Below are 55217 nucleotides of genomic sequence, written 5' to 3' on the forward strand. Positions count from 1 at the left end.
GCCGGTCAGCGAGCACACAACGAACATGCCGATCGACACCGGCGACAGGCCACCCAAGCGCATCCTTCGACCCGACGACACCAAAAACGCCGACAAGGTGCTACAGGACCTAAACAAAGACAAGCATGCACCACCAGACAAAACACTCAGCCACTACAGCACCCCCGCAGATCCAGAACACCACACAAGACAAACAGACCAGGCAAAAACGAAAACCCGGCCCGACAGGCAGCCCGCCCAGGACGCAGCCAGGGCGCAAGAAGAAGCGACAACCGAATCAAGAGCGAAGCGTCCAGCAGAACAGGACCATCAGGCATGCAGCCAATGCGACCGTCAAGACCCAATCGGAGACGCCAGGGGCGCCAGTCGAGAAGCCACCAGGACCGCGCAGCCAGACCTCCAAGAGGCACGAAGCCCGGCACGACAGCACAGTCCCAATAACCACACCAGGATCCCCCAACGCAGACAGCAAGAAAGCCGAAGGTAACCACCGTGCAACACAGAAGCGAGACGCCCTCCCGAATGGAGAAGCCCGCATCAACGCCGAGAGCACAACAGTTCCCAGCACAGGCAGGGATGGGCGGCCGCCAGTGGTAATGCGCGAAGCCAACCAGGGGCACAGCGGGAGCGAACGTGGTCACGGGAACCCAACCAGCAACCCCGCCAGCGAATCAGCCGAGACCGCCGCGATCACAGACCGACCCGAAAGGCCCGAAAGACAACGGATCAAGGCCCCCGAAGAACCCACAGCAGGTGAAGCGGCGCCCGCACGTCCCCCGCACGAAAGAAACACCAACGGCCCTCCGCGACCAAGCGTCGAGAATGGCGACCCGGCAGCAACCGAGAGCAACCACGCGACCACCGACCACATGGCGGGAAACGACACCCAAGGGACAAGCACCAACAGAGAGGCCGACCACCCGCAAGCCAGGACAACACCGAACGGGAAGCACCCCGGCACACCCACCACACCAGAAAATCCCACACTCAACAACAACAAACACCCCAGGACACCAAACAACACCCCTAAGCCCAACACACACCCGGACAACCAGAAGACCGCGGCACCTGCAGCAACCCAGCAGAACAGAGGAGAGAAAGGCCGGACCGAGAGAACCACCCCCAGCAGAACCCGACGGACCCGCAGGGGCAGCCCCAGCAGGAAAACGCCTGACGCCGGCCAAGCAGCCAGCAGCGACCATAGAGGGACGACCCAGACACCCAGCCGCCACGGGCCCTCCAACAAAACGCAGACCCACGAGACACCACCCGGCACGCAGCGGAAGACCGGACTCACCGGCGACAAAAACAAGGCCGCAACAAGCAACAACGACAGCCCATCCCAGAAAGCAGAAAACGACAGCGCCCCAAGAGCCAGGAACGAAGGCGCGCCCAAAAGCACCAGCAACACGGCCACAGACGCCCACACAAGCACAACGACCGGCGCTCTGGACAGAGCAACCACCAACGACCGACCAGCAGCCACCAACCATGCCACCACCACGGACCAAGACACACCCGGCACCGTCAATGGAAAGCCCAACGACACAAGAGGGAACGAGGCGACCACGAACACTGACACCACACCGAGAAACTCCAGCCACAGAAGACTCGTTCGCAACAACGAGGGAACGGACACACGCACCACCACGCCGGCCCTGGAAAGACAGCCGCCCAGCGAGTACACCCACACCCATGGACAGCCAGAAACCAGCAAGACCACATAGACCATCAAGCTCGACGCTGACACCACCCCCGACACCCTGATGCCACAGGGGCAGCCTGCCGAGACAGGCACACCACCAAAGCCGGCCCAGACGGACAAGACACAAAACACGAGCCACCCCGGCGACCCAACCGACAAAATCAACCAGGCCACCGGCAATTCGCCGCCAGGCCCAGACAACGCAAGAAAATCGGAGCGCAATAAGCCCCACGAAGAAACGGAAACGCACACCCAAACCATCCCCAGCGACACGAAGGGCGACAGCCCGAAAACCAGGAGAACAAAAGACACAGACAGAACAGAGCCAAGCAAAGCAACCACTACAGTCAAAGACGAGCACCGAAAACCCACACTGACACAGACAAATGCAACCTACAGCTGAAGCAAAACACAAAACCCAAGCACCACAGAGCAAAACACCGACCACAACACCCCAAGCCAAAAAGGGCAAGACAGCTGAAAACACACCGGCACAGAAAGAGACCACGACACCCACCAAGAACGTCGAAGCAGCAACCTCAAGGACAAACCACCCACCCCAGCAGAAGAAAACCAAGAGACAGCAGCAGCAGCGTTTCGACCAGCAGGCCCGAGAGTCCATCCAACTGGACCTGCTTGCGCAGCAGACCATAGGTACCGAAGGACACGGCCAGGGTACAACTGATCCACGGCAGACTACCGAGCTGTACCAGCTGTACGCCGATGGCCAGCAGAGCCAGAACGATGGCGGTACCCTGCATGGGTGTGATGCGTTCCTTGAGCACCAGCATGCCGAGGGCCACGTTGACCAGCGGAGTCATGAAATAGCCCAGACTGGCCTGCAGCACATGCTGGGTTTCCACCGCGTAGATGTACAGGCCCCAGTTCAGGGCGATCAGAATGGCGCAACACAGCACTCTGCCAAGTCGCCGCGGATGAGCAAGGGCATCGCGAATCGGCGCCCAACGCCGCAGTACACAAATGACCAGAGCGAGGAACAGGCAGGACCAGAGTACACGATGGGCCAGGATCTCGAGCGCAGGTACGCCGTCGAACAGGGCGAAAAACAATGGAAACAGGCCCCACATGCTGTAGGCCACCAGTCCCAGCGCTACGCCCCTTGTCGACTCTGACACCGTCGATTCCGAAACGGTCGATCCCGAAGTTCTGGCCAACGGTCATCCTCCCTGAAAAGGCGTCAGGTTAGCATACTAACGACGAGCTACGAGCTGGCGCATGTTCGTTCCCGACGAATATGCGCACTGCCCACGTCCATGTGGGTCGGCTATTCGTGTTCCCGACACGAACACGCACTTCCCACATCCATGTGGGTCGGCTATTCGTGTTCCCGACACGAACACGCACTTCCCACATCCATGTGGGTCGCGAGCCAGGAGCCAGGGATAACTGGCGGTCGGTAATGGCTGCGGTCGGCGTCAGGGTCAGTTAGCCTATATAGAGCCCCTGCTGACAATGAACCCATGGTGAGAGATCTGTGATGACACAGTTGCGTACTACTCTGGTGCAGTGCGACCTGCACTGGGAAGATCCCGAGACCAATTGCCGCCGCCTCGAGGAGCAACTTGGCGATCTGGACAGTGCAGATACTGACTTGATCGTATTGCCGGAAATGTTTGCCACTGGTTTTACCATGAACTCGCGGGAGATGGCCCAGCCGATGCCATCCAGCAGCGTTGTGGCCTGGCTTCGTGATCAGGCTCGTCAACGTCGCTGCGTGGTGACCGGCAGCGTAGCCATCGAGGAAGGTGGACGATACTTCAATCGCTTGATCTGGGCGACGCCGGATGGCGAACTCGTGCACTATGACAAACGCCATCTCTTCCGCATGGCCGGCGAACACGAGCGCTACGCCATGGGCGATCGTCGAGTGATTGTCGAGCTCAATGGCTTCCGTATTCTACTGTCGGTCTGCTACGACCTGCGTTTCCCGGTATGGTTGCGACAACAGCCATCGGCGTCTGCACCTTTCGAGTACGATGCGCTGCTTTGCGTTGCCAATTGGCCCGCGCCTCGTCGTCACCCTTGGCGAGTTCTGCTGCAGGCGAGAGCCATCGAGAATCTGTGCGCAGTGATTGGTGTCAATCGTGTTGGTGAGGATGCCCGCGGGCTTGGCTATGCTGGCGACTCCATGTTGCTTGATGCTCGGGGCGAGGCGCTGATTGACGGTGGTAACGGTGAAACCATGCTGGCGACCGCGACGCTGGATCGTGATGAGCTCGAAACATTCCGCCAACGCTTTCCTGCCTGGCAGGATGCCGATGGCTTCTCCTTGATGGATACCCCGGATGTCACGGGAGATCTGTCCTGATGCGTCTGGATCGCTTTCTATCGGAAACCACGGATCTTACCCGCGGGCTGGCACGCCGCGTCCTGACTGCTGGAGAAGTCACGGTCAACGGCGAAGTGGAGCGCAAGGGGGCGCGTCATGTAAATGAAAAAGACGTTGTCTGCTGGCGTGACGAAACGCTCGCCCTGGTCGGGCTGCGCTACGTCATGCTCCACAAGCCAACAGGAGTGGAATGTACCGCACGACGAGGCCTGTACCCGCGGGTGGTCGATCTGCTCGACCTTCCTCATGCCGAGCGACTGCAGCCGGTAGGGAGACTGGATGTCGATACTTCCGGTCTGCTGCTGCTCACTGATGATGGACAGTGGTCACACCGTGTTACCTCTCCGCGTCATCGCTGCGCCAAGGTCTATCACGCCAGGCTGGCACGTACGCTAGAAGGTATTGAGGCGGAGAATGCCATTGAACGGTTCGCCGAGGGCATCCTGTTGGACGGCGATGACATACCGACTCGGCCTGCGGAACTGGAGTGTCTGGGGGAGAAGGAAGTGCGACTGACGATCCATGAGGGTCGCTACCACCAGGTGCGGCGAATGCTGGCAGCGGTCGGTAATCATGTCGAGGCTCTGCACCGTGAGTCCATCGGCCAACTGGCGCTTGACCCAGATCTCGCGCCTGGCCAGTGGCGTGAATTGTCTGCCAGGGAAGTGGCGCTGTTCTATTAACATGGCAATCAAATAGCTCATCCTGATCGATTTGATTGTCGTCCGCACTACACTGGCACAGATGCGCGGATCTGCTGGTGTGGTGCGGTCTCGCGTCGGCCTGATGGCCGACGGCAGCACTTCCCTGTGCCGCCATTAACCCAACATGAAAGCATGCCGGGTTAATAACGTGGCGATGTTCCTGCCGGAGGTGACGTTGCTCTGGTGGCATCTGATGAACAGCAGTCAACCTGAGGGTCAGGAGGGGGCGTCGTCGTGGCTGGCAATGGTGATTCGGGCTCTGCCCTCGGCCTTGGCGCGATAGAGGGCCTTGTCCGCCAGCAGCAGCAAGGCGTGAGGGTCATTGGTGTTGGCCGGGTAGCTGGCGATGCCGCAGGAAACGGATACTGTGCCCAGTGATGCTTCTCCGTAACGAAAAGCGGACTCCGAGAGTGCCCTGGTCATGCGCGAGATACGCTGCAGAGCGTCATCGGCCTGAGCGCCTGGCAGCAACACCACGAACTCTTCACCTCCCAGGCGGCATACCACATCGATGTCGCGGAAACTATTGGACAGCATCCGTGACACGCTGCACAGCACTGAATCTCCCGCGGCGTGGCCATGACGGTCATTGAATTGCTTGAAATGGTCGATATCGATGATGGCCAGAGATAGTGGTGAGCGTTTACGTATGGCGATAGCAGCCTCGTGAGCCATCAGCTCATCGAAGTAACGTCGGTTATGCAGTCCGGTCAAACCATCCTGGTAGGACATGGTGGCCAGCTCTTCCTGCAGGCAAATGCTCGACAGCACCAGCGAAAGGCGCCCAATCCCCATCTCGATGAACTGCAGCGTGCGATCACTGTGGGCCGTTCTCCAGTGCTGATTCTCGTGCGGCACCAGGTAGAGGACACCAAGACGCTGAAATTGTTGATTGGCCCGGGGAATGTCCAGCGGCAGCAACCAGTACTGCGATGCTCCACCATCCTCGTTGGTCAGGCGTGAATAGTTCCGTGAAGGAGACTGGTGGCGGGTCATGGATCCGGGGCGCAGGTGGTCAGCCAGTGACTCGTACGAGGGGAGTGGTGTCTTGAGGGTGTGAGGTGCTTGATGATGCTCTGGCCACACCGCGTCGAGTTTCAGGCATCCGGTTTGAGGGTCGAGGCGGTAAAAGGCGCCATGCAGTGGATGAAGGAGGTCGGGCATGGCATCCACGGTACGTTGCAGTGCGCTTTCGAGAGCGCCGATGCTCTGCAGGCAGTCGATCAGGTGGGCAAGCTCCTGACTCTTGTTGTGCTCAATGGCGAGTAACGTGGCTCGCTCGCGCTCCCTCTCGGCATGAGTCTCCAGTGCCTGAGTACGTATTTCGACTTCCCGCTCGAGAAAGCTGTTGAGGTGATGCAGTTCACGTTGTGAACGTGCGTAGAATCGAAGTGAAATCAACACAATGACCAATGCGAAGACCAGTGCACCGAGATTCACCGGCACGCTGTACCAGTGGACTAGACCATGGGCGACCAGCATGTCGGTGATCAATACGATGGCGAAGGCGACATAGCTGAGTATCACCAGCCACTGATCGGTGTCGAAAGTACGGTGACGTCGAAACAGGATCAGGCCAATCAAGGTCAGGCTGATCAACAATAGTACATCAAATACCGGGAAAGCCATGGTCAGCGAGGCCAGTCCCAGCATGGCCAGGCCAACTGCAGCGAACATGTAGGCCAGATGGGCGACCCAGATACTGTGCAACAACCAGTGACGACATTGGGGGAACCAGTGTTCCAGCATCAACGCCATGGCCACCGGCAGGGAAAAGTAGCTGGCGGCGGCGAGATAGTCCCACAGTAGTGGTCTTGCCAGCAGTAGTTGGCTGGCATCGCTTTCGGCGATCACCATGATGCCGGTTGCCAGCGCGAAGAGGCCGATACTGGCAAGTCGCCACTGTTGTGGGCTAGCCAGTATCAGTAGGCCAGCGAGGCCAGCGATGACCATGCATAGCGCCGAGACCAGCAGATCAGCGCGGGTGTCGGCAATGATCATGGGTAACACCTCGGCCTTTTCCATGACCATGACCTTGCCCCACAGCCCGATGTCCTTGTAGGTCGAATACAGGCGCAGATAGAGATATTCGTCAGCAGAGCCTGTTGGAAGGGGGATGGCATGCCAGGTCCAGCCGGCGAAGCTGCCGGTGCCGTTGTCGTTCAACTGGCCATGCTGGTAGATGCGATCGCCGTGGACGTAGGCTTCCCCGATCAGGTTCAGGCTGGACACAAAGAGTACTGGTTGGTGCCAATTCCCCTCGGGGATCCGATGACGCATCCAGAGATTGTTCTGGTCATTGCGGCCGGGAGGGTTACCTATGCCGCTCATGGTCTGCCAGAGCTCAGGAGCGTCGGCATCGGTAATCCATAGCACTGTGCCATCGGGCAAGCGCGGGGAATCCCCCCAGCGATACTCCCAACCATCTTCGAGCACGACCTTCTGTGCCAGAGCTTCTTGAGCAAGGGCGAAGGTAGGCACACAGATCAACAGTATGCCGAGCACGTGAAGCACTAGGCGAGCCATGACGTATCCAGAAGCCTTAGGTCCGGGGAGTATAGGATGGCTGTTCGTGGAAGGCGCATTCCGGGTTCGTCAACGCAGGCAGCCACCCTGGTCTTTCGATTGTTCGTTGCACACTTATTTATACCGTTACCTTTCGTGGCGAAAACCCAACTCCCGACTCAGCTTCTATCGTCATCAGTGGTTCAGGGAGTCGAATCTGACGCTAGACTCGATGCGGCAATCAGAGTGCGAGTGTAATCACTCCCGGGACGGGTGAGCACCTGCTCACTGTCACCGTGCTCGACCACCTGGCCTTCCCTGAGAACCAGGATGCGGTGGGCCATGGCCCTCACCACGGCCAGGTCGTGACTGATGAACAGATAGCTGATGCCATGGCGACGCTGTAGATCCCGCAGCAACTCCACCAGTTGTTTCTGGATGGTGCGATCAAGAGCGGAAGTCGGTTCATCGAGAATGATCAGGCGTGGCTCCAGGATGATCGCGCGTGCCACGGCGATACGTTGACGCTGCCCTCCGGAAAACTCGTGGGGATAGCGCTGTGCCACGTCCTCCGGTAAGCCCACTTCGTTCAGGGTACGGCGTACCCGTTGTTTCACCTCGTCATCGCTCAACTCAGGGTGGTGGAAGCGTAGCCCTTCGCTGACGATGTCGGCGACCGGCATTCGCGGTGACAGTGAGCCGTAGGGGTCCTGGAACACCACCTGGATCTCCTTGCGCTGCCGACGCAGTGCTTCACCATGCAACTGATCGAGACGCACACCATCGAAGTCGATCTCGCCATGGCTGGACACCAGGCGTAACAAGGCCAGGGCCAGCGTTGTCTTGCCTGAGCCCGATTCGCCAACGACACCGAGCGTTTCCCCGGGGGCGACTTGCAGATCGAGTGGTGCCACGGCTTCAAAGGCGGGAGGGCGGCGACTCAACAGGCGTTTTGGACGTTTGAAGCTGACTGCCAACTGGCGAGCGGCGAGCAAAGGGTTGGCGGATAGTACCGGGCCGGGCCTGCCCTCAGGGTCGGCGGCCAGTAGTTCGCGAGTATGGGAGCTGCGGGGACGGGTGAAGACTTCCTCGATCGAACCGGTTTCCTGGTGCTCGCCGTGGTGAAGAACGCAGACCCGGTCGGCGTGGCGCCGTACCAGGTTGAGATCGTGGGTAATGAACAACATACCCATGCCATGTTGGTCGCGCAGCTCTGCCAACAGAGCGAGAATATCCTGTTGTACGGTGACGTCCAGCGCTGTAGTCGGCTCATCAGCCACCAGCAACTGAGGATTGTTGGCGATGGCCATGGCGATCATCACGCGCTGGCGTTGCCCGCCGGAGAGCTGGTGTGGCCAGACCTTGAGCAACTCGGCAGCACGGGGAAGCTTGACCTGCTCAAGCAATTGCAGACAACGTTGTCGGGCCGGTTCACCGCGAATTCCCTGGTGTAGACGCAGGGTTTCGCCCAGTTGGCGGCCTATGGTGTGCAGGGGGTTCAGCGAGGTCATCGGCTCCTGAAAGATGAAACCGATACGATTGCCCAGCACCGTTTGCCATTGGCGCCGGCTCAATGCTGCCAGGTCGGTCGCGGCCAGACGACGACGGCCGCTTACCACTGCGTTGTCCGGCAGCAGATTGAGCGCGGCCAAGGCCGCGACCGTCTTGCCGGACCCGGATTCACCGACCAGGGCCAGGGTTTCTCCTGTATCGACGGATAGTGACAGTCGATCGACCACCGTCCTGCCGTTGAAGGCGACACTGATGTCATCAAGCTCGAACAATGGATCAGTGGGCATTGCCGACTCCTTCAGCAGTACTGACGTGTTCCACATGGCGGGGATCGAAGGCATCACGGATACCTTCACCGATGAACACCAGCAGCGAGAGCATGGTGGCCAGGGTGACAAAGGCGGTGATACCCAGCCAGGGAGCCTGAAGGTTGTTCTTTCCCTGGGCGACCAGTTCGCCCAGCGATGGAGAGCCGGGCGGCAGACCAAAACCGAGAAAGTCCAGTGCGGTAAGGGTGGTAATGGCGCCGGTGAACAGGAAGGGCACGAAGGTCAGAGTAGCGACCATGGCATTCGGTAATACATGACGCCACATGATCATGCGTGAGGGCAGTCCCATGGCCTTTGCCGCACGCACATATTCGAGGTTGCGGGCGCGCAGAAATTCAGCACGCACGATGTCCACAAGCCCCAGCCATGAGAACAGCAGCATGATCCCCAGCAGCCACCAGATATTGGGTTCCACCAGGCTGGCGAGGATGATCAGCAGGAACAGCACCGGCAGGCCGGACCATATCTCGGTAATGCGTTGTCCGATCAGGTCGACCTTGCCACCGAAATACCCCTGGATACCGCCCGCCAGGACGCCGAGGATGAGCGAGCCTGCAGTGAGGACCAGCGCGAACACCACTGACAGGCGAAAACCATAGATCACGCGGGCCATGACATCGCGCCCCTGATCATCCGTGCCCAGCCAATGGCGAGCATCGGGCGGTGATGGTGCTGGGTGAGTGAGCTGCATATCGATGGTGTCGTAGGAGAACGGAATTACCGGCCATAGCATCCAGCCATTCTCATTGATCTGTTGGTGAGTGAAGGGGTCATGGTAATCCGCGGAGGTAGGCAGTCGTCCGCCGAAATCAGTGTCCTTGTAGTCATTCCACAGCGGGAAGTACCACTGTTGCTGGTATTGCATCATCAGTGGACGATCATTGGCGACCAACTCGGCGCCGAGACTGAGGACCAGCAGGATCGAGAACAACCATAGGGACCACCAGGCGCGGCGTTGATGGCGAAACACCTGGAGACGACGACGGCTGATGGGCGAAAGTGTCGGCATGCTCAGGACTCCCGGGACGCGAAATCGATGCGCGGGTCGATCCACACATAGGTGAGATCCGAAATCAGCTTGAGGATCAGGCCGATCAGTGTGTACAGATAGAGAGTGCCAAAAATGACCGGGTAGTCACGCTGGGTAACGGCTTCGAAGCCCAGCAGGCCCAGACCGTCCAGCGAGAAGATCACCTCGATCAGCAATGAGCCGGTGAAGAAGATTCCGATCAAGGCGGAGGGGAGGCCGGCAATGATGATCAGCATGGCGTTGCGGAATACATGGCCATAGAGGATGCGGTTCTCGCTGGCGCCCTTGGCACGAGCAGTAAGCACGTACTGGCGGTGGATCTCATCCAGAAAACTGTTCTTGGTGAGCATGGTCAGGGTGGCAAAGCTGCCGATGGCCGAGGCAGTTACCGGTAGCACGATGTGCCATAGGTAATCCTTGACCTTTCCCCATGCGCTGAGATCGGCGAAATCCGGAGACGTTAGACCGCGGAGAGGGAATACATCCCAATAACTGCCGCCGGCGAAGAGTACGATCAGCAACAGCGCAAAAAGGAAGCCGGGAACGGCATAACCGACGATCACCAGGCCCGAGGTCCAGACATCGAAGGCAGAGCCGTGACGTAGTGCCTTGCGAATACCCAGTGGAATCGAGATCAGGTAGACCAGCAGCGTGGTCCAGAGCCCCAGTGATATCGATACCGGAAGTCGTTCGATCATCAAGTCGATCACCGGTTGTCCGCGAAAGAAGCTTTCGCCGAAGTCGAAGGTCGCATAGTCGACCATCATGCCGATGAAGCGCTCGTGGGCGGGCTTATCGAAGCCGAATTGCTGCTCGAGCTGATCGATGAACTGCTGTGGAATACCGCGGCTGCCGCGTGAATCCCCGCTGCTGGTTAGAGTGTCCTCGCCGCCACCGAAGTGAGTGCTGGATTCAGCAGAGAGCCCCTGGAAGCGAGCCAATACCTGGTCGATCGGCCCGCCAGGGGCCGCCTGAACGATGATGAAATTGAGCAGCATGATGCCGACCAGGGTCGGTATCATCAATAACAGGCGGCGCAGGATATAGACAGCCACGGCTTGTCCTTGTTGGTGTTCTGGTCTGTGTTCTGGTCCCTTGGGCGCAATGGGGCGGCCCAGCGCCCTGGTGAGGCAAGGGCCCGGGCGGATCAGCGATTGCGTTGACGGTTCTCGATCACCCGAGCGCGCTCCGGGTCAACCCACCACGAGGATAGATCCAGCATGTACTCCGGGAAAGGCTGGTGATAGCCGAACTTGTCCCAGGCCGCGATTCGGTAGGCGGCGAGGTGGTATTGAGGCACGACGTAGAAGCCCCAGCGCAATACCCGATCGAGAGCGTGCGCAGCGGTGTCCATGGCCTGCCGGGACGATGCGGCTATCAGGTCGTCGACCAACGCATCAATCACTGGGCTTTTCAGGCCGATCAGGTTGCGGCTCTGAGGCCGGTCGGCATATTCACTACCCCAGAATTCGCGTTGTTCATTGCCGGGGTTGGCCGATTGCGGGAAGCTGCCGACGACCATGTCGAAATCGAAGCTGCGCAGGCGGTTGAGGTACTGGTTGACATCAACAGTACGCACTCGGCCCTGGATGCCGATACGTGACAGATTGCGCAGCAGAGGCTGTGCGATGCGTTCGAATTGAGTGCTGTAGAGCAGGATCTCGATATTCAGTGGTCGCCCGGTAGCAGTGTTGATCATCACGCCGTCGCGTGCTTCGTAGCCCGCGGCCCGTAACAGGTCCATGGCCTTGTAGAGGCGCTGACGTAGATCATCGGGTTGCTCGATGGGCAGCGGTTCGTCGAATACGCGTGCCGGCAGCTCACTGCGCCATGGGGAGAGCAACGCCAGCTCTTCCTCGGTGGGTAGCCCGGAGGCCTCCATCTCGGAATTCTCGAAGTAGCTGTCGGTAGCTTCGTAGGCGCCGTAGAACAGGTTGCGATTGAGCCACTCGAAGTCGAAGGCCAGGGTGATGGCCTCCCGGACGCGTACGTCGGCAAACTTCGGCTCACGCTGATTCATGACAAAGGCCTGCATACCGGCAGGTTGGCCATCGGGCACCACCATCTGTTTGATCAGTCCGTCCTGCAATGCGGGAAAGTCGTAGGCGGTAGCCCAGTTGCTGGCCGAGCTTTCCACACGAAAGTCGATCAGACCAGCCTTGAAGGCCTCAAGGGTGATGGACTGGTCGCGATAGTAATCATATTCGAGGCGATCGATGTTGTAGCGGCCCCGATTCAGGCCGAGATCCCTACCCCAGTAATCCTCATCCCGCTGATAAACGATGCGTCGGCCTGGCGATACCTCGACAATGCGGTAGGGCCCGGAGCCGATCAGCGGATCGCGAGTCACGGCCTCGAAGTCTCGGTCGGCCCAGAAGTGGCTGGGAAGTACCGGCATCTGGCCGATGATCAGTGGTAACTCGCGGGATTCACTCTCGCCGAGCTCAAAGCGCACGGTGTCACGGTCGACGGCGACAACCTCCGTGACGTCAGCATAGTAGGCGCGATAGAAGGGGCTGCCTTTGGTGGTCAGGGTCTCGAAGCTGAAGATGACATCGTCGGCCAGTACCGGTTCACCATCCTGGAAGCGGGCCTCTGGACGTAGATCAAACTCTACCCAGCGACGATCCGGGTCGAGGCGAATACCTCCGGCCAGCAGTCCATACATGGTGAAGGGTTCGTTGGGATTGGACTCCAGCAGGGTGTCATAAACCTGCATCAGTCCGGAAGCAGGAGTGCCGCGGACGATAAACGGATTGGTGGAGTCGAAGCTGCCTAGTGCCGCCTGGCTCATGGAGCCACCACGAGGCGCATCAGGGTTGACGTGTGGCAGATGGTCAAAACCCGCCGGTAGCGCGGGGTCACCAAATAGAGCCAGAGCATGAACGGTGGGGACCTGCTCAGGTTCAGCGGCCTGCAGTGGACTGTTGAGCACTACACTCAGCAGCAGGCCAGTTACCACGTGTCGCATCAAGCTGCTTTCCTTCTGTTCAGAACCCCTGCGCAGAGCCCCGGACCGGGGCTCTGCTCACGGCATGAAAAGGATCACGAGCCGGAGATGGTCAGGCGTTGGCCAGGACGCAGTGCCTGAGGATCGTCGATGCCATTCCAGCGTGCGAGATCATTGGTCGACACAGAATGTAGCATGGCAATGCGTGAAAGGGTGTCGCCCTGCTCAACGATGTGCATGCCACTGTCGTTGCTGGCCAACTGGGTATCACCGGACAGCGGAGCTGTCAGTTGAGCACGCAAGGTATCGGCACTGGACGCGGGCACCAGCAATTGGCGGGCGTGACGTGGATCCACCGTCGATGACTTGACGCCGGGATTGAGTTCAGTGAGCTCACGAGTGGTGACACCGGCGAGATTGGCGGCCTCGGTGAGACTGATCGGCGAATCCAGGGTGATGCGAGCGAATGCTGCCGAGCCGCTGATGTCAGGCAACGCGACACCATATTGTTCGGGATCGCTGATAATCCTCGAGATGGCAATCAGCTTGGGTACATAGGCCATGGTCTCGCCGGGCAGGTTCAGATCCCAGTATTCGCCAGCGAGGCCGCGTGACTGGGCGGCACGACGTGCGTTATTGACGGTGCCCGCGCCGGCATTGTAGGCCGCCAGTGACAGCAGCAGGTCGCCGTCATACCACTCGTCGGCCTGCATCTCGATATAGTCGAGGGCGGCACGGGTCGAGGAAACGACATCAACACGGCCATCCCAGCTACCGTTGCGCTTGAGCCCCAGGGCATCGCCGGTACGTGGCATGATCTGCCACAGGCCTGCGGCACCGAAGTGACTACGTGCCTTGGGGTCGAAGGAACTTTCGACGAAGGGAATCAGGGCGATTTCGCCCGGCAGGCCCCGTGCTTCCACCTGCTGGGTAATCCAGGCCAGCCAGGGACGAGCGCGCTCGGTGATCTCGGCTACATTTTCGGGGCTGGACTGATAGTACTCAATCCACTCCTGAACCCTCGCATTGAGAGCCTGGTCCTGCCAGCGGAAATCGCTGCGCAGATTGGTCCACACATCCTGTGGCTCCAGCTCCAGCGCATCCCAGAAATGGGAGGTCAGGTGCTGATGAGGGGCGACAGATGCGAAGGAGTCTGTCGCGTAACGGCCGTCCGTCGGTAGCGGAGCGGCTTGGCTGCTGGTCCAGGCGCTGGCCATCAGGGAGCCAAGAAGGGCAAGGCTGCTGGCAGCGCCCCACAATCGTCTACGGGTTGTATGGTATGTCATGCGTACAGCACTCTCCCGACCAGACAGCGAGGCTGCTGGCCATTGGTCATCATTGAAGTCAGGTAATTCCCTTGATCTAGTACGAATCCTTCCATGCGCGCAGGGTGGCGAACGTCTGCTGATTGTTGTCGGTTGCGCCGTGTGTAGATGCTGCGCGCTTCACTCCTGCGTCGTCACAACGCAGGAAGGGGTTGATGTGGCGCTCCCTCTCGAGGGTTGTCGGCAGCGTTGGTCGCTCCAACTCGCGAATCTTCTCGCATTCACGGAGGGCGAGTGCCACATCATCGTTGTCCGGGTCGGCCGCTCGCGCGAAAGCGAGGTTGGCCAGGGTGTATTCGTGTGCTGCGAAAACCAGAGTGTCGGCGGGCAAGGCATTGATGCGTGCCAGTGACTCGCTCATCTGTTCTGCCGTGCCTTCGAACAATCTGCCGCAGCCGGCACTGAACAGGGTGTCCCCGCTGAACAGCAACGGTGGAATACCGGCTGTGAAGAAAGCAATATGGTCGAGGGTGTGGCCGGGTACTGCCATGACTTCGAAACGACGCCCCATGACTCGAAATTCGTCACCATCGCTGACACGCTCGCTGATCCCCTTGATATCCGGGTTGTGGGGACCGATTACCCGGGGAGAATAGCGCTTGATCAATGCGGCCAGGCCGCCGGTATGATCCTGATGGTGATGAGTGATCAGTACCGCGCTCAGTGACAGTCCTTCACGCTCGAGCACCTGGATGACGGCCTCGGCGTCGCCGGGATCGACAACACAGACCTGGTCGTTCGTATCCTGCCGCAGTAGCCAGATATAGTTGTCGCTAAAGGCCGGAATCGGTGTCACGCTTAGCATGGTCAATGGCATCCTCTGGTCACGCGTCGTCCTCGGCAGCAAAGTTCAGCCAGCCGGGCCAGCGTGATGAAACATCGCTGACGATGAAAAAATGACGTGCAAAATCCGATACTTTGGGGGTAGCGAACGATCATGTCAAATGCGTCCACGACGATAGACATGGCATCGCTCGTTCCGCAGGCCCGTCGATTCTGGGCCGGCGAAGCTGGGAGGGGCCTGTATCTGGCTGAGCGAGCTTGTCTGGGACCCCAGGCCGAACGCTGGATAGGGGGCCACGGGTTGGAGATGTCACTGGGTGAGTCCCTCGTGGATATGTCATCTGTTCGTCATGTTATGCGTTGGGCTCCGACTCTCGAACTGGCAGAAAGTTCCTCGACTATCGTGTGCCACCCCGGTCGATTACCGCTGCCCAGCGGTGCCCTGGATCTAGTGGTGCTGCACCATATTCTGGAAGTTGTCGACTGCCCGCACCAACTGTTGCAGGAAGCCGCGCGGGTGACCGCAGGAGATGGTCGCCTGATCATTCTGGGGTGGTCGCCAGTGTCGGCGGGGGGGCTCGCCCGCTGTTGGCCCGGTGGGCGCAGAACCATGCCGGGTATCGGCCACTGGCGCAGTGCTCGACGAATGCGGGACTGGCTATCGTTTGTCGAGTTCGAGATCGAGCGGTTAGACTACTGCGGCTTTCACCTGCCCGGCCTGACCCCGCACAACGCGCTGCTGGAAACTCTGGGGCGCCGTCATAATCTGCCGTGGGGGGACTGCTGGATCATACAGGCACGCAGTCGCTCCCGACTGGCATGTCGTCAGCCACAGCGCCCCCTGTTTGGTACGGCGTTGGGCGCCAGTGGCCTGGGGGCCTCTCGTGTTGACACGAGTTCGCGTGCACTGGAATCACAGAACTCGCGGGTACGCAGTTCCACTGAATCGAGCTCGGGTACGGGGCGGTCGCGAAAGGCAAGACTTCGATGACAACATTCGATGACAACAGAGGGTGACAGTCAGGTCGCCGAGAATGGTTTGCCGAGAACAGTTTGCCGAAAACAGGGCTGGAGAGAATTGAGGTGGCAAAGAGTGATGGAGCGCAGGAAGCGGCCGGGGAAAAGCCCGTGGTAACCATCTATACCGACGGAGGCTGTCGAGGTAACCCGGGGCCAGGGGGCTGGGGAGCGGTGCTGCAGAGTGGTTCGCACCAGAAGACTCTGAAGGGCGGAGAGGCTGCCACCACCAACAATCGTATGGAACTGACCGCTGCGATCATGGCGCTCAAGGCGCTGAAACGTTCCTGCGATGTCACCCTGTGGACCGATTCGGAATACCTACGCAAGGGCATTACCGAGTGGATACATGGTTGGGTCAAGCGTGGTTGGAAGACGGCCTCGAAGCAGCCGGTCAAGAACGCCGACCTGTGGCAGCAGTTGTTGGAGCAGGCCGACCGTCACCAGGTCGACTGGCGTTGGGTGAAAGGGCACAGTGGCCACCCGGGAAACGAGATGGCGGACACACTTGTCAATCAGGCCATTGATGAACTGCTGGCCGAGAGCCGGCAATAACGGGATATGCAATGCGTCAGATAGTACTGGATACGGAAACCACCGGCATCGAGACCCGGGAAGGGCACCGAATGATCGAGATCGGTGCTGTTGAAGTGATCAACCGCCGCTTGACCGGCAACAGTTACCACCAATACATCAATCCCGAGCGGGAGATTGATCCCGAGGCGATGTCGGTACACGGCATCACCAATGAGCGTGTTGCCAATGAACCCCTCTTTGCCGAGGTGGCTCAGGAGTTCTGGGACTTCATTCGCGGAGCGGAACTGGTCATACACAACGCCCCCTTTGATGTGGGCTTCATCGACCACGAATTTGCTCTACTGCGCGCGGCTGATCCGAACCTCGATTTCGGACCGGTGCGTGAGCACTGCCGCGTGCTCGATACCCTGGTGATGGCTCGTGGCATGCATCCCGGACAGCGCAACAGTCTGGACGCTCTGTGCAAGCGCTACGATATCGATAACGGTCATCGAGTACTGCACGGCGCCTTGCTTGATGCCGAGATTCTCGCCGATGTCTATCTGGCGATGACCGGTGGACAAACAGCCCTGACGCTGGATGCCGACAATGAGGAAAAATCCACCAACAACGAGTCGGGAGAGTTTTCGGTTCGGCGCCTGACGCTGGAGCCAGGTCGCCTGCGTGTTGTTCGCCCCACCGATGGTGAGTTGGATGCACATCAGGCCAAGCTTGCCAGAATTCGTGACAAGGCAGGGGTCTGCCAGTGGGACAGCGTCGCGGCGCCTGTCGACCAGACTGGTGGTCAGGGGTAGTGATGATGTTGAGGCGTGAGATTCCCTATGGGGAAAGCCGAGGCCGTGTGATTCGCTACGCGGCGGGTCGTATAGCGGTCGGGCCGGAAGGAAAGCCATTCGGCTTGATCGAACCCTGGCAGGCAGAGGTTCAGCCGTTGTGCTGGTGGAATGACGAGCCTGTTGGTTTGTTGATCGGTGAGGAGGGCGGCGTCGACTGGCTTGACGGCCGTGACTGGCTGGTGCGAATGCCGGAGAGCTGGTTTCCGTTACTGTCGACAGCGCTGCAGGTGGCTGCCTGGTCAGCCAATCACCGGTTCTGCGGGCGTTGCGGGCACCAGGCCAGGCGGCTTGACCATGAGTTCGCCATGCACTGTGATCATTGTGGCCATCGTAACTATCCGCGTATCTCGCCATGCATCATCACGCTGGTCACTCATGGAGAATCGCTGTTGTTGGCCCGCAGCCCCCGCTTTCCACCTGGGCGTTATTCGACGCTGGCTGGCTTCATCGAGCCTGGTGAGTCGGCCGAGGAAGCGCTGCGCCGAGAAGTTCATGAGGAGGTGGGAGTCAGTGTTGGCCGTATGCGCTATATACGTAGCCAAGCATGGCCCTTTCCTCACTCATTGATGCTGGGGTACCTGGTCGAGGCGGCCAGCCGTCGAATCCGCATCGATGGTCATGAAATCGAGGACGCGGCCTGGTTCTCACCACGCAAGTTACCGAAACTGCCACCGCTGTATTCCATCTCAAGGGAATTGATCGAGCTGCATCTTGCAGAGGTTCGGGATGGTCGCCAGAACTGAGGGCGGAGCGGCCTGGAAGGGGGCAGCAGGGCAGATACTGCCAATCCTGCTCTGCTGCTGAAGCCTCTCAGCTTGAGGGAAACATGTCGCTGAGGCGAGTGGCGAGCATGATGTTGCCGGTTGCCTTGAGCTTGCCGGTCATGAAAGCCGTCATACCATTGACGTCGCCGTTCATGATGCCCTTGAGTGTCTCGGTGCTCATGCTCAAACTGACCGATGGATCATCGTGTTCACCCTGCTGGATATCGAGCGTACCGTCGTTGATGACCACATAATGATCGTCGGCGTCGCTGAAATGGAACTGGAAGACTTCCTGAACACCGCTGGCGGCCTGTGGGTTGAACCGTGTGCGGAGTGTGTCGAGCGTCTGTGACATGTGCATCATCCTGAACAGTGGGCGGGGCGATGGTTGTCGAGAGTATTTCAAACAAGCGTTTCAATCAAGCGCTGTCAGTCATGTCGAGTGCATGAGTGCCACAGTGATGTAGACACGCAGCGGCTGGAAATGGACAAGGAGGCGTGATGGGCCAGTGGATCTTGGAGATGGGAACTTTCCTGTTTCAACTCTTGTGTGTTGGCGTGGTGGTAACCATTGCCACCATTGTTATTCTCCGTGCACGGAGTGCAGGGCGACAGGGGGATAGCACGCGACTTCGCGTCACCGATCTGGGGCGCCAGCATGAGCAGCGGACACGCAAGCTGAGGATGGCCGGCATGCCTGCCAGGGCCCGGCGTCGCCTGACGCGCCGAGTCAGGCGTGATGAGCGTCGGCGCTCAAGGTCAGATCAATCGTCGTCACGTACCACCTGGGTGTTGGATTTCCACGGCAATATCAAGGCTTCCGGGGTAACTCGCCTTGCCCAGGAGGTATCATTGTTGCTGCCAGTGGTGAACAAGGACGATGAGGTGGTGGTGCGACTGGAGTCTCCTGGCGGCCTGGTGCATGCCTATGGACTGGCTGCGGCGGAACTCGACCGCTTGCGTGAGGCTGGGGTGACAACCACTGTCTGTGTGGACAAGGTCGCGGCAAGCGGCGGGTATCTGATGGCCTGCAATGCAGATCGTATTCGTGTCGCGCCTTTTGCCGTCATAGGTTCGATTGGTGTTGTCGCTCAAGTACCCAATGTCCATCGTCTGCTCAAGCGTCATGACATCGACGTCGAGCTGCATACGGCGGGGCGTTTCAAACGTACCTTGACGGTATTGGGAGAGAATACCGAGGAAGGTCGCGAGAAGTTCCGTGAGGATCTCGAGAGTACTCATGACAAGTTCAAGCACTATGTCGCTGCGCGCCGACCACAGTTGGATATTGATGCCATCGCGACCGGTGAGATCTGGTATGGCGAAGAGGCCGTCGACAAGGGGTTGGCCGATGATATCGGCACCAGTGAGGCCTATCTGGTCGAGGCCATGGAGAAGGGCCGGGTCATGACGGTGGGGCTCGAGCCGGAACGCACGCTTCCCTCACGGCTCGGCTTTGGCTCGTTGCGGCTGGTGGATCATCTATGGGAGCGGGTGGAGGAGCGGCTCGATGCAGCGCTGTGGGAGCGGCGTTGAGCGAGCCGACGGAATCTCCTCTGATCGGTGGAGCACCCTGGGCCTGACCAGGTCAGTCGTTGGCGGCGTTGAGTTGTACCAGGGCCGCGATCATGATGCTGGCCGTCTCGCCATTGAGAGAGTAGTAGATGGTCTGCGATGCCCGTCGCGTGGAGACCAGCTCCGCGCGGCGCAGTATGGCCAGATGTTGTGACAGCGCCGACTGACTGAGACTGAGTCGTTGATTGAGTTCAGTGACGGATAGCTCGTGACCTTCGAGGAGGCAGAGAATGCGTAGGCGATTGTCGTTGGCAATGGCTTTCAGCAAGGTGCTGGCCTTGTCGACAGTGGAATTGCCACCCTCGAGCAGACGCTCTGCCAGACGCTGTGAGTTAGTCATCTACCTTCCCCTTTCCTAAAACCCCGTGGGCATCAGATATGTTGGTTTTGTGATTTATGGATCAGTGCCTTGGCGTGCCGCCAGTTGCCCATTCCTGTTTCGCAAGGGCAGGGGACTGACGTCTGCTGTGAAGTGTCTACCTTCAATATCCACTTCCGGGCAATATCCACTTCCGGGGGCGCTCGGAGCCCTGGTATTTCAGTACTGTCCATTGCTTCAGTACTGCCCAATGTTTCAGTACTATCCATGTTCCCGCGATGCTCCGGAAAGTCGCCCGAGTTCGCCTGCGTATATTATGATTCAGTATGTACTCAAGAATAGCGCATTGCCCTTGATGACGCGCCCCAAACGCCCACAGATGGCCGTTTCAGCAGAGTTCTGGATGCTTCTTCCACAAATTGATGTGTTCATCACCTGGCGCCATGGCAATTCGCGCAGAAATGTAGTGGAAAGCACTGCTGAATCCTTACATCACAGCGGTTGAAATAATTTTCTGACCAGGGCCTTGATCCAGCATGCGCGGAACTGCAAGGGTTCTTTGGCTGGTAGTTGGATTCAGACGTCCGTATAATGTTGCGCCAATTTGCACAGATTTCCCGCTCACAGGGTTCCCTCACCCCTTGCCAAAAAGGTACATGCATGTTTGAACTGTCTCCGCGTCAGAGACGCCGTCTGCTGATGGCCATGGTGGCCTTTCATATAGCCGTTATCGCCGCCAGCAACTATCTCGTTCAGCTCCCCTTCACGCTGTTTGGGTTGCACACCACCTGGGGAGCCTTCAGTTTCCCGTTCATCTTTCTGGCCACGGACCTTACCGTGCGCCTGTTCGGCAAGGAGCCGGCAAGGGCCATTGTGCTGCGTGTGATGTTGCCGGCACTGGTGGTCTCCTACGTGATATCCGTTGTCTTCCCGAAAGGCAGCTATGCCGGCATTGAGGCGCTTGGCGAGTGGAACCTGTTCGTCGCGCGTATCGCCCTGGCCAGTTTCATGGCCTACCTGCTGGGTCAGTTGCTCGACGTTCAGGTATTTGACCGTCTGCGTCGCCTGAAGACGTGGTGGGTAGCCCCTGCTGCCTCTACTGTAATCGGTAATCTGGTGGATACCCTGGCGTTCTTCGCGATTGCCTTCCAGGGTGGGCCGGACCCTTTCATGGCGTCCCATTGGCCCGAGATTGCAGCGGTTGATTACGCCATCAAGCTGGTGATCAGCCTGCTGTTTTTCCTGCCGCTGTATGGCATCCTGTTGCGCGGGTTGAGTCATCGCCTGGTGGCCTTGAGTACTGCCCGTGAGCAGTGGAAAGCGGAAGCGGGATCAACAGGCTCCTGACTGTCGAAGTAGAGACGGTTGCATTTGACAGGTCGGAATTGCTCAGTGCCGCCCGGAGGCTCTCGGGTCAGACCTTTGCGTAGCCACTATTATTAACATGGCAATCAAATGGCTCATCCTGATCGATTTGATTTTCGTCCGCACCCCACTGGCGCAGATGCACGGATCTGCTGGTGTGGTGCGGTTTCGCGTCGGTCTGATGGCCGACGGCGGCACGTCCATGTGCCGCCCTTGACTCAACATGAAAGCCTGCCGGGTTAATATTATTCCTTTCCGGCATCAGGTTTCCGGAATAGAACAACCAGGGAGATTGCATGTCTGTTGCCTTGAACTTCTCGGATAGCGGCGGCGAAGGGACTCCGCTGGTCATCGTGCATGGCCTGCTGGGCAGCGCGGACAACTGGCGCTCGCATATCAAGCACTTTGCTTCCCATTGGCGAGTCATCGCGGTGGATTTGCGCAATCACGGCGGATCTCCCCATGTCTCAGGTATGAGCTATGACGAGATGGCCGAGGATGTGGTGGCTGTACTCGACAGCTGCGGGGTTGATCGGGCGCATCTGCTGGGGCATTCGATGGGAGGGAAGGTGGTGATGACGCTGGCACGGCAGTATCCCGACCGGGTGGCGTCATTGATGGTGGCGGATATCGCTCCGGTGACATATGAGCATCATCATGACACCGTGTTTTCCGCGATGCGTGCGGTCGAGCAGGGTCAGCCCGGTGATCGCCGCGATGCTGACGCCCTGATGGCCGAGTTTGTCGCCGACAAGCCCACTCGCATGTTCCTCGCGACCAACCTCAAACGTGATGAGGGTGGGGTGTTGCGCTTGAGGGTCAACATGGATGCCATCGAGCAGGGCTATCCCGACATCATGGCTGCGCCGACAGGTCAGGGCGCCATCGACGTTCCCTGCCTGGTGGTGCGTGGCTCACGCTCCGATTATGTCAGCGACGAGCGGCTGGGGGCTGTGCACGACGTTCTGCCGCACGCTGAACTGGTGACCCTGGATGCAGGGCATTGGCTGCACACCGAGAAGGCTGAGGAGTTCCGTGGCGCCATAGAAGCGTTCCTGGAGCAGCGCTGACTCGATGGGCATCAGCAAGTATTCAAAGGGCGCCTGACGGCGCCCTTGTGCGTTCAGAAATAGCTCATCCTGATCGATTTGATTTTCGTCCGCACCCCACTGGGAGAGGCTAGACGAGGTCAGCCCGGATCGCGTGCCAGTGTCTCGGGGGGCGTCAGTGAGTCAACGAGTCCGTGCTCCCAGAGATAATGCTCCAGGCGGCGATAACGGGCGACGTCCACCGCCCCTGGTCGCAGTGCCAGGCGGCGACGAATATCCGGCCACGCTTCGGCATTGGCTGCGCTGTCCATGGTGGGCTGCTGCTTGACCATGATCTGCCAGGCTTCGTCCGGGTGCGCAACGATCCACTGCGTGGCTTCCTGAACCGCCGCAACAAGGCGATTGATAGCGCTGCGCTGCGAGGCCAGATGATTGACATTGGCGACCATGACCAGGCCGTCATGAATGGGGAAGCCGAGCTCCTCCAGCGGTAGTACATGAGTTGCCACACCCAGATCGGCGAGCTGGCGGGGAAGGCTGAAGCGGGCGCCGGCCACGATGGCGTCGATACGACCTTCGCTCATGGCACTGATGATCGAGAAATGAACATCGCGTGCGTCGACATGGGACAGGTTCAGGTGCTCTTCATCCAGAATGGCGCGCAGAATAATATCGTGACCGGCCTGGTCAGAGTATCCCACGCGTTGATCGATCAACGACAGAGCGGAGTCGATGCCGCTTTCCTCCCGTGCCACCAGGGCTGTCAGCGGAAGTTCGACCAGGGTTGCCACTCGGACCAGAGGTTTTCCCTCATCGACTAGTTGATGCAGCGTCACCTGGTCGGTCAGCGCCAGTTCAACGCGAGATGCGGCGACGAGCTTGGCCGGAATGTCAGGATCCGCTGGTGGGCGCATGGTGACGTCGAGGCCGTGTTGAGCGAACAATCCCAGCGCGTCTGCAATCAGCAGTGCGGCATGACGAGGGCTAGGGTGCCAGTCCAGTACCAGTTCAAGTTGAGTCAGTGGCGGTGGCAGGACAGGGTCTGGTGGTGTCATGACCACCGAGGGAGCGGCAGGCAATGTGGGTGTATCCACGCCCGGGCCGCTGGGGTGGTTCTGATACGCCTCTTCTATGCTGGCGGGGTCCTCGTTGGACGAGGTTGTCTGTGAACTCTGTTTGATCGCCCGTTGTCGAGGTGTAGTGGCAATGGTTGAATCCTGTTTATCGACTTCTTCCACTGGAGTGTCGGGCGTTGCCTCGATATCGTCAGTGGCAGAGGTATCGTCACCGGAGGATGCCTGTTCTTCATTGGCCGCAGACTCATCTGCAGAGGAAGGAGACGCATCAACGGAGGACTCTTCGATTGTTGGCGCCCCCGCACCCTGCTGGGCGTACAGGGGCTGAGTGGGGTAGGCAGAGCCGACGATGAGCACGAGACTCAGTGCGCCGCACACCAGAATGCGCCGGCGTAGTGCCATCGGCATGAGCTATCTCCAGGCTGGTCATACAGAAGCATCGGGGGCTTATTCTAGCCGTGCTTGGCGGTGGGGGGAATATTCGTTACCCCGTCGCCTTGTCGAAGAAGGGCTGGAGTATGCCCGTCCATGCACAGCAGCACGGGGCATGTCTTCTTCCAGGGACTATTCCTGACCCAGACCATGGGCCTCGTTCCCCGGGATATGCGATGTATTGACGTCGCGTGTCTCCGACAGGCATGGGATAATCCTGTTCTGACTCCGCGCAAGGGATGCATATGGACACCATCAACAGTCTCTTTCTACTGACAGGCACCTTGATTGCCTTGAGTGTACTGGCGAGCCGCCTATCTGCCGTAGCAGGGGTGCCACTGCTGGTGCTGTTTCTCGTTCTTGGGATGCTGGCAGGCGAAGAAGGTGTACTGGGGATCAATTTCGATAATTACTCGTTGGCGTTCATTATCGGCCATCTTGCGTTGGCGATGATATTGCTTGATGGCGGTCTGCGCACGCGGCTGACCACTTTCCGCGTCGGGTTCCGGCCGGCCCTGGGGCTTGCCACCTTCGGTGTGTTCATTACCAGCGGTCTGGTCGGTATTCTTTCCATGTGGGTGTTCGATCTGACGTTGATGCAGGGCTTGCTGGTGGGTGCCATCGTCGGTTCCACCGATGCCGCTGCGGTATTCTCGATGCTCAGCGGAAGTGGCCTGAATCTCAACGAACGTGTGGCCGCCACCCTGGAAATCGAGTCAGGTACCAACGACCCCATGGCCATCTTCCTGACTCTGGTTCTGGTGGAAAGTCTGGTGGGAGGGGTGAGTTCTCCTCTGGCAATGCTGCTGTTGTTTGCCCAGCAGTTTGCGCTGGCCATCATCATCGGGCTTGGCGTTGGCTGGCTGATTGCCAGACTGTTGTCCTGGCTTGACCTGGCGCCAGGCTTGTACTCGTTGCTGGCTCTGGCATTGGGCATGTGTGTATTCGGCCTGACCAGTGCGCTCGGCGGAAGTGGTTTTCTGGCGATCTATCTTACTGGCTTGATGATCGGCAACCGGCCGGGTCGACATCTGAATTTCATCCTGCCAGTGCATGATGGCCTCGCCTGGCTGAGTCAGATTGGCCTGTTCCTGGTGCTGGGCCTGCTGGTCACTCCCAGTGCGCTGATTGATGTCATTCTGCCGGCATCAGTGGTGGCCCTTGCCTTGATCTTCGTTGCCCGTCCTCTGGCGGTGATACTGACGCTCAAGCCATTCTTCCGCTTCCGCTGGCGTGAGGTGATCTTCATCTCCTGGGTGGGGCTGCGTGGTGCGGTACCCATCGTATTGGCCATCTTTCCGGTGATTGGGGGAGTGGAAGATTCGCAGTTGTACTTCAATGTCGCTTTTGCCGTGGTGCTCCTTTCACTGTTGATTCAGGGCGGCACTCTTCCATGGATGGCCCGCCGTATGCGCGTCATGGTGCCCAGTACCATCGAGCCCAATCAAAGAGGCCCGCTAGGCGTGCTGCCGGAGAACGATTTCGAGATGTTCGTCTATCGGATCGAGAACCCTGACCTCGAGGATGTGCCGATTCGCTTAATGCGCTTTCCATCCGGCGCTCTGATCTCGGCACTGTTCCGCAAGCATGTCATGGTACATCCCAAGGGGAGCACTCGACTCAAGGTAGACGATGTGGTCTGTGTGATCGGCCGCAACGATGATCTGCCGGCTCTCAACCGGTTGTTTGATGGAGAGGCAAGGCTCAAGCAGCGTAAGGATTTCTTCGGCACCTTTACGCTGGATGGCGCGGCCAGCATGCGTGACGTTGCCGATGCCTACGGCCTGACACTCAGCCCGGCCGAGGCCGACCTCAGCCTGGGACACTTTCTGGCGTTGCGTGTTGGTGGTTACCCGGTGGTTGGTGATGACGTCGACTGGCACGGTATCCACTGGGTGGTCAATGCCATGGAAGGCAACCGTATCACTCATGTCGGCATCAGGCTTTATTGAGCCCCGATGCAAGGGCAGGGAGGTCAGCGGTGGAGGGTAGGCTGTGGTGAGATGGTTGGTGGTCGGTGCACTGGCATTGCTGTTGTCCGGTTGCGATGAGACACCCACCGGGCGTAATCGAATTGCCTGGATTCCCCAGGCAATGATGGCGGATATGGGCAACGAGACCTTCGAGCAGATGCGCCACACCATGCCGGTGGTGACTGACCCGGCCATCAAGCGACTGGCAGAGTGTGTCTCGGTGGAGCTGGTCGATGCGCTTGGTGAAAGCTGGCCGGAAGTCGATATACCGAATCACTGGGATGTAGTGGTCTTCGACAACCCCATGCCCAACGCCTTCGCCTTGCCCGGCGGACGAATCGGTATCAATAGCGGATTGCTGCAGGTTGCCCAGACACCCGACCAACTGGCTGCGGTGATTGGCCACGAGATTGGCCATGTGATTGCTCGCCATGGCAATGAGCGTCTCACTCAGCAGTTGGGTATCCAGGCGGTATTGATGGTGATCGGTCTGGCCAGTGACGGTGAAGTCAGCAGTGATGCGCTCATTCGGGCTCTGGGCCTGGGATCACAATTGGGGATAACCTTGCCGTTCAGTCGTGCCCACGAGGTCGAGGCGGATCGCATTGGCCTGCAATTGATGGCCCGGGCTGGTTTCAATCCCAAGCATAGTATCGAGCTGTGGCACAACATGATGGAGCTTGATGACCAGCAACCCTTCGAGCTGCTGTCGACTCATCCCCACCATGAGTCACGAATTGCTGTGCTTGAAGAGTCCATGCCAGAGGCTTCCGAGGTATTTTCCAGCGTGCCCAGAGCTGCCTGCTCGCCGCTGTGAGGCGTTCTGGTTGTCTTGTCTGCCGGGCTGAGCCTTCTGCCTTGTCAGGCGTGGCGTGATGCTGAATCATTGAGATGACACAACTTGTACGGATGACTGCCCATGTCGCTTGACCTGGTGGAACGTGCCCGACTCTTTGCCACTGCCGCTCATGCGGCTATCGATCAACGTCGCAAGTACGGTGGTGCTCCCTATATCGAGCATCCCGAGGCTGTGGCGCGACTCGTTGCTGAACATCAGGCCGATGAGGTGATGATGGCCGCCGCCTGGTTGCATGACGTTGTCGAGGATACTGCCGTCTCGCTGGAACTGGTACGCGAAGAGTTTGGTGAGAATGTGGCCGGGCTGGTCGATGCATTGAGTGACATGCAGACACCGGAAGAAGGCAATCGCGCCGCACGCAAGCAGCGGGCCGCACAACGCCTTTCTCTGGCTGACCCGCGGGCTCAGACCATCAAGTATGCCGATCTGATTCACAATACATCGAGTATTGTGCGCCACGATCGCGGCTTTGCACGTATCTACCTCGAGGAAAAGCGACATCTACTGGAGATCATGGATCAAGGTGACCCCGGGCTTCGTCAACGAGCCTTGCGTGTGTTGCAGGTGGCAGACGGAGAGTTGTCCAGTCGTGGTCGTCATGCTGGTGGCGAGCATGGCGAGAACCTGGACGATCCTCGCCAGGATTGAGTTGGCCTCGACTACCCCTTGATCAAACGAGCGCCAGGCGGGACTTGATAACGCAACTCGCCGCAGGGGCCGGGAGGCGGCTGTTGGCCAGCCGGGCGGTCGGGATACCAGATGCGGCACTCACCAGGCGGTGGCAGGTGGCCGCTGGGAACTCCCGAGTCGTAATGATAGTGGCGGTCGCGATCTCCGTATGGGTAACCTTCTCCATAGGTGACACAGCCGGTCAGCCCACCGACAAGGATCATGGTGCCGGCAAGGGTGAATAGCTTGTACATGGTTTGGCTCCTTTGATGGGGACGGAGATCCCTGGGTTCTGAGCGGTATCGTGTCACATGACGTGCCTTGTAACGTACTCGTATTGTGCCGCCCAGTGGCATTGCGACGATAGGCTCGACGAAAACAGGCTTCAGGGAGAAGATATGCTGGCGTTGCCCACCTTTGTGCTTGCTGCTGTGGCGGAAATCGGCGGTTGCTTCGCCTTCTGGGCCTGGCTGCGTCTGGGGCGTTCGCCGCTGTGGCTGATACCCGGCGTGATCAGCCTGGTACTGTTTGCCTGGCTGCTGACGCGGGTCGATGCTGACATGGCGGGACGTGCCTATGCTGCATATGGCGGCATCTATATCGGCACGTCCTTGATGTGGATGTGGCTGGTGGAGGGAAGCCGACCTGATCGCTGGGATGGCATTGGCGCCGCCATCTGCCTGGTCGGCGCCATGGTGATCCTGCTGGGGCCACGCGGAGCTTGAGGCTCAGGAGCCGGGGGAGAGCACACAGTCGAGACTGTAAAGCTCTACCTTCTCGTCGTTTTCCACGGCTTGCATGACGTCCATGATGCGGATGGTGCGGTTGTCCAACTGGCCGGAGCCATATTGTCTGGCCTGCTCACAGACGCTGCTCGCCAATGCCTCGCCCTGATCAGCCCGCTCGGCCTTGAGGCCGATGAATATCTCTCGATGATCTTCCGATACTGCGGCAGCCTGGATCTCCGGGTTGCCACGCAGTTCCTCGATCAGACCCTCGGCATCGAATACGCCGCTTTCTTCATTACTGCACCCGACCAGTGCCGTGGCGATACTGAGCGCAATCCATGGTCTCATCTGGTCATTCTCCCTTTTGATCGACTTCTGGTCGGTGGTGGGGTGGCTGGAAGGCTGATATGGGAGCATTGCTGATGCGTTTTCGCAAGATGCACTGTGTTGTGTATTCCATGCTGGCTGCTGTTCAAGGGCCGTTCCGGGGGAGCGATATGACAGCCTCTGTTGGTGGGTGCACACCTTGAAAACACTCATCGGGTATGCTCCTAACATATTGATCGAACAGAACTGTTGACCTTTGAAGAAAAACTGGTAAAGTACATCGCCGTGAGCCGGAGGGATGGCAGAGCGGTTGAATGCACCGGTCTTGAAAACCGGCAAGGGTTAATGCCCTTCCAGGGTTCGAATCCCTGTCCCTCCGCCACTTCGATTTCAGGGGATCAGTCAAATTGGCTGGTCCCCTTTTTCGTGGGCGTCAATTGGGTAGTCGATCAGTTCTGTCGGACAATTGTGCTATCTGTGCTCACTGATTCCTCGCCGGGCGAGCCCTCCTTCTCAGTGCATTGCACGGTTTCTGACATTCCTCGCGTTGTGCGGCAAGACGTCTAGTCGTCATCTGGCGACAGGTATGCTTTCAAGGCCGTCAGTGGCGGGGGCTGTGCAGGAACATCGCCAGTATTCCCCAGTCAATTCAAGCACGGAGAAAGTATCAATATCTGGCGGAAAGGAGTCATCCCATGTTGCGACATCCTACTCGTATCACTCTGTTGTTGTGCGCCATCCTGGCGTTGTACACGACCCCTGCACTGGCCTATGTCGGACCCGGGGCAGGACTTACCGCCATCGGTACCATGATTGCGGTCATTGCAGCCCTTGTACTGGCCGTTATCGGTTTTATCTGGTACCCACTGAAGCGCGTCATGCGACGCAAGCGCGCCGAGCGTGCGACCGACGATAGCCAGAAGCCCAGCGAATGATGGTGTGGTTAGCGCTCTTTGCCAGCCTTGTGGCCTTTATCGGCGTTCTCAAGGGGTTGGCAGCGCAATACCATGCAGTGAACGCCGTCAGGTTGGCGCAGGGTGCGCTGGCTGTCATTTCTGATCCGGAGCTCGATGATGAGGTCAAGGAGCGGCAGGTGCAGCGAGCCTCTGTGTCCTTGCTCAAGAGCTTCTTTATCCTGCTTGCCATTGGTGTTGCTGCCTGTGTCAGTGCCTATGTACTGGTTGCCGGCGGCAACCTGCTCGGCCTGTACGGTATGCAGGAGGTCTGGCAGGTCGCGACCAGCGCGGTATTTCTGGTGGTTTCCACGGTGGCGGCGGTGTTGCTGTGGATCCTGCTTTCCAGACGTCGTGGTGCCCGAGGCGGCGAAACGCAGGAGAACACGGAGAAGCGTGATGAAGTGCCATACTCGTCGATGGACAAGGCACTGCACCTCTATGCCTTTTCATCCTCGGCACAGTCCACTCTGGCTGGGCTGGAGAATCGCCTGTGGCGTAAACGCATCCAGACCACTCCCAATCGGCGTCCGGTATTCGTGACGTCGTTACCACGTGCAGGTACCACCATCCTGTTGGAGTTGCTGGCACGTCAGAATGAATTTGCATCGCCGACCTACCGGCATATGCCCTTTACCATGGCGCCGCTCTTGTGGGGGCGTTATTCCCGGCTGTTGCGCAAGTCCGGTGCCAAGGCCGAGCGGGCGCATGGCGACGGCATCGAGGTCGACTTCGAGAGTCCGGAAGCCTTCGAGGAAATGGTCTGGATGGCGTTCTGGAAGGACAGGTATACCGACCGGAATATCTCCCTCTGGGAGGCCGGGGATCGTCATGCGGAGTTCGAGTCCTTCCTCGATCAACATATGCGCAAGGTGATTATTGGCAAGCCCGGCGCCACCAGTTATGTCTCGAAGAACAATGCGAACATAGCACGCCTGCCATTGCTCAAGGCGCTGTATCCCGAGTCCCGCATACTGGTGCCTGTTCGTGAGCCGTTGGCCCAGGTCCAGTCACTGATGCGTCAGCATCAGCGCTTCAGCGATCTTCATCAGCGGGACCGCTTTGCACGCCAGTATATGGAAGGTATCGGACACTTCGAATTCGGGGCTGCTCTGCGGCCGATTGCCTTTGCTGGTGCGCCGACCAGCAGCGAGGGCGCCGAGCATGTCGATTACTGGCTGCGCTACTGGATCGCTGCATATGAGCATGTATTGACCCAGGCACCACGAGATACGGTATTCGTGGATCATGAAGCGCTCAGTCAGACACCGTCCCAACAACTCCCGCGGTTGGCCGAAGCTCTAGCGGTGGATGATCAGGCTGCCATCAGCGCCTGTAGCGATATGTTCCACGCTTCGCGCGAGGTTCGGACGCTGGCCGGGGCAACTCCCGAGCTGATCAGCCGAGCGAGAGAAGTCCATGCCGAGCTGCTGGAACGTACGCTCAAGGCATAGAGTTGACGACAAGGAATGCAATAGTGGCAAAGAAATCGATTGGCGAGCGTCTGGGGCCGGTGCTGTTCGTGGCATCGCTGGGTGTCATCACTCTGGTCTACGGTACAGTAGCCACCACGCGTGGCTGGTTCCCGGCCCCTCAGATCCAGCTGGCACAGCGTACTCTGATGGATATCTCGCATAACTGGAAAAACGACCTGGCCCTCGAGCCGACCCGCCATCTGGTGAAGCCGGGAGGCGGTGACGTTGCGACAGATCGTGGTCTTGAAGGCAAACCCAGCGGGACAACCAAGGAAGGGTATGTGCTGGTTGCAGGCCTCAACGAGGATCAGGACGAGGCTTTCCATTCCGTCCGCCTCTATGATGGCGAAGGCAATGAGGTACATCGTTGGCCCGTGCACTACGACTTGCTGGACGATGAGCACAAGCCGCAGAACGTCATGCTGCACGGCATGGAGGTGTTCGAGGACGGCTCTCTGGTGCTGACCTTTGATGCCGGTAACGCGATTGCGCGCATCGATGCCTGTGGCAAACCGATGTGGACCCGCAAGGGGAGTTTCCATCACTCGATCAGCCGTGATGGAGAAGGGCAACTGGTCACGCTGTTGGAGGAAGGCATCGCCTGGCTTGACGAGGATACTGGCGAGATTACCCACCAACTGGACATTGTCGAGGATCTTGCCGAATACCCGGGAGGTGATCAGCGAGCCACCTTCGATATCCGTACTCGCACTCCCGACAATACCGAGCAGGAAGTACGCTACCTGATGGACCCGTTCCATCCCAATGACGCGGAACCTCTGCGTGCCGAGATGGCTGACGCCTTCCCCATGTTCGACGCCGGAGATGTGTTGATCAGTCTGCGTGAGCTGAACCTGGTCGCGGTCATCGACCCACAGAGCGGTCGCATGAAGTGGCACCGCCATGGCCCCTGGTTCAAGCAACACGACCCAGACTTCGAACCGGATGGCACCATCAGTGTCTTTGACAATGCCACCGGTAGCGGCGCGACACGCATACTGAGTATCCGTCCCGGTGAAGACAACGTCGAAACGCTGTTCAGTGGTTCGGAGGAGCAGCCCTTCTACAGTTGGCGTCGCGGTAAGCACCAGTTGCTTGACGACGGCAATATATTGCTCACCGAGGCTGAAGGTGGTCGTGTCATGGAAGTCGACAGCAATGGCGAACTGGTCTGGCAGCGGCACATGGCGTGGGACGCCGAGAGCAATTTGATCATTACCGAGGCGCGCTTCGTCCCTGGTGATTTCTTCACCAATGGGGTGCCGAGCTGTTCTTCAAATTGACATTGATATGTAAGTGGGGAGCAACACGACTTGTAGTGAAGTCGTGTTGCCACGCAAGACGCAAAAGGAGGTGCCATTTCGCGCACAGACACTAACCTGCGAAAAAATATGCGATTATTTGGAAACGCTGTTCGATCCGCCTGGGGCGGGACTTGTGGGATATTTCCGAGATTGAAGTGTTGATGTCCTGAACGGCCAGTGTCTTGCGTCGGGAACCGAGGGGCGGCATTCTGTGTCTGATAGCTTGTCTACCAATAGGGAGCTCAGGATACATGGCCTATCAAGAGTCACATGTGAGTCATCAGGCGACGACGCAGGTTGCTGCAACGAACAAGGTTCTACGCAACACCTACGGTCTGCTGGCAATGACACTGGTGTTCTCTGCTATTGCCGCCGCTGCTGCCGTAGCAATGGGTGTTCAGCAGATGAACATTCTGGTGTTCTTCATCGGTGCATACGGTCTGATGTTCCTCGTGCACAAGACCGCCAACTCAGCCATGGGGCTGCTGGCAACTTTCGCCTTTACCGGTTTCATGGGCTTCACTCTGGGGCCGATTCTCAGCGCTTATCTTACCCTGGCCAATGGTCCGCAACTGATCATGACTGCGCTGGGTATGACGGGGCTGACCTTCTTCGGGCTTTCCGCCGTTGCGCTGATTACTCGCAAGGACTTCAGTTTCCTCGCCAACTTCATGATGGCGGGTGCCATCGTGCTGGTACTGGCTATGGTGGCTGCACTGATCTTCAACATCCCGACCCTGTCGCTGATGGTTTCGGCGGGCTTCGTGCTGTTCTCCTCTGCAGCGATTCTCTACCAGACCAGCGAAATCGTGCATCGTGCCGGTGAAACCAACTATATTCTCGCCACCATCACGCTGTACGTCTCGATCTACAATCTGTTTGTCAGCCTGTTGTCTCTGCTGGGTATTGTCAGCCAGGACTGATGCTGTTCTGATCAGCGGATTGTTGCCATTCGACAACAGAAGTTCCACTGACCCCGCCTGAAGGCGGGGTCAGTGCGTTGACAGGGTTCAGGAAGTTCCGGAAATACAGGATAATTCATGCGTTATGGCATCCTCCTGCTGGGCGCGCCCTACAGTAATCAGGCCGCACACAGCGCCTTGCGATTTGCCCGGACCATTATCGCCAGAGGGCATCAGCTCGACAGCGTGTTCTTCTATCATGAGGGCGTCCACAACGCCGCTCGCCTGGCGGCACCACCGCAGGATGAGCCACACCTGGTCGATGGCTGGGCCGAATTACAGCGAGAACATGGCGTAAAGCTCGATGTCTGCATTGCCGCGGCGCTGCGTCGAGGGCTGATGGATGAGGAGCAGGCCGGGCGTCACGGCAAGGAAGGACACAGCGTCGAGCGCCCCTTCGAGCTCACTGGGCTGGGGCAACTGGTGGATCTTGGCTTACGCTGTGATCGGCTGGTGACCTTCGCTCCGTGAACGTGAATAAAGCGAATGAAGGCATGAACGACAGCAACATCGCACACACCTCGATCACTCCCCCCTCGGCAACAGGCGAGTTGCTGGTGATTCTTGGCCATGCTCCCCATGGCTCCAGCCTGCTGCGGGAGGGGCTGGATATGGCACTGGTCGCTGCGGCATTCGGTCGGCGAGTGTCGCTGTTGTTCATGGGCCAGGGATGTTGGGCCCTTCAGCCGGGGCAGGGCGAAGGAGCCCTGGGGCAAAAGGGGACACAGAGCACACTCGAGATGCTCGAGATGTATGATATCGACAATATCATGGTCGAGGCCGAGAGCCTTGAGCGCCTGGGGCTCGAGAGTTCGGATCTCGTCTTGTCGGTCAGTGTTGTCGATGCCGCGAGCGTCCAGCAGGCGATCGCCTCTCACACGCTGGTGATGAATTTCTGAAGCAGGACAACTCATGCATTTGCATACCTTGAATCAGTCGCCGGCCCAGAGTCAGGTCTATCGCCAGGCACTGGCAGCGATGGCCGATGACGATTGTCTACTGCTGATAGAGGAGGCCGTGCAGGGAGCGCTGCCTCACCTGATCGGGCCGTTCGAGGGGCTTGCCGGGCGTCTTTATGTGCTCGAAGAGGACCTCGTGGCTCGCGGGCTGCTGGAGCGCTGCGACGACAATGCCAGAGTGGTGGATGTGGAGGGCTTTGTCTCGCTGACGGAACAGGCCGACAAGGTGCTCAGTTGGTATTGAGTGGGTATCAAGAGCCCTCGCATCCGCGTCTGTCACAGCGACATCCAGGAAGGTGATTGGCAATGATGGTCATGATGGCGGCAGTAACGAAAGAAGCGCACCCGATGGAAGAGAATCCCGATGGCTAGTACGGAAATCGCGCGATATCTTGAAGTCGGCCAGCAGCGAGTAGCGCTCGACCCTGAGGGCTACCTGGTCGACCTGACTCAATGGACGCCTGAAGTGGCCGAAGCCCTGGCCGTCGAGGACGGCCTGACACTGACATCCGACCATTGGGAGGTCATCGATGTGCTGCGCAACTTCTATCAGCGCTTCGAACAGGCTCCGGCCATGCGGCCTCTGGTCAAGGCCGTGGGTCAGCAACTGGGTGCTGACAAGGGCAGCTCGATCTTCTTGATGCGACTGTTCCCCGAAAGTCCGGCAAAGGTTGGTGCGCGTCTGGCCGGTTTGCCCAAGCCCACCAATTGTCTCTGACGCCGCTCGATGAATTTTCTGGCACATGCCGCGTTGGCTGATGGAGGCAGTGATGACTTCCTCTACGGCAACCTCGTTGCCGATGGAGTCAAGGGTCCCGATCTGAGCGACTGGCCTGTTGAGGTGGCCGCTGGTGTGCGCCATCACCGTCGTGTCGACGCTTTCGTCGATTCACACCCCGTTGTTCTGGCCGCTCGTCGCAGGGCTCCCCGGGAGCAGCGGCGCTATGCAGCCATCGCGCTGGATATTCTCTGGGATCACTTTCTACTGCAGGAACTGGAGGCACCGACGCGGGACCTCCTGATCCAGCGCTGCTATCGCGTGCTGGGTCGGGAGCAGGCGCCGGCACGTCTGGCTCGCATGATCCCGGCGCTGATCAGTGAGGACTGGCTGCATCGCTACCGTCAGCGGGACTTCACCTATCGCGCCATCGCCGGGATCGGTTCACGGCTGTCAGGTCCCAACCGTCTTGCCGAGTTGGTGCCCCATTTGCGTGCGGATCACCAGCACCTGTCGGAAGACTTCCAGGTCCTGTGGCAGGACGTCCGACAGGTGTTGGAAGTCGTTGATACACATTGAACCGTCATGCCTTGAGCCATAGACACTCGAGAAGGTCGCCCTGAGCCACCTGCGAGTGTGGAGGCACCACCGCCAGCGCATCCGCCCCCACGCAGGATGACAGTACTCCCGAGTTCTGATCGGTGAAGGCGTGGGCCTGAATCCCCTCGCGGGAGAAGTCCAGACGTACCCGCATATAGTGCTGGCGTGGCCCGGTCGAGGTGCCAAAGGTGCTGGTGGCCCATAACCGTGGCAACTCTGCCATGGCGGTACAGCCCTGCATTGCGCCAAGCAACGGACGAAGGAACAGCCAGGCACCAACGTAGCCGGATACGGGGTTGCCCGGCAGTCCCACGAAGCGAGTCAGTTGACCGTCGCCCCCCGGCAGCCGACCGAGTGCCAGAGGTTTGCCGGGGCGGATGGCCAGACGCCACAGATTCAGCTCGCCCAGGGCTTCCAGGGCCGCCTTGACATGATCTTCTTCTCCGACACTGACACCCCCGGTGGAGACGACGATATCCGCAGCCAGGGCGGCCTCACGTAAGCAGCGACGGGTATCCTCGGCGTTGTCGGGCACATGCTGGATATGGATGACATCGGCGCCGAAACCCTCCAGTAGTGCGACCAGCATGGGGCGGTTGGAATTGTATATCTGGCCCGATGCCAGTGGCTTGCCGGGCTCGATGATTTCATCACCGGTCGACAGCAATGCCACGCGCGGCTTGCATCGTACCTGTACCTTATCAATCCCTTGAGCGGCGAGGTGTCCCAGTGCAGCAGCGTCGAGACGCATCCCGGCGCCCAGCAATTGGCTACCTTGCGCCACATCGCGTCCACGGCGACGGACATTATCCCCTTCGGGAACATCCCCCGGCAGCGTCGCATGGCCGTCAGTGACACAGGCTTTCTCCTGCATGACCACACAGTCGGCGCCTTCGGGTAGAGCGCCGCCGGTAAAGATGCGAGCGCAAGTGCCGCGCTCGAGCGCCAGGGGTGAATCTCCGGCGGCAACACGGCCAATGATCGGCAGCGTATGCCCGGCATCGGAGTGATGCAGGGCGTAGCCATCCATGGCGCTGTTGTCGAAGGGAGGGACATCCATTGTCGCTTCGACGGCCTCAGCCAGTACCCGCCCTGTGGCTTCACCCAGCGCGACACTTTCACTGGCCAGGGGTACGACGTCATCGAGCAGCGCCTGCATGGCCTGCTCCACGGCGGCTAGAGGCGTAGATTCAGAAATCATGCTGGCCCCGCTCGGGAATCACCAGGTTGGCAAAATTGCAGGGCCTGTGCCGACTATCCAACTGCTCGGCGAGGATGCCGTTCCAGGCGGTGCGGCAGGATCCGGTGGAACCAGGCAGGCAGAAGACCACTGTGGCATTGGCCATTCCACCCAGGCAGCGGCTTTGTACCGTGGAGCTGCCGATCTCCGCGAAGGAGAGTTGACGAAACAGCTCGCCGAAGCCTTCGATACGCTTGTCGAGCAGTGCCGAAATCGCCTCGGGAGTGGAGTCGCGCCCGGTGAAGCCGGTACCGCCGGTGGTCAGAATGACCTGCACCTCCGGGTCGGCAATCCAGGCGCTCGTCACGGCACGAATACGGTAGATGTCATCCTCGACGATACGTTTGTCGGCGAGCTGATGGCCTGCCGTCGTCAGGCATTCGACCAGTGTCTGGCCGCTGCGGTCGGTGGCTTCGGTCCGGCTGTCGGAGACGGTCAATACCGCGATCTTCAGCGGAATCATGGCGTCAGCATTCATTGTCCATTCGACTCCTCGTGACGCTGGTCACGGGCCTTCTGACGGGCCTCCAGAGCGGCGAGTTGCTCAGGAGTTGCCTTGCCCTGATAAAGCGTCTTCCACTCGCTGTAGGGCATCCCGTAGACATATTCACGGGCAGCCTCGTAGTCGAGAGTTTCGCCACGCTCCTCAGCGGCGGCCACCAGCCACTTGGACAGACAGTTGCGACAGAAGTCGGCCAGAATCATCAGGTCGATATTCTGCACGTCCTTGTTGTCGTCCAGGTGGCGCAGTAGACGGCGAAAGGCTGCGGCTTCCAGTTCGGTGCGTGTGGTGTCATCAAGATGTTGCATGGTCGGCTCCGCTGTTCGATTACATTGGTTGCGGTCTACAAGCGCCGAAGAACTCGGCAGGGAACGGACTATTCGTTGCGTGTGCATACCGACAGGATGGTGGCATCCTCGTCGCTGACCGAGACCAGCGCATGGCCCATGTCGCTGTCGAAGTAGATACTGTCTCCAGTGGCCAGCGGCAGCGGCTCATAGAATTCTGAGTACAGTAGTACTTCACCGTCGAGGACCATCAGGAACTCTTCGCCATCATGGCGCACCCATTCGCTGAAGTCTTCGAAGCTGCGTGCCCGAACGATGGTCTTGAAGGGGATCATGCGTTTCTGCGCCAGCTCACAGCTGAGCAGCTCATGCTCGTAGGTAGGAGTGGGGTGCATTTGTCCATCACCGCGCCGAGTAAGGTCGCGACGCCCCATGGTCCGGCTCTGCTGACGAGGAGGAGACAGCAGTTGAGGGAGATCGATGCCCAGTCCATTGATCAGCTTCTGCACTGCGGTGAACGTTGGCGAGATCTGGTCGTTCTCGATCTTCGACAAGGTAGACCGGGCAAGCCCTGTCCGTTGGCTGACATCTTCCAGGGTCCACTGGTTGGCCAGGCGAATCTCCTTGACGCGGTCGCCGAGCCGGAGGGGCTCAACGAAGGCCTTGCGCCCGGAGGCAATCTTCATCGCCGCCTGTTGGTCGGTGCTTTGGGTCATTGTGATTCACGATAGGAAACAGATTTCCTCATAGGCTACCACAAGGATCTCTGAAAATGGCGACGTCGGATCAGCTTCGCGGCCATGCTGATGAAGCCGCAGTGGCTGACCATGTTTCCCCGGCCCGTGTTTCCCGGGGTCAGGAAACATCCCTGGTGTGTAATCAGGGCAGAGTCTGGCTATCCGGCCAGGGTTGGCCGAGCAGAGCTCGCAGGTGAGCTTCCACAGAGCCACCCAGCACCGCCAGGTTATAGCCTCCCTCAAGAACCGAGACCAGGCGGCCATTGGCATGACGCCCGGCAATCTCCAGTGCCTTGCAGGTGATCCAGTAGAAGTCCTGATCCTCGAGGCACAATTCACCCAGTGGATCTTCGCGATGTGCATCGAAGCCGGCCGAGACCAATACCAACTGCGGTCGAAATTCCTCCAGTGCCGGGATCCAGTGATGCTCGATGGCGTGACGGAAATCCGCGCTGCCGCTGCCGGCCGACAGTGGAGTATTGATCACATTGTCATAGTCTCCGTCCAGGTAACGCCAGGGGTAGAAGGATGACTGATAGCTGGTGCAGATCAGGATCTCCTTTTGCTGGCGGAAGATATCGATGGTGCCGTTGCACTGGTGAACATCGAAGTCGAGGATGGCAATACGTTCGATGCCATGCTCGGCACGCGCGTGGGCGGCGGCGACAGCAATGTTGTTGAACAGGCAGAATCCCATGGCCTGATTGGCTTCAGCATGATGCCCGGGAGGGCGAACCGCGCAGAAGACGTTGTCGGCCTTGCCGCCCATGACCTGATCTACGCCCTTGACCACGGCGCCTGCCGCGAGGCGAGCGGCACCAAGGCTGTCGGGATTCAGCAAGGTATCGTTATCGAGTGGCATGAAGCCGCTATCCGGTGACAGCTGTGTCAGCTTGCGGAAGTGCTCGGCCGAGTGTACGCGCAGCAGTTGCTCATCGGTGACTTCCCGTGCATCGGCCTGCATGGTCTGTTGCAACAGACCTGAACGCATCAACCTCGCGCGAATGGCATCCAGGCGCATGGGGCTCTCGGGGTGTTCGATGCCCATGTCGTGCAGACTGAAGGCCGGGTGCGTGAGATAGGCGGTGATCATTGTCGAGAGGGTTCCTGTGCGGGTAGGGGCCAGCAGACACTGCCTGTGCGCGGCAGTCGGCGGTGCCTCGAAACACGATAGGGGTAGGCCACATATCGCCATAGTGGCAAAAGGTAGCATGCGTAGCGCTTCGCTGGACCATGCGTCAGGCGATATTCGCGGCTATGATGGCGGTGGTTCCATGTCGTTATGGTATGTCTTTCTGGTCGAATGGATTCGGGAGAATCTCCTTGAGTACCCAGTTCCTGCGCCGGTTCTTCAACCCTTCATCGATTGCCGTGATCGGGGCCTCGGAAAAACCTGATTCGCTGGGCGGACAGGTGATCCGCAACCTGCAGGATGGAGGCTTTCGTGGCCGCATCTGGGCGGTCAATCCGAAGGGTTACGATGCTGTACTGGGCGTCGACTGTGTCAGCCGTCCTTCGCAGTTGCCGCAGGCACCCGATCTGGCGGTAATCTGCTCACCACTGGCGACCGTACCCAAGGTGCTGAGCCAGTTGGGTGAGCGGAAGGTTCGTGCGGCGCTGGTGCTGTCCGGTGGCAGTGATCTGGATGATCTGCGCAGCGGCTCCATCCGTCAGCGTCTGCTCAAGGTGGCTCGCAGTACCGGTATCCGGGTGCTGGGGCCTGAGTGTATGGGAATGATCGTGCCGGGAGCCCGGCTCAACGCCTCCTATTCGAGCCACAGTGTGCCCCGCGGCAAGGTCGCCTATCTGGGGCAGTCGGGTATGCTGGCCAACGCCATGATCGATTGGGCTACAGGCAAGGGCATCGGCTTCTCGCATCTGGTGACGGTGGGCGATAGTGTTGATGTCCTGCTTCCTGATCTGCTCGATTACATCAATCAGAGCACGCCGGCCCAGTCCATTCTGCTGCACCTTGAACGGGTGCAGGATGCCCAGCATCTGATGACCGCAGTGCGGGACGCTTCACGTAATCACCTGGTGCTGGCCATCAAGAGTGGTCGCACCCCAGCCTCGGACATGAGTGGGCTGCCACCGACGCCAGGTATTGCCAATCGTGATCAGGTCTTCGATGCCGCCTTTGCTCGCGCCGGCGTGGTGCGGGTCAATGACTCCGACGATCTGTTCGATGCGCTGGAAACCCTGTCGCGGATGAAGCCCCTGCGTGGCGACCGTCTGGCGATTGTTGCCAATGGGCTGGGGCCTGCGATGCTGGCCATCGACAAGCTGCTCAATGCCGGTGGGCGTCTCGCCGAGTTCACACCCGCCACACAGAAGGTGCTTCGCGATCAGGATCTGGATCTGAGCAAGCCCGGCGAAAACCCGGTAGACCTTGGTGGCAATGCGACGCCGGAACGTTTCGTCACAGCACTTGATGCTGTCGCCAATGACCCGGGTGTAGACGCGGTGCTGGTGGTGCATGCTCCTACGCGGTTGGCACCTTCTGCGCTGACGGCGGAGCGTCTGATCGAGCATCGTCGGGCCTTCAAGCGCAATCTGTTGACCAGTTGGATGGGGTTCGAGCAGGCTGCAGGGGCACGCAAGTTATGTCATGACGCTGGAATTCCGACCTATCTCTCTCCGGAAAAGGCGGTCAAGGCCTTCATGCACATGGTCGACTACCAGCGTGTGCAGGCGCTGCTCCAGGAAACACCGCCGAGCCTACCGTTCACCACTACCGCTGCCAGTCGCGAAGCGTCACATCGCCTGATTCAGCAGGCACTGGAGGAAGGGCGTGAGAGCCTGCTTCATTCGGAGACCAGCCAAGTGCTGGAGGCCTATGGACTGCCGGTGGCGGCTGGTCGTTATGTACGGACTGCCGAAGAGGCGCGCCAGGTTTCGGCCGAGCTGCAGGGACCCTTTGCACTGAAGGTGGTGCATGATGGCAACTGTCGTCCGTTCCGCTATCGTCAGCATCCTCACAAGATATCGGCAGGGCTGCTGCAGGATCTTGTCGACCCTGAACAGGTGGCCACGGGGCTCGAGCGTCTCGCTGATCGTGTGGCCGAGAAGTTTCCCGGCTTCACCATCGCTGAGTACTGTCTGCAACCCATGCAGCGTGGCAAGCACTCGATGCAGTTGTGCGCGGGCATTACTCGTGACCCGGTGTTCGGACCGGTGATTGTCTTCGGCATCGGCGGATACAAGGTCAATATTCTGGCCGACCGTCAGGTGGCGTTGCCACCACTCAACATGAGCCTTGCTGCCGATATGATCGGCCGTACCCATGCGGTGCGATTGATCCGTGCCCACTCCAGCGATCCCGAACGTGACGAACAGCACCTGTGTCGTCTACTGGTCACGCTATCGCAGGTTGCCACGGACCTGCCGCGTCTCAGGGGGCTGGAAATCAATCCTCTGCTGCTCAATCGTGATGGCATGTTGGCTGTCGATTTCGCGCTGGATCTCGGCCCTCCGGCGCGCTTTGCCATCATGCCCTATCCAGAAGAACTGCGAGAGTGGGTTCAACTGAGCAATGGTTGGGATGTCGAGGTTCGGCCGATTCGCGCCGAGGACGCGCCGTTGATCACGGCCTTTCACCGCAGGCTATCCGAGCAGAGCATTCGCTTTCGCTATTTTCACAACAAGGCGGATCTCAGCCAGCGAGATCTCTCGACCCTGGCGCATATCAACTATGACCGTCAGATGGCCTTCATCGCCGAGCGATTGCGCGAGGATGGTGACAAGGAAATGTTGGGGGTCGTGCGAGTGTGGAATGATCCGGACAATATCCGTACCGAGTTCTCGATCATCATCCGCGATGACCTTCAGGGACTGGGTATCGGCAAGCTGTTGATGAGCAAGATGATCGGCTACTGTCGGCGGGTGGGCACCCTGGAGATGTACGGCAAGATCATGGTCGATAATCATCCCATGCGAGCTCTGATCAAGCACCTCGGGTTTCGTCAGAAATTCAATATGGAAGAACAGGTGGTCGACGCGGTGCTGCGTCTCAACGAACCCGAGAGTGACTGGCAGCGTCATCGTCTCGAACGACCGCCGGAGTAGGAGGGCTGGCTACTGGTTGGTTATCCCGGCTCTGGTGAGCTCATGCAACCACTCTGGTGCCTGGCGTTCGATAAGACTGCGGGCGGTATCTTCGGACATATGCAGTGATTCCACGGCATGCTCCAGACTGGACTGATGATGATAGCTCAAAGTCTGGAGAGCTTCGCCAAGTGCTGTTGCAATAACGCGTTCACCGTACTCGTCGCAGGCGATGTTCCATGCGGCCTGAGGAATGGGTCCCCACTTGTTGCGCATCATGCAGAGATCCAGAATGTCCTTGATATGGTTGCGATATCTGTCGGCATTGGCGGTCAACTTTGTTGCAAAGCACCCTTCCTGATTGACGCAGGGGATGGGGAATAGGCCCTGCTCCATGTCGGGAAGCAACTGATCATTGGCAAAGTTGATGATTTCGAGCTTGATGGGGCGGTGGGGGCCATCAAGGAGTGTGCGAATGGCATCGCGGTCCGCGCGAATCTCCCTCTCCCGATATAGGCGCACTGTATGTCCGGGGCGAAGTAACGGGCCGAGACTGGTGTTGGTCACGGCCTGGCGAGCAGCTCGATAGGCGGAGCGACCGATACAGAACAGGTCGATATCAACAGACTCTCTAAACTCGTCGAGTTCAAGCGCAATACGTGTGCCTCCGCCGAAGAGGATATGATTCTGGCGGAGAAAATCGGCATCGAATTGTGTGAGAATCTCACCGATGGCCTGATGGTGGAGGCGAGTGAACATCATGCCACGAGCATATGGCCATGACCGTAGACCCGAACGAGCCTGTCGATCAGTGCTCGTTCCCTGTCTCCCAGTTGGTCCTGTGCCACGAAACGCCACCTTTCTTCATAAAGGCGAAAGGCAACCTGCGGATCAACACGATCCTCGGCCCGATCCCAGAGAATGGCATCGAGTTCAGGATAGTCGTGTCGATTGATCAACGCTGTGTGCATGGAGACAACCAGTGGTCAGGAGGCTTGAGCCTGTTACAGGCCTGAGAATAGTCTGTAGCCGGTGCATCGTCAAAAATGCCCTGATAATGAGATGTTACTGCAAACTATGACAGCTCGCGCTCGACAAGGTTCCGCTCAGGACAAGGTAACGCAATCACCGCCAGCCATATGATCGGGACTGGCGGTGGTTGTTGCATAGGCTGGGTGATCAGGGGGCGAGACGCACGACCTCCCAATTGCGATCGCGCAATTGATAACGCACGCGATCATGCAGACGGCTGGGCTGACCCTGCCAGAATTCGATCATCTCGGGTTTGACCCGGTAACCGCCCCAGTGCACAGGGCGCGGAATTTCCTGGCCCTCATAGGCCTGCTCGAAGCGTTGCTGTCGCTCTTCGATCCAGTTGCGGTCGGGAATGACCACACTCTGGGTGGCAATCCACGCGCCCAACTGGCTACCTCGCGGACGGCTGGCAAAGTACTCGTCGGACTCGGCCTCGGAGACCTGCTCGACACTCCCTTCGATCCTTACCTGACGCGCCAGTTGCGGCCACCAGAAGGTCAGCGCCGCCTGAGGCACATTGGCCAGCTCACTGCCCTTGTGGCTGTTGTAGTTGGTGAAGAACACCATGCCTCGCTGGTCGAAGCCCTTGAGCAGTACCACCCGCGCATGGGGAAAGCCCTGGCTGTCGACGGTGGCCAGAGTCATGGCATTGGCATCATCCGGATCGGTGGCCCGGGCCAGTGCAAACCACTCATCGAACATCGTCAGTGGGTCTGCTGGGACCCGGGACTCGTCGAGGCTGCCGCCTTCATAGTCGCGCCTGATGTCAGCGATATCTCGGGTCATGTGGTTCTCCGTCTGGTTCGATGGGGTTGATGGTTGACTTGATAGTGATTGAGTCGATGCCGATGCGGTCAACAACCGGGATCAACAGCATAGTTGACGCAGATGACCGGGGGGAAAGAAGGCAGCATTCAGTCCACTCGGTGATCCGGGGCACGCATCTGACGCGAACGAAAGCGGGCGTAGCCCATACAGCCGGTGAACAGCGCCAACGACACCAGGGCTTCGAGAATGCCTCGCCAACCCTGGCCGGGTAGCGTGGCCACCATCACGCCCTGGGCAAAATACAGCAGACTGACGAAGGCCAGCCAGGCGTGACCGCGGGGGCGGCGAACCAGAATCGACGGAAGGAACAGCACCAGTGGCAGCACAAACGCTATCAGTGGTCCAAAGCGTGCATTGCTGGAGTCGATGGCCAGCCCACGATAGACCATCAACAACATCAGTAGACTGAAGCTGATCAATACCAATCGCCGTGACTGATGAACCAGATTGTCGAGTCCCTTGCGGCGTTCGAAATCCTCGAGCCAGGCCCTCATCCTCGAGACTCCCGCATGCTTTCCAGCGCCAGCGTCAGGCGTGCCAGGCGAATACCCTGAGCGGTCGCCAGTTCGCTTTCATCGCCATCGACCGGCCGGTCGCTTCGTGTGCCGGCCAGATGGCTCACTCCATAAGGGGTGCCGCCGCCCTGAGTGCGCGTCAGAGCGGTTTCGCTGTAGGGCAGCCCGGCATAGACCATGCCATGGTGCAGCATGGGCAGCAGCATCGATACCAGAGTTGTTTCCTGACCACCGTGCAGGCTGGATGTGGAGGTGAAGGCAGTGGCAGGCTTGTCGATCAAGGCACCGTTCAGCCATAGTTCGCTGGTTGAGTCGATGAAGTGCTTGAGAGGCGCCGCCATATTGCCGAAACGCGTCGGGCTGCCCAGCGCCAGGCCGCTGGCGTTACGCAGGTCGTCCAGGCTGGCGTAGACCGCGCCTTCGGCAGGCACCTCCGGGTCGACGGCCTCGCAGGTCGGTGAGACCGGCGGGACAGTGCGGAGTCGAGCGTCAACCCCGCCAACGGAAGTGATGCCGGCGGCAATCCTCTCCGCCAGCGCACGTGTGGCGCCCTGGCGGGAATAATAGAGCACCAGAATATAGGGGCGGCGGTCAGACATTGAGATTCCTTGAGTCCGTGAAAGTAGTGTCCGTGAAAGACGTGCCCATGCTGGAAGGCAGGGAGACGGAAAGGAGAGGGCCTGTCAGTCAGGTTCTCTCGAGACAACCGGTCTTCAACCATGGGCTTCAGCGGATTGCTTCAGGCGTCCAGCAGCGATTGGATATTCTCGGGCGGTCGGCCGATGACAGCCCTCTGTCCGTCGTCGGCAATCGGACGCTGCATGATACGTGGGTGCGCGACGATGGCATCGATGACCTGGTCGACATTGTGGCTGTCGGCTCCCAGTGTCTTCCACTCGGTCTCGCTGCTGCGCACCAGTTGACTGATATCGCCCTCGAGTCGTGATGCCAGCGCGCGCAGCTCTTCTCCATTCAACGGCTCATCCAGATAACGTCTTACCTGAACCTCGGCACCAGCCGCCTCGAGCAGTGCCAGAGCTTCACGTGATTTGGAGCAGCGTGGGTTGTGGAGAAGAATGATGGGCTTCATGAGGGGTTCCTGAATATCGTCTATACAGCGTTATTCTAGGGCCCGCACCTGGCCATAACAACAGTCCATGACAACAGGCAACGACAGTCGTTAACAACAAGCCAGGGACTTGTGGTGGGAGTCTGCTCATTCAGGATGAGCGGCAGGATCAATCCTGGTCGGAAAGCCGCTGGTATAGCCAGACTTGCTGCCCGTCCTGCAACTTGACGGGAACCCTGCGATAGCGCACGCCGAGACGTTCATAGCGATCCAGTTCCAGGAGGGTCTCGCGGTCAACGCTCAGCAGTTCACCTTCCACCTGGTGGCCGGGTGCCGTATCGACATCAAGGCCATCGCGACGGTAGTCCTCGAGCACCGCAGGAGTCGACTCCAGGTAGTCGGTGGTCACCAGCCATCTCACCACCGGGGAGCGCAATGTTCCATAGACGAAGACCTGGTGGGGGCCGGCGCCGACCTCAGGCAGGTCGGCAGGAGGGTCATAGCCGAGCGGGCTGCGCCAGACCAGCCATGCCCCGCCGACCGTCAGGCACAGGAGCAGCAGAACAATCAGACTGATACGGGTCAGCATCCGGTATCGGGTAGTCATGAGGTATGGCCCTGTTGTCGACGCCATTGGCCGGGTGAGCCACCTTCATGGCGTGACCAGAGCCGTCGTAGCTGACGATCGTCCCCCAGACCGACACGTGCGGCAATGTCTCCCAGGCCCAGGGACGTCTCGCTCATGAGTTGTCGGGCGAGATGAAGCCGGAGAGCCGCCAGGTAATCCCCCGGCGACATCCCTGTCAGAGCCTGGAAACGTCGTCTCAAGTGACGTTCACTCAGTGCCGCCTGTTCTGCCATGCACGGCAGCGTCCATTGCTGCTGCGGAGCAAGAGCCAACTGATCCTGAAGACGGTGTATACGGGCATCGACGTGGTTTCTGCCGCGCAGCCAGATGCCGAGCTGTGGCTCATGACCGCTGCGACGCAGATACAACACCATATCCCGCGCCACGGAGAGGGCCAGTTGATGACCTCCGTGGAGTGTAAGCCAATGTAACATGGTGTCAATGCCGGTCGAGATGCCTGCGCTGGTCAGAAAGCGACCGTCATCGGTGAAGATGCAGTCCTCCTGCACGCGCGCGGCGGGTGCGAGCTGCTTGAGGCGTTCGAGCAACTCATGATGGCTGGTGCAGCGTCGGCCATCAAGCAACCCCGCTTCGGCCAGTAACAGGGTGCCGGAGCAAACCGACATGATGGTGTTGGCTTGATGGCCAATAGACCTCAGCCACTCCAGGGCCTGGCGTTGTACTCCGGCCTCGATGGTGTCGCGATACTGGCCGGGGATCACCAGCAGCTCGAGATCCGAGACGTCCTCCGGGAGTGGTTTGATACCATGGAGCTGCAGAGGCCCCATCCACTCCAGGCTGGCCTGTGGGCCAAAGTAGTCAATGTGATAACGACCGCTGAGGCGGGCTGCACAGTGCAGAACCTGCCAGGGGCCGACAAGGTCAAGGGGTACCAGACCCGGCAGCATCAGCACGCCGATGCGGCTGATGGGGCCTTGCCTGGCCGTCGGGTCGGGCATGATATCTCCTGATTCAGGTGCTCAAGTCGGCCCGCGACTCGTCTTCCAGCGTTGCCACGTCAACGATACGTGCGAAGCGTTGTTCCAGCACCAGCTCCGTACGCGCTCTTATGGTCTCGGCACTCCACTCGGCACTTCTCTCAGTTCCCGCGCGGGACATGGGGAATGTCAGGGTCGCTTCACTGACGAAATCCACCACAAAACCAAGATCCGAGGCCACTCGGGTGGTTGTCTCGCAGCACTGCTCCGTGCGAATGCCACTGATCCATAGCCTGGTGATGCGCCGCTGGTGCAGCCAGGTTTCCAGCCCGGTGCCGGTGAAGGCATTGTGCACCGTCTTGTAGAAGGTTGTCTCCGCTGGATCATCGAACCCGTCAAGCGGACGAATCAGGCCATTGGCAGGATCAAAGGGTGTGCCGCTGTCAGGCTCGGTGTGAAAGATCCGCACCAGAGGGATCTGACGGTCTTGAGCGAGATCGATCAAGCGGCGTTGTGCCCGTTCCCAGTGGGCTGTCGCTGCAGGATCCCAGTAATCTCGTTGAGTGAAGGATTGCTGCACATCAATGAGCAGTAGTGCGGTGTTCATACGGTGTCCCTCGTCATGGAATCCGGCGATGAGCCTGGAATGTCCTTGCAGGATAAGCCGCCCTGGGCCCGCTCTGCAGGGGCAGCCGGGACAATGTGCGGACATTATCGGACATACGGTCATTGGGTATCCCATCATCGGAAGTACATGGGAGACTTTCATCAATCTGTAGCTGTGGGAGTGGCTCAGCACAGCTGCAGGTAGACATGGTGGATTGCCAGGCCAGGCTTCAGTGGAAGAATGCTCGCATGGAATTTACGGCTACCAGGGAGGGGAGCATGGATACGGACAATGCATGGCAGATCATCACCACACTGGCGTCGGGCGTGGACCCGATCACCGGAGAAATCCAACCCGCCGACAGTACGTTGCAGCACCCGGATATTGTCCGCGCCCTGTATGTCGCCAGCATGGCGCTGCAGGAGCGGTTGGGCAACAGCTCGACTCGAAGAGCCGCGCGACCCGAGAGAGCTGGAGCTCCCTGGAGCGATGAAGAGGACCTGCAGCTGGTTCAGGCATTCGAGGAAGACATTGGCCCGAACGACCTGGCTGATCGTCACCAACGTACTCGTGGCGCCATTCATGCGCGGCTGATACGACTGGGGAAGATCGCTCCGGATTCACCGGATCAAGAGTAACGAAAGGTCGCTGTGAAATGGTTCAGTTTCGTCATCAGTCCTGCCAGGATAAGGGATCCTGTTGATCGCGAGAGGAGGTGCCCATGACTCAGGGTTGTCATGAAGATGTGGATTTCCGGGCACTGATGGGCGATGTACGGCCCCTCAAGCAGGAGCGCAATCGGGCAGATGTTGGCCACCACCGCAGCGCTCCCAGTGAGTCCCAACTGGTGCGTCGACAGTACGCGCTTGCGGGGGAGGAGGGGCTGGACACCTTATCGGACGAGTTCATCGATCTGGTGCCGCCTTTCGATCCACTGGAATATCGCCGTGACGGCATTCAGACTGGAGTTGTCGAGCGCCTTCGGCAGGGTGGCTACCCGATGCAGGCCAGCCTTCATCTACTGCGTCGTCCGCTGCAGGAGTGCCGACGCGAGTTGCCCGCCTTCATCCGTGATGCCTATGCCGCGGATCTGCGTTCAGTGCTGATCATCCATGGTCGCGGCCGGGAAATCGACAGCCCACCCAATGTGCTGCGCTCCTGTCTGGCCAGATGGTTGACGTTGCTGGATGAGGTCCAGGCCTATGCTTCAGCTCAAGAGCGTGATGGTGGCCTGGGGGCGACCTGGGTGATGTTGCGCAAGAGCGAACGAGCGCGTGCCAACAATCGTGAACGTCAGCAGAAGCGGAGGGGATAGGCTCGTTCACCACCAGCTCTTTTCATCACCAGCTTTTTTTCACCACGAGTTCTTTTTCACCACCAACAAGAACGCCGCCCGAGGGCGGCGTTCTTGTTACGAGCAAAGGGACCTGTCAGGCCAGCGCAGGCTCGGGCTGATGCGCACACGCCTCGCGTTGGCGGCGCAGGAACATCGGCTCGGGGTTGTCGATGGATACCTGATAATGACGGCTGAAGGCATTGAAGGCGTTCAAGGCATCCTCGACGATCTGGTCCTCACGCAGTGACCAGGCGTCGAAGCCACAGCGCTTCATGTAGACCAGTTGATCGATCAGTACGTCACCCAGAGCGCGGATCTCGCCGGTGAAGGCATGGCGTTCACGCAGCACACGCGCGACGGAATAGCCACGACCATCAGTGAACTTCGGGAAATCGATGGCAACCAGCGGCGCCTCGCGAAGGGCGGCGATGGTCTCGGCGTCCAACTCGGTGTCACTGGGCAGCCAGGGGGCCAGAGAATCGCGACGATCGGAAGCCAGCCAGACATCAAGGCGCACAATGGCCTTGCCTTCGGCGGGCGCTGTTTCATCGTCGTGGCGCAGCCACTGATCCTCAATCTGGCGGCCGCCCTTGATCAGCGGGCGCGGGGACGTCTGCTCAGGCAGCATACACAAACTCCTTGAACGGCTTCAGGCCGATACGACGGTAGGTGTCGATGAAGGTCTCATCAGGCTGACGCTCGCCGACATAGACCTGCAGTACCTTGTCGATGACACCGGGAACATCCTCGCGGAAGAAGGAGGGGCCGAGAATCTTGCCCAGCGAGGCTTCATTGCCCTGACTGCCGCCAAGCGAGATCTGGTAGTACTCCTCACCCTTCTTGTCGACACCGAGAATACCGATGTGACCGACATGGTGATGACCGCAGGCGTTCATGCAACCGGAAATATTGAGGTCCAGCGGCCCGAGGTCGTAAAGGAAGTCGAGACTTTCAAAGCGCTCCTGGATCGCCTGGGCGACCGGGATCGACTTGGCGTTGGCCAATGCACAGTAGTCGCCGCCAGGGCAGCAGATCAGGTCGGCAAGGGTGCCCACGGTGGGATTGGCCAGCCCAAGTTCGTCGAGTTTGTGCCACAACTCCTCGATCTGGTCGACGGCAACGTCGGTCAGTACCAGGTTCTGCTCGTGGGTGACCCGCAGCTCACCGAAGCTGTAATCGTCGGCCAGGTCCGCGATGGCTGCCATCTGCTCGGAGGTCACGTCGCCCGGTGATTGGCTGCTGCGCTTGAGGGACAGGGTAACGGCCTTGTATCCACTGACCTTGTGGTCGGTGACGTTGTTGGTCACGAAGCGGGCAAAGGCACGGTTGTTACGACGCAGGGCTTCATAGCTCTCGATGTCTGAGGCGTCGATCTCGCGACGCGGTGGCTCGACAAAGTGAGACGCCATTTCATCGATGGCCTGCTGGTTGAGGGTCTGAGGGCCATCCTTGAGGTGCGCCCACTCTTCCTCGACACGACGACGCATTTCGTCAACGCCCAGGGCCTTGGTCAGGATCTTGATGCGCGCCTTGAACTTGTTGTCGCGACGACCGAACTGGTTGTAGACCCGGACGATCGCCTCGAGATAGGTCAGCAGGTGCTGCCAGGGGAGATCCTCACAGATGGTCTCGCCGATCATCGGCGTGCGGCCGAGGCCGCCACCTACCAGCACCTTGACGCGGACTTCGCCGGCGTCATCACGCCACAGGCGCAGGCCCACGTCGTGTACCTGGATGGCAGCGCGATCATCGCTGGCACCAGTGACGGCAATCTTGAACTTGCGCGGCAGGTAGAAGAATTCCGGATGGAACGTCGACCACTGGCGGATCAGCTCGCACCAGGGGCGCGGATCCACTTCCTCATCACCGGCAATCCCCGAGAACTGGTCAGTGGTGGTGTTGCGGATATCGTTGCCGCTGGTCTGGATGGCGTGCATCTGCACGGTAGCCAGCTCGGCGAGAATATCCGGTACATCCTCCAGTTTCGGCCAGTTCAGCTGAAGATTGGTGCGCGTAGTGAAGTGGCCATAGCCACGGTCATAGCGCGCGGCGATCTCGCCGAGCTTGCGCAGTTGGTAGGAAGCCAGCATCCCATAGGGGATGGCGATACGCAGCATGGGCGCGTACCGCTGCACGTACAGGCCGTTCTGCACACGCAGGGGCAGAAACTCCTCATCGCTGATCTTGCCTTCAAGATAGCGACGCATCTGGTCACGGAACTGTTCGACGCGTTCTTCGACCAGGGTCTGGTCATGATTGTCGTAGCGGTACATTCAGCGCTTTCCTGCAGCATGAGAATGACGGGACGTTGCCCGCTACCTTACTCTTTCGCCATTATTCTATAAAAGAATAAATGCTTATAGTTTTCGCGCAAAAAGTAATTAGAGGGAGTCATTCTAGATTGTCACGGTTTGCCAACGCCGCCGTTGCCAGATCAGCACAAAGACCAGCGAGTTGAGCATGCGATAGCCTAACTGACACCACCATATGCCTACCAGCCCCCATCCGTGATGGACGCCAAGCCACCAGGCCAGCGGCAGAAACATCAGCCACTGAGTCGACAGGGTCAGGGTCATGACGGTGCGCTGGGCGCCTGCGCCCAGTAGTGCCTGAGTGAATACCAGGGCCGCAGCATCAACGACGATCATCAGTGCGGTCAGGCGCAGGGGCTGGACGCCCATCTCGATCATCTCCGGTTGATGCAGGAAAAGCCCCAGCACCTGTTCAGGAAGGATCAGCATGGGAAGTGCCATGATGGCCAGGCAGAGCCAGGTCAGGCGGACCACATCCCAGCCCCAGCGATGCGCAATTTCCGGAGCGTCGCGGCCCAGAGCCTCACCCACCAGGCTCATCGCCGCCATGCCGAAACCCACGCCAGGCAGGATCAGCAACAATGACAGATTGACCAGCACATGGCCGACCGCCACGCTGGCGGTGCTGACCTGGCCGAGGATCCAGAACAGTACAGCGTAACCGGCCGCGAACCACAGTTGCTGGAAGGAGTGCGGCACCGCCAGCCGCAAGGTGGTCAGCAGATCACGGGGGGCGGGCCAATCGCGGATAGCCGGGAGGTGGCCATGAGTGACAGCCGTCCAGAGCAGCAGGCCCGCCACCAGCGATAGTGTCGTGCCCAGCCCGGCACCGCTGGCGCCCATGGCAGGCAGCCCCCACAAACCAAAGATCAGTCCGATGCTGGCCAGCAGGTTGACCAGGTGCATGACCAGCATGATGCGCAGATAGATGCCGGTTTCCTGGATGCCATTCCAGTAGCCTCTGAAGCAGAAGATCAACGCAATCGGCAGCAGCGAGATCACCCTCCAGCGAAAGTAATCAACGGCAATATGGCTGATCCCGGGGTCGCTATTGATCAATGACAACAGGGCCGGCGCCTGCCAGAGGCAGAGGGCGGTAAGTGGCAGGGCAACGGCGAGGGCAATCGTCAGACCGGCACGCAAGGGGTCGCTGCGACGATCCAGTGCCTGTTCTCCATGACGACGCGCGACTTGCGCCTGTACGCCGGACATGAGCCCGAATACCGTGGCCGAGACCAGAAACATGGCATAGCCACCGATTCCCACGGCGGCCAGCTCGTCGGCACCCAGGCGCCCAACCAGTGCGGCGTCCACCAGGTTGAGCAGACTCTGGGTCAACATGCCGGCCATGATCGGCAACGCCAGACGCAGGATGGTCTGACGCCGTGTCGAATCAGGCAGCATCGCACCCCCGATGATGATGTCGGAAGCGCAACGCAGGCATCTGTTGCTGGAAATGCGGGGATGTCATGCCGTACGTGAGACCACCGTCATGCCGGATCATAGGACAGGACAGGAGACAGCCAACGCTCCATGTCCTCGAACTCACGACCCTTGCGTTCAGCGAGACGCTCGACCTGGTCGCGGGTGATCTTGCCGGTGGAGAAGTACTTCGACTTCGGATGCGAGAAGTACCAACCGGATACTGCAGCGGCCGGCCACATGGCGAAGCTCTCAGTCAGTTCCAGGCCCGTATGACGGGAGGCATCAAGCATGCGGAACAGCGTCGCCTTCTCGGTATGATCCGGGCAGGCTGGATACCCCGGCGCCGGACGGATGCCCTGGTACTTCTCGGCGATCAGAGCGTCATTGTCGAGACTCTCTTCCGGCACATAGCCCCAGAACTCACGGCGCACGCGCTCATGCATGTGTTCGGCGAAGGCTTCGGCCAGGCGGTCGGCCAGCGCCTGGACCATGATGGCGTTGTAGTCGTCGCCGCGTGCCTTGTACTGCGACGAGAGCTCCTCGACGCCGTGCCCAGCGGTGACGGCAAAACCACCGATCCAGTCGGCCTTGCCACTGTCCTTTGGTGCGATGAAATCGGCGAGGCTGTAGCAGACGCCTTCGCGGTTCTTCGTGGTCTGCTGACGGATATGATGGAGGCGCTCGACTACCTGCTGACGGGAGTCGTCGGCATAGACCTCGATCACATCATGGTCAACGGTGTTGGCCGGCCACATGCCGATGACGCCACGTGCCTGAATGCGTTTCTCGTCGACCAGTTGCTTGAGCATGGCCTGGGCATCGGCATACAGGTTGCGTGCCGCCTCACCGACCACCTTGTCGTCGAGAATCTTCGGAAACTTGCCGGCCAGCTCCCAGCTCATAAAGAAGGGGGTCCAGTCGATACGCTCGATCAGGGAGTTCAGATCGTAGTTGTCGAAGGCCTTGAGGCCGGTGAAGGTTGGCGCAGGCGGTGTATAGCCTTCCCACTCCAGCAGCGGCTTGCGTTCACAGGCACTGGCGTAATCCAGGTCCGCCGCCTTGGGGCGACGCCTGGCGTTGCGCTCACGGACCTTGATGTACTCCTCGCGGATGTCGGCGATGAACTCGGGCTTGAGTGTGGGGGACAGCAGGCGGCTGGCCACGCCGACCGCGCGCGAAGCATCGGTGACATAGATCACAGGCTGTTCGTACTGTGGCTCGATCTTGACTGCCGTATGTGCCTTGGAGGTGGTGGCACCGCCGATCAGCAGCGGCAGGGTATATCCCTGGCGCTGCATTTCCTTCGCCACATGCACCATCTCGTCGAGAGAAGGGGTGATCAGGCCTGACAACCCAATCAGGTCGGCCTTCTCGTCGCGGGCAGTCTGCAGGATCTTCTCTGCTGGCACCATCACGCCCAGGTCGATGACCTCGTAGTTGTTGCATTGGAGCACCACGCCGACGATGTTCTTGCCGATATCGTGCACATCGCCCTTGACCGTGGCCATGACAATCTTGCCCTTGGTCTGGCTGTCCTCGCTCTTCTCGGCCTCGATAAAGGGAATCAGATAGGCAACTGCCTGCTTCATGACCCGGGCCGATTTGACCACCTGGGGCAGGAACATCTTGCCGGCACCGAACAGGTCACCGACGATGTTCATCCCGTCCATCAGCGGCCCCTCTATGACCTCGATGGGGCGAGCGGCACGCTGACGAGCCAGCTCCGTATCTTCCTCGATGAAGCTGGTGATGCCCTTGACCAGCGCGTGAGCAATGCGTTTCTCGACCTCCCAACTACGCCACTCGAGATCTTCCTTGCGCTCGGCGGTGCTACCGTCGCCCTTGTAGCGATCCGCGATCTCGAGTAGGCGCTCGGTGCTGTCGCTGCGACGGTTGAGAACCACGTCCTCTACGGCCTCGCGCAGTTCTTCCGGCAGATCGTCATAGACAGCCAGCTGTCCGGCATTGACGATGCCCATGGTCATGCCGGCGCGAATGGCATGATAGAGAAAGACCGAGTGAAT

At 59.4% G+C, this 55217-nt stretch carries 59 protein-coding genes and 1 tRNA gene (2 of these 60 cut by a window edge); 27 read left to right on the forward strand and 33 right to left on the reverse strand.

The window, feature by feature from the left end:
* Positions 1-487: the 3' portion of an amidohydrolase family protein gene (locus tag BUE38_RS15830; protein WP_143166361.1), read on the forward strand. It extends 536 nt beyond the left edge of the window; 487 of the gene's 1023 nt are visible here — the last part of the coding sequence; its start codon lies beyond the left edge, outside the window; it ends in the stop codon at positions 485-487.
* 150 nt (positions 488-637) lie between these two features.
* Here the strand turns inward: BUE38_RS15830 and BUE38_RS15835 are convergent, their stop codons facing one another.
* Positions 638-2056, reverse strand: a complete 1419-nt coding sequence (locus tag BUE38_RS15835; protein ID WP_143166362.1) for a hypothetical protein — start codon at positions 2054-2056, stop codon at positions 638-640.
* Between the two features lie 188 nt (positions 2057-2244).
* Positions 2245-2841, reverse strand: coding sequence for an EamA family transporter RarD (rarD, locus tag BUE38_RS15840; RefSeq protein ID WP_143166363.1), 597 nt, complete (start codon positions 2839-2841; stop codon positions 2245-2247).
* Between the two features lie 362 nt (positions 2842-3203).
* Between rarD and BUE38_RS15845 the strand changes: the two genes are divergently transcribed.
* Complete coding sequence (locus BUE38_RS15845; protein WP_073436216.1) at positions 3204-4034, forward strand: amidohydrolase; 831 nt, start codon at positions 3204-3206, stop codon at positions 4032-4034.
* On the forward strand, positions 4034-4738 hold the full coding sequence (locus BUE38_RS15850) for a pseudouridine synthase (protein WP_073436217.1): 705 nt from the start codon (positions 4034-4036) through the stop codon (positions 4736-4738). Before BUE38_RS15845 ends, BUE38_RS15850 begins: the two co-directional genes overlap by 1 nt.
* 237 nt (positions 4739-4975) lie before the next feature.
* On the opposite strand, the gene BUE38_RS15855 is transcribed toward BUE38_RS15850, so the two are convergent.
* The 7 genes from BUE38_RS15855 to gloB all read right to left on the reverse strand — a co-directional run bounded on the left by BUE38_RS15855 (position 4976) and on the right by gloB (position 15215).
* A complete protein-coding gene (locus tag BUE38_RS15855; RefSeq protein ID WP_073436218.1) occupies positions 4976-7285 on the reverse strand; it encodes a sensor domain-containing diguanylate cyclase in 2310 nt (769 codons plus the stop codon).
* 182 nt (positions 7286-7467) lie between these two features.
* Positions 7468-9063 carry an ABC transporter ATP-binding protein gene (locus BUE38_RS15860; RefSeq protein WP_073436219.1) on the reverse strand — a complete coding sequence of 532 codons (1596 nt, stop codon included), beginning with the start codon at positions 9061-9063 and terminating at the stop codon, positions 7468-7470.
* Positions 9053-10114 carry an ABC transporter permease gene (locus BUE38_RS15865; RefSeq protein WP_073436220.1) on the reverse strand — a complete coding sequence of 354 codons (1062 nt, stop codon included), beginning with the start codon at positions 10112-10114 and terminating at the stop codon, positions 9053-9055. Before BUE38_RS15865 ends, BUE38_RS15860 begins: the two co-directional genes overlap by 11 nt.
* A 2-nt stretch (positions 10115-10116) precedes the next feature.
* Positions 10117-11190 (reverse strand): microcin C ABC transporter permease YejB, encoded by a 1074-nt coding sequence (locus BUE38_RS15870; RefSeq protein WP_073436221.1) that lies wholly within the window; start codon positions 11188-11190, stop codon positions 10117-10119.
* A 92-nt stretch (positions 11191-11282) separates the two neighbouring features.
* Positions 11283-13106 (reverse strand): extracellular solute-binding protein, encoded by a 1824-nt coding sequence (locus BUE38_RS15875; RefSeq protein WP_073436222.1) that lies wholly within the window; start codon positions 13104-13106, stop codon positions 11283-11285.
* Positions 13107-13180: 74 nt separating this feature from the next.
* Positions 13181-14371 carry a transglycosylase SLT domain-containing protein gene (locus tag BUE38_RS15880; RefSeq protein WP_073436223.1) on the reverse strand — a complete coding sequence of 397 codons (1191 nt, stop codon included), beginning with the start codon at positions 14369-14371 and terminating at the stop codon, positions 13181-13183.
* 76 nt (positions 14372-14447) lie between these two features.
* Positions 14448-15215 carry a hydroxyacylglutathione hydrolase gene (gene gloB, locus BUE38_RS15885; protein ID WP_073436224.1) on the reverse strand — a complete coding sequence of 256 codons (768 nt, stop codon included), beginning with the start codon at positions 15213-15215 and terminating at the stop codon, positions 14448-14450.
* 312 nt (positions 15216-15527) lie between these two features.
* Between gloB and BUE38_RS15890 the strand changes: the two genes are divergently transcribed.
* The 4 genes from BUE38_RS15890 (at position 15528) to nudC (ending at position 18326) form a co-directional block, all read left to right on the forward strand.
* Positions 15528-16184, forward strand: a complete 657-nt coding sequence (locus BUE38_RS15890; RefSeq protein WP_234987070.1) for a class I SAM-dependent methyltransferase — start codon at positions 15528-15530, stop codon at positions 16182-16184.
* A 92-nt stretch (positions 16185-16276) separates the two neighbouring features.
* Entirely contained in the window at positions 16277-16765 is a 489-nt protein-coding gene (gene rnhA, locus BUE38_RS15895) for a ribonuclease HI (RefSeq protein ID WP_073436226.1), read from the forward strand.
* Positions 16766-16776: 11 nt separating this feature from the next.
* Positions 16777-17541 carry a DNA polymerase III subunit epsilon gene (gene dnaQ, locus BUE38_RS15900; protein ID WP_073436227.1) on the forward strand — a complete coding sequence of 255 codons (765 nt, stop codon included), beginning with the start codon at positions 16777-16779 and terminating at the stop codon, positions 17539-17541.
* Positions 17542-17546: 5 nt separating this feature from the next.
* Positions 17547-18326, forward strand: coding sequence for an NAD(+) diphosphatase (gene nudC, locus BUE38_RS15905; RefSeq protein WP_073436332.1), 780 nt, complete (start codon positions 17547-17549; stop codon positions 18324-18326).
* Positions 18327-18393: 67 nt separating this feature from the next.
* Here nudC and BUE38_RS15910 read toward each other — a convergent pair whose 3' ends face one another.
* On the reverse strand, positions 18394-18711 hold the full coding sequence (locus tag BUE38_RS15910; protein WP_371860418.1) for an SCP2 sterol-binding domain-containing protein: 318 nt from the start codon (positions 18709-18711) through the stop codon (positions 18394-18396).
* Positions 18712-18848: 137 nt separating this feature from the next.
* On the opposite strand from BUE38_RS15910, the gene sohB reads away from it, so the two are divergent.
* Positions 18849-19883, forward strand: coding sequence for a protease SohB (sohB, locus tag BUE38_RS15915; protein WP_073436229.1), 1035 nt, complete (start codon positions 18849-18851; stop codon positions 19881-19883).
* Between the two features lie 52 nt (positions 19884-19935).
* Here sohB and BUE38_RS15920 read toward each other — a convergent pair whose 3' ends face one another.
* On the reverse strand, positions 19936-20262 hold the full coding sequence (locus BUE38_RS15920; RefSeq protein ID WP_073436230.1) for an ArsR/SmtB family transcription factor: 327 nt from the start codon (positions 20260-20262) through the stop codon (positions 19936-19938).
* Positions 20263-20901: 639 nt separating this feature from the next.
* Between BUE38_RS15920 and BUE38_RS15925 the strand changes: the two genes are divergently transcribed.
* Positions 20902-21588, forward strand: coding sequence for a 7-cyano-7-deazaguanine/7-aminomethyl-7-deazaguanine transporter (locus BUE38_RS15925; RefSeq protein ID WP_073436231.1), 687 nt, complete (start codon positions 20902-20904; stop codon positions 21586-21588).
* 67 nt (positions 21589-21655) lie between these two features.
* Here the strand turns inward: BUE38_RS15925 and BUE38_RS22675 are convergent, their stop codons facing one another.
* Complete coding sequence (locus tag BUE38_RS22675) at positions 21656-21904, reverse strand: hypothetical protein (RefSeq protein ID WP_143166364.1); 249 nt, start codon at positions 21902-21904, stop codon at positions 21656-21658.
* On the opposite strand from BUE38_RS22675, the gene BUE38_RS15930 reads away from it, so the two are divergent.
* Positions 21903-22676 (forward strand): alpha/beta fold hydrolase, encoded by a 774-nt coding sequence (locus BUE38_RS15930; RefSeq protein ID WP_073436232.1) that lies wholly within the window; start codon positions 21903-21905, stop codon positions 22674-22676. The two genes, BUE38_RS22675 and BUE38_RS15930, sit on opposite strands and share 2 nt — an antisense overlap.
* 119 nt (positions 22677-22795) lie before the next feature.
* Here BUE38_RS15930 and BUE38_RS15935 read toward each other — a convergent pair whose 3' ends face one another.
* A complete protein-coding gene (locus BUE38_RS15935; protein ID WP_073436233.1) occupies positions 22796-24139 on the reverse strand; it encodes an ABC transporter substrate-binding protein in 1344 nt (447 codons plus the stop codon).
* Between the two features lie 269 nt (positions 24140-24408).
* On the opposite strand from BUE38_RS15935, the gene BUE38_RS15940 reads away from it, so the two are divergent.
* From BUE38_RS15940 to BUE38_RS15950, 3 genes are all read left to right on the forward strand, one after another.
* Positions 24409-26115, forward strand: a complete 1707-nt coding sequence (locus BUE38_RS15940) for a potassium/proton antiporter (protein ID WP_073436234.1) — start codon at positions 24409-24411, stop codon at positions 26113-26115.
* Positions 26116-26158: 43 nt separating this feature from the next.
* Positions 26159-26953: a M48 family metallopeptidase gene (locus BUE38_RS15945; protein WP_234987066.1), complete on the forward strand. Its 795-nt coding sequence runs from the start codon at positions 26159-26161 to the stop codon at positions 26951-26953.
* A gap of 102 nt (positions 26954-27055) precedes the next feature.
* Positions 27056-27643, forward strand: coding sequence for an HD domain-containing protein (locus BUE38_RS15950; RefSeq protein ID WP_073436235.1), 588 nt, complete (start codon positions 27056-27058; stop codon positions 27641-27643).
* An 11-nt stretch (positions 27644-27654) separates the two neighbouring features.
* On the opposite strand, the gene BUE38_RS15955 is transcribed toward BUE38_RS15950, so the two are convergent.
* Positions 27655-27918 carry a hypothetical protein gene (locus tag BUE38_RS15955; RefSeq protein ID WP_073436236.1) on the reverse strand — a complete coding sequence of 88 codons (264 nt, stop codon included), beginning with the start codon at positions 27916-27918 and terminating at the stop codon, positions 27655-27657.
* Positions 27919-28062: 144 nt separating this feature from the next.
* Between BUE38_RS15955 and BUE38_RS15960 the strand changes: the two genes are divergently transcribed.
* Positions 28063-28389, forward strand: coding sequence for a YnfA family protein (locus BUE38_RS15960; protein ID WP_073436237.1), 327 nt, complete (start codon positions 28063-28065; stop codon positions 28387-28389).
* Between the two features lie 3 nt (positions 28390-28392).
* On the opposite strand, the gene BUE38_RS15965 is transcribed toward BUE38_RS15960, so the two are convergent.
* On the reverse strand, positions 28393-28740 hold the full coding sequence (locus BUE38_RS15965; RefSeq protein ID WP_073436238.1) for a hypothetical protein: 348 nt from the start codon (positions 28738-28740) through the stop codon (positions 28393-28395).
* A 271-nt stretch (positions 28741-29011) separates the two neighbouring features.
* On the opposite strand from BUE38_RS15965, the gene BUE38_RS15970 reads away from it, so the two are divergent.
* From BUE38_RS15970 to BUE38_RS16015, 10 genes are all read left to right on the forward strand, one after another.
* A tRNA-Ser gene (locus tag BUE38_RS15970) sits at positions 29012-29101 on the forward strand.
* 313 nt (positions 29102-29414) lie between these two features.
* Positions 29415-29654: a hypothetical protein gene (locus tag BUE38_RS15975; RefSeq protein ID WP_073436239.1), complete on the forward strand. Its 240-nt coding sequence runs from the start codon at positions 29415-29417 to the stop codon at positions 29652-29654.
* Positions 29651-31126: a sulfotransferase gene (locus BUE38_RS15980; protein WP_073436240.1), complete on the forward strand. Its 1476-nt coding sequence runs from the start codon at positions 29651-29653 to the stop codon at positions 31124-31126. Before BUE38_RS15975 ends, BUE38_RS15980 begins: the two co-directional genes overlap by 4 nt.
* Before the next feature lie 23 nt (positions 31127-31149).
* Positions 31150-32430: an arylsulfotransferase family protein gene (locus tag BUE38_RS15985; RefSeq protein ID WP_073436241.1), complete on the forward strand. Its 1281-nt coding sequence runs from the start codon at positions 31150-31152 to the stop codon at positions 32428-32430.
* Positions 32431-32702: 272 nt separating this feature from the next.
* Complete coding sequence (locus BUE38_RS15990) at positions 32703-33374, forward strand: Bax inhibitor-1/YccA family protein (protein ID WP_073436242.1); 672 nt, start codon at positions 32703-32705, stop codon at positions 33372-33374.
* A 117-nt stretch (positions 33375-33491) separates the two neighbouring features.
* The gene (gene tusD, locus BUE38_RS15995; protein ID WP_073436243.1) at positions 33492-33884 is read left to right on the forward strand and encodes a sulfurtransferase complex subunit TusD; all 393 of its coding nucleotides are present in this window, start codon (positions 33492-33494) and stop codon (positions 33882-33884) included.
* Between the two features lie 23 nt (positions 33885-33907).
* Positions 33908-34312, forward strand: coding sequence for a sulfurtransferase complex subunit TusC (gene tusC / locus BUE38_RS16000; protein WP_073436244.1), 405 nt, complete (start codon positions 33908-33910; stop codon positions 34310-34312).
* 13 nt (positions 34313-34325) lie between these two features.
* Entirely contained in the window at positions 34326-34616 is a 291-nt protein-coding gene (gene tusB / locus BUE38_RS16005; RefSeq protein ID WP_073436245.1) for a sulfurtransferase complex subunit TusB, read from the forward strand.
* Positions 34617-34736: 120 nt separating this feature from the next.
* On the forward strand, positions 34737-35090 hold the full coding sequence (locus tag BUE38_RS16010) for a TusE/DsrC/DsvC family sulfur relay protein (RefSeq protein WP_073436246.1): 354 nt from the start codon (positions 34737-34739) through the stop codon (positions 35088-35090).
* Between the two features lie 9 nt (positions 35091-35099).
* Positions 35100-35669: an acyl carrier protein phosphodiesterase gene (locus BUE38_RS16015; RefSeq protein WP_073436247.1), complete on the forward strand. Its 570-nt coding sequence runs from the start codon at positions 35100-35102 to the stop codon at positions 35667-35669.
* Between the two features lie 4 nt (positions 35670-35673).
* Here BUE38_RS16015 and BUE38_RS16020 read toward each other — a convergent pair whose 3' ends face one another.
* The 5 genes from BUE38_RS16020 to BUE38_RS16040 all read right to left on the reverse strand — a co-directional run bounded on the left by BUE38_RS16020 (position 35674) and on the right by BUE38_RS16040 (position 39549).
* Positions 35674-36891, reverse strand: a complete 1218-nt coding sequence (locus BUE38_RS16020; RefSeq protein ID WP_073436248.1) for a molybdopterin molybdotransferase MoeA — start codon at positions 36889-36891, stop codon at positions 35674-35676.
* Positions 36881-37408: a molybdenum cofactor biosynthesis protein B gene (gene moaB / locus BUE38_RS16025; protein ID WP_073436249.1), complete on the reverse strand. Its 528-nt coding sequence runs from the start codon at positions 37406-37408 to the stop codon at positions 36881-36883. Before moaB ends, BUE38_RS16020 begins: the two co-directional genes overlap by 11 nt.
* A complete protein-coding gene (locus tag BUE38_RS16030; protein WP_073436250.1) occupies positions 37405-37740 on the reverse strand; it encodes a DUF1244 domain-containing protein in 336 nt (111 codons plus the stop codon). The genes moaB and BUE38_RS16030 overlap by 4 nt, the downstream gene beginning before the upstream one ends.
* Before the next feature lie 68 nt (positions 37741-37808).
* Positions 37809-38435 carry a helix-turn-helix domain-containing protein gene (locus tag BUE38_RS16035; protein ID WP_073436251.1) on the reverse strand — a complete coding sequence of 209 codons (627 nt, stop codon included), beginning with the start codon at positions 38433-38435 and terminating at the stop codon, positions 37809-37811.
* Between the two features lie 163 nt (positions 38436-38598).
* Positions 38599-39549: a histone deacetylase family protein gene (locus BUE38_RS16040; protein ID WP_073436252.1), complete on the reverse strand. Its 951-nt coding sequence runs from the start codon at positions 39547-39549 to the stop codon at positions 38599-38601.
* Positions 39550-39779: 230 nt separating this feature from the next.
* On the opposite strand from BUE38_RS16040, the gene BUE38_RS16045 reads away from it, so the two are divergent.
* Positions 39780-42521: a bifunctional acetate--CoA ligase family protein/GNAT family N-acetyltransferase gene (locus BUE38_RS16045; protein WP_073436253.1), complete on the forward strand. Its 2742-nt coding sequence runs from the start codon at positions 39780-39782 to the stop codon at positions 42519-42521.
* Positions 42522-42530: 9 nt separating this feature from the next.
* Here the strand turns inward: BUE38_RS16045 and BUE38_RS16050 are convergent, their stop codons facing one another.
* The 9 genes from BUE38_RS16050 to BUE38_RS16090 form a co-directional block, all read right to left on the reverse strand.
* The gene (locus BUE38_RS16050) at positions 42531-43262 is read right to left on the reverse strand and encodes a nucleotidyl transferase AbiEii/AbiGii toxin family protein (RefSeq protein WP_073436254.1); all 732 of its coding nucleotides are present in this window, start codon (positions 43260-43262) and stop codon (positions 42531-42533) included.
* On the reverse strand, positions 43259-43471 hold the full coding sequence (locus BUE38_RS16055) for a hypothetical protein (RefSeq protein ID WP_073436255.1): 213 nt from the start codon (positions 43469-43471) through the stop codon (positions 43259-43261). The genes BUE38_RS16050 and BUE38_RS16055 overlap by 4 nt, the downstream gene beginning before the upstream one ends.
* A 208-nt stretch (positions 43472-43679) precedes the next feature.
* Positions 43680-44321, reverse strand: a complete 642-nt coding sequence (pdxH, locus tag BUE38_RS16060; protein ID WP_073436256.1) for a pyridoxamine 5'-phosphate oxidase — start codon at positions 44319-44321, stop codon at positions 43680-43682.
* A 128-nt stretch (positions 44322-44449) separates the two neighbouring features.
* On the reverse strand, positions 44450-44857 hold the full coding sequence (locus BUE38_RS16065; protein WP_073436257.1) for a DUF2069 domain-containing protein: 408 nt from the start codon (positions 44855-44857) through the stop codon (positions 44450-44452).
* Positions 44854-45477, reverse strand: a complete 624-nt coding sequence (gene wrbA / locus BUE38_RS16070) for an NAD(P)H:quinone oxidoreductase (protein WP_073436258.1) — start codon at positions 45475-45477, stop codon at positions 44854-44856. The genes BUE38_RS16065 and wrbA overlap by 4 nt, the downstream gene beginning before the upstream one ends.
* Before the next feature lie 140 nt (positions 45478-45617).
* The gene (locus BUE38_RS16075) at positions 45618-45968 is read right to left on the reverse strand and encodes an ArsC/Spx/MgsR family protein (RefSeq protein WP_073436259.1); all 351 of its coding nucleotides are present in this window, start codon (positions 45966-45968) and stop codon (positions 45618-45620) included.
* Between the two features lie 148 nt (positions 45969-46116).
* Positions 46117-46554 (reverse strand): gamma-glutamylcyclotransferase family protein, encoded by a 438-nt coding sequence (locus BUE38_RS16080; RefSeq protein ID WP_159438902.1) that lies wholly within the window; start codon positions 46552-46554, stop codon positions 46117-46119.
* A complete protein-coding gene (locus BUE38_RS16085) occupies positions 46551-47534 on the reverse strand; it encodes a GlxA family transcriptional regulator (protein WP_073436261.1) in 984 nt (327 codons plus the stop codon). The genes BUE38_RS16080 and BUE38_RS16085 overlap by 4 nt, the downstream gene beginning before the upstream one ends.
* Before the next feature lie 13 nt (positions 47535-47547).
* A complete protein-coding gene (locus BUE38_RS16090) occupies positions 47548-48120 on the reverse strand; it encodes an isochorismatase family protein (protein ID WP_073436262.1) in 573 nt (190 codons plus the stop codon).
* Positions 48121-48398: 278 nt separating this feature from the next.
* On the opposite strand from BUE38_RS16090, the gene BUE38_RS16095 reads away from it, so the two are divergent.
* Entirely contained in the window at positions 48399-48758 is a 360-nt protein-coding gene (locus BUE38_RS16095; RefSeq protein WP_073436263.1) for a hypothetical protein, read from the forward strand.
* An 83-nt stretch (positions 48759-48841) separates the two neighbouring features.
* Positions 48842-49435, forward strand: a complete 594-nt coding sequence (smrA, locus tag BUE38_RS16100) for a DNA endonuclease SmrA (protein ID WP_073436264.1) — start codon at positions 48842-48844, stop codon at positions 49433-49435.
* Positions 49436-49550: 115 nt separating this feature from the next.
* Here smrA and BUE38_RS16105 read toward each other — a convergent pair whose 3' ends face one another.
* The 4 genes from BUE38_RS16105 to metH all read right to left on the reverse strand — a co-directional run.
* The gene (locus tag BUE38_RS16105) at positions 49551-50084 is read right to left on the reverse strand and encodes a DUF934 domain-containing protein (RefSeq protein ID WP_143166366.1); all 534 of its coding nucleotides are present in this window, start codon (positions 50082-50084) and stop codon (positions 49551-49553) included.
* Positions 50074-51729, reverse strand: coding sequence for a nitrite/sulfite reductase (locus BUE38_RS16110; RefSeq protein WP_073436265.1), 1656 nt, complete (start codon positions 51727-51729; stop codon positions 50074-50076). Before BUE38_RS16110 ends, BUE38_RS16105 begins: the two co-directional genes overlap by 11 nt.
* Before the next feature lie 123 nt (positions 51730-51852).
* The gene (locus tag BUE38_RS16115) at positions 51853-53172 is read right to left on the reverse strand and encodes an MATE family efflux transporter (protein WP_073436266.1); all 1320 of its coding nucleotides are present in this window, start codon (positions 53170-53172) and stop codon (positions 51853-51855) included.
* An 86-nt stretch (positions 53173-53258) separates the two neighbouring features.
* Positions 53259-55217, reverse strand: partial view of a methionine synthase gene (metH, locus tag BUE38_RS16120; protein WP_073436267.1) — the 3' portion only. 1743 nt of this gene lie beyond the right edge of the window; 1959 of the gene's 3702 nt are visible here — the last part of the coding sequence; the start codon falls outside the window, past its right edge — the gene reads right to left on this strand; it ends in the stop codon at positions 53259-53261.

Source organism: Halomonas cupida (genome assembly GCF_900142755.1).
Lineage (GTDB): Bacteria > Pseudomonadota > Gammaproteobacteria > Pseudomonadales > Halomonadaceae > Halomonas > Halomonas cupida.

What these genes read in the sequence shown, in the direction of transcription:
- BUE38_RS16110 (WP_073436265.1), bottom strand. Translation starts at nt 51,729, where the DNA reads ATGTACCGCTACGACAATCATGACCAGACCCTGGTCGAAGAACGCGTC.
- BUE38_RS22675 (WP_143166364.1), bottom strand. Translation starts at nt 21,904, where the DNA reads ATGCAATCTCCCTGGTTGTTCTATTCCGGAAACCTGATGCCGGAAAGG.
- BUE38_RS15855 (WP_073436218.1), bottom strand. Translation starts at nt 7,285, where the DNA reads ATGGCTCGCCTAGTGCTTCACGTGCTCGGCATACTGTTGATCTGTGTG.
- sohB (WP_073436229.1), top strand. Translation starts at nt 18,849, where the DNA reads ATGGGCCAGTGGATCTTGGAGATGGGAACTTTCCTGTTTCAACTCTTG.
- BUE38_RS16075 (WP_073436259.1), bottom strand. Translation starts at nt 45,968, where the DNA reads ATGAAGCCCATCATTCTTCTCCACAACCCACGCTGCTCCAAATCACGT.
- BUE38_RS16035 (WP_073436251.1), bottom strand. Translation starts at nt 38,435, where the DNA reads ATGACCCAAAGCACCGACCAACAGGCGGCGATGAAGATTGCCTCCGGG.
- smrA (WP_073436264.1), top strand. Translation starts at nt 48,842, where the DNA reads ATGACTCAGGGTTGTCATGAAGATGTGGATTTCCGGGCACTGATGGGC.
- BUE38_RS15990 (WP_073436242.1), top strand. Translation starts at nt 32,703, where the DNA reads ATGGCCTATCAAGAGTCACATGTGAGTCATCAGGCGACGACGCAGGTT.
- tusD (WP_073436243.1), top strand. Translation starts at nt 33,492, where the DNA reads ATGCGTTATGGCATCCTCCTGCTGGGCGCGCCCTACAGTAATCAGGCC.
- BUE38_RS15850 (WP_073436217.1), top strand. Translation starts at nt 4,034, where the DNA reads ATGCGTCTGGATCGCTTTCTATCGGAAACCACGGATCTTACCCGCGGG.
- moaB (WP_073436249.1), bottom strand. Translation starts at nt 37,408, where the DNA reads ATGAATGCTGACGCCATGATTCCGCTGAAGATCGCGGTATTGACCGTC.
- BUE38_RS15940 (WP_073436234.1), top strand. Translation starts at nt 24,409, where the DNA reads ATGGACACCATCAACAGTCTCTTTCTACTGACAGGCACCTTGATTGCC.
- BUE38_RS15950 (WP_073436235.1), top strand. Translation starts at nt 27,056, where the DNA reads ATGTCGCTTGACCTGGTGGAACGTGCCCGACTCTTTGCCACTGCCGCT.
- BUE38_RS15875 (WP_073436222.1), bottom strand. Translation starts at nt 13,106, where the DNA reads ATGCGACACGTGGTAACTGGCCTGCTGCTGAGTGTAGTGCTCAACAGT.
- BUE38_RS15910 (WP_371860418.1), bottom strand. Translation starts at nt 18,711, where the DNA reads ATGATGCACATGTCACAGACGCTCGACACACTCCGCACACGGTTCAAC.
- BUE38_RS15935 (WP_073436233.1), bottom strand. Translation starts at nt 24,139, where the DNA reads ATGCCGATGGCACTACGCCGGCGCATTCTGGTGTGCGGCGCACTGAGT.
- BUE38_RS16065 (WP_073436257.1), bottom strand. Translation starts at nt 44,857, where the DNA reads ATGAGGGCCTGGCTCGAGGATTTCGAACGCCGCAAGGGACTCGACAAT.
- BUE38_RS15860 (WP_073436219.1), bottom strand. Translation starts at nt 9,063, where the DNA reads ATGCCCACTGATCCATTGTTCGAGCTTGATGACATCAGTGTCGCCTTC.
- BUE38_RS15955 (WP_073436236.1), bottom strand. Translation starts at nt 27,918, where the DNA reads ATGTACAAGCTATTCACCCTTGCCGGCACCATGATCCTTGTCGGTGGG.
- BUE38_RS15975 (WP_073436239.1), top strand. Translation starts at nt 29,415, where the DNA reads ATGTTGCGACATCCTACTCGTATCACTCTGTTGTTGTGCGCCATCCTG.
- BUE38_RS16090 (WP_073436262.1), bottom strand. Translation starts at nt 48,120, where the DNA reads ATGAACACCGCACTACTGCTCATTGATGTGCAGCAATCCTTCACTCAA.
- BUE38_RS16095 (WP_073436263.1), top strand. Translation starts at nt 48,399, where the DNA reads ATGGATACGGACAATGCATGGCAGATCATCACCACACTGGCGTCGGGC.
- BUE38_RS15925 (WP_073436231.1), top strand. Translation starts at nt 20,902, where the DNA reads ATGTTTGAACTGTCTCCGCGTCAGAGACGCCGTCTGCTGATGGCCATG.
- BUE38_RS16115 (WP_073436266.1), bottom strand. Translation starts at nt 53,172, where the DNA reads ATGCTGCCTGATTCGACACGGCGTCAGACCATCCTGCGTCTGGCGTTG.
- BUE38_RS16055 (WP_073436255.1), bottom strand. Translation starts at nt 43,471, where the DNA reads ATGCACACAGCGTTGATCAATCGACACGACTATCCTGAACTCGATGCC.
- tusB (WP_073436245.1), top strand. Translation starts at nt 34,326, where the DNA reads ATGCATTTGCATACCTTGAATCAGTCGCCGGCCCAGAGTCAGGTCTAT.
- BUE38_RS15880 (WP_073436223.1), bottom strand. Translation starts at nt 14,371, where the DNA reads ATGACATACCATACAACCCGTAGACGATTGTGGGGCGCTGCCAGCAGC.
- BUE38_RS15930 (WP_073436232.1), top strand. Translation starts at nt 21,903, where the DNA reads ATGTCTGTTGCCTTGAACTTCTCGGATAGCGGCGGCGAAGGGACTCCG.
- BUE38_RS15920 (WP_073436230.1), bottom strand. Translation starts at nt 20,262, where the DNA reads ATGACTAACTCACAGCGTCTGGCAGAGCGTCTGCTCGAGGGTGGCAAT.
- BUE38_RS15960 (WP_073436237.1), top strand. Translation starts at nt 28,063, where the DNA reads ATGCTGGCGTTGCCCACCTTTGTGCTTGCTGCTGTGGCGGAAATCGGC.
- wrbA (WP_073436258.1), bottom strand. Translation starts at nt 45,477, where the DNA reads ATGTCTGACCGCCGCCCCTATATTCTGGTGCTCTATTATTCCCGCCAG.
- dnaQ (WP_073436227.1), top strand. Translation starts at nt 16,777, where the DNA reads ATGCGTCAGATAGTACTGGATACGGAAACCACCGGCATCGAGACCCGG.
- gloB (WP_073436224.1), bottom strand. Translation starts at nt 15,215, where the DNA reads ATGCTAAGCGTGACACCGATTCCGGCCTTTAGCGACAACTATATCTGG.
- BUE38_RS15965 (WP_073436238.1), bottom strand. Translation starts at nt 28,740, where the DNA reads ATGAGACCATGGATTGCGCTCAGTATCGCCACGGCACTGGTCGGGTGC.
- BUE38_RS16015 (WP_073436247.1), top strand. Translation starts at nt 35,100, where the DNA reads ATGAATTTTCTGGCACATGCCGCGTTGGCTGATGGAGGCAGTGATGAC.
- BUE38_RS16080 (WP_159438902.1), bottom strand. Translation starts at nt 46,554, where the DNA reads ATGACTACCCGATACCGGATGCTGACCCGTATCAGTCTGATTGTTCTG.
- nudC (WP_073436332.1), top strand. Translation starts at nt 17,547, where the DNA reads ATGTTGAGGCGTGAGATTCCCTATGGGGAAAGCCGAGGCCGTGTGATT.
- BUE38_RS15865 (WP_073436220.1), bottom strand. Translation starts at nt 10,114, where the DNA reads ATGCCGACACTTTCGCCCATCAGCCGTCGTCGTCTCCAGGTGTTTCGC.
- BUE38_RS15980 (WP_073436240.1), top strand. Translation starts at nt 29,651, where the DNA reads ATGATGGTGTGGTTAGCGCTCTTTGCCAGCCTTGTGGCCTTTATCGGC.
- BUE38_RS15845 (WP_073436216.1), top strand. Translation starts at nt 3,204, where the DNA reads ATGACACAGTTGCGTACTACTCTGGTGCAGTGCGACCTGCACTGGGAA.
- BUE38_RS16010 (WP_073436246.1), top strand. Translation starts at nt 34,737, where the DNA reads ATGGCTAGTACGGAAATCGCGCGATATCTTGAAGTCGGCCAGCAGCGA.
- BUE38_RS16020 (WP_073436248.1), bottom strand. Translation starts at nt 36,891, where the DNA reads ATGATTTCTGAATCTACGCCTCTAGCCGCCGTGGAGCAGGCCATGCAG.
- BUE38_RS16105 (WP_143166366.1), bottom strand. Translation starts at nt 50,084, where the DNA reads ATGCTGCCTGAGCAGACGTCCCCGCGCCCGCTGATCAAGGGCGGCCGC.
- BUE38_RS16050 (WP_073436254.1), bottom strand. Translation starts at nt 43,262, where the DNA reads ATGATGTTCACTCGCCTCCACCATCAGGCCATCGGTGAGATTCTCACA.
- tusC (WP_073436244.1), top strand. Translation starts at nt 33,908, where the DNA reads ATGAACGACAGCAACATCGCACACACCTCGATCACTCCCCCCTCGGCA.
- BUE38_RS16040 (WP_073436252.1), bottom strand. Translation starts at nt 39,549, where the DNA reads ATGATCACCGCCTATCTCACGCACCCGGCCTTCAGTCTGCACGACATG.
- BUE38_RS16085 (WP_073436261.1), bottom strand. Translation starts at nt 47,534, where the DNA reads ATGCCCGACCCGACGGCCAGGCAAGGCCCCATCAGCCGCATCGGCGTG.
- pdxH (WP_073436256.1), bottom strand. Translation starts at nt 44,321, where the DNA reads ATGACCCGAGATATCGCTGACATCAGGCGCGACTATGAAGGCGGCAGC.
- BUE38_RS16030 (WP_073436250.1), bottom strand. Translation starts at nt 37,740, where the DNA reads ATGCAACATCTTGATGACACCACACGCACCGAACTGGAAGCCGCAGCC.
- BUE38_RS15890 (WP_234987070.1), top strand. Translation starts at nt 15,528, where the DNA reads ATGTCATCTGTTCGTCATGTTATGCGTTGGGCTCCGACTCTCGAACTG.